Origin of the sequence: Acidihalobacter yilgarnensis (assembly GCF_001753245.1) — a bacterium.
GTDB lineage: Bacteria > Pseudomonadota > Gammaproteobacteria > DSM-5130 > Acidihalobacteraceae > Acidihalobacter > Acidihalobacter yilgarnensis.
On the sequence record NZ_CP017415.1, the window covers coordinates 2,492,561 to 2,550,231 of the forward strand.

Annotated in this window: 56 protein-coding genes and 4 pseudogenes (2 of these 60 running past the window's edge); 26 read left to right on the plus strand and 34 right to left on the minus strand. The window is 61.4% G+C overall.

Annotated elements, in window-relative coordinates; genetic code table 11:
- The 3 genes from rimM to ffh all read right to left on the minus strand — a co-directional run.
- Positions 1-426, minus strand: the 5' portion of a protein-coding gene (gene rimM / locus BI364_RS11940; RefSeq protein ID WP_233279508.1) for a ribosome maturation factor RimM. The gene continues 60 nt to the left of window position 1, outside the view; the window shows 426 of its 486 coding nt (coding positions 1-426); the start codon lies at positions 424-426; the stop codon falls past the left edge of the window.
- Positions 427-457: 31 nt separating this feature from the next.
- Entirely contained in the window at positions 458-709 is a 252-nt protein-coding gene (rpsP, locus tag BI364_RS11945) for a 30S ribosomal protein S16 (RefSeq protein ID WP_070078933.1), read from the minus strand.
- A gap of 121 nt (positions 710-830) precedes the next feature.
- The gene (gene ffh / locus BI364_RS11950) at positions 831-2,195 is read right to left on the minus strand and encodes a signal recognition particle protein (RefSeq protein WP_070078934.1); all 1,365 of its coding nucleotides are present in this window, start codon (positions 2,193-2,195) and stop codon (positions 831-833) included.
- Positions 2,196-2,333: 138 nt separating this feature from the next.
- Here ffh and BI364_RS11955 point away from each other — a divergent pair, with 138 nt between their 5' ends.
- The 3 genes and pseudogenes from BI364_RS11955 to radA all read left to right on the plus strand — a co-directional run bounded on the left by BI364_RS11955 (position 2,334) and on the right by radA (position 5,890).
- Positions 2,334-3,146 carry a cytochrome C assembly family protein gene (locus BI364_RS11955; protein ID WP_070078935.1) on the plus strand — a complete coding sequence of 271 codons (813 nt, stop codon included), beginning with the start codon at positions 2,334-2,336 and terminating at the stop codon, positions 3,144-3,146.
- Positions 3,147-3,238: 92 nt separating this feature from the next.
- Positions 3,239-4,525, plus strand: a complete 1,287-nt coding sequence (locus BI364_RS11960; protein WP_070078936.1) for an HlyC/CorC family transporter — start codon at positions 3,239-3,241, stop codon at positions 4,523-4,525.
- A gap of 7 nt (positions 4,526-4,532) precedes the next feature.
- Positions 4,533-5,890, plus strand: a pseudogene (gene radA / locus BI364_RS11965) (DNA repair protein RadA).
- 150 nt (positions 5,891-6,040) lie between these two features.
- On the opposite strand, the gene BI364_RS11970 reads toward radA, so the two are convergent.
- The 3 genes from BI364_RS11970 to BI364_RS11980 all read right to left on the minus strand — a co-directional run bounded on the left by BI364_RS11970 (position 6,041) and on the right by BI364_RS11980 (position 8,635).
- A complete protein-coding gene (locus tag BI364_RS11970) occupies positions 6,041-6,625 on the minus strand; it encodes a DUF3501 family protein (RefSeq protein ID WP_070078937.1) in 585 nt (194 codons plus the stop codon).
- Between the two features lie 150 nt (positions 6,626-6,775).
- A complete protein-coding gene (locus BI364_RS11975) occupies positions 6,776-8,122 on the minus strand; it encodes a heterodisulfide reductase-related iron-sulfur binding cluster (protein ID WP_070078938.1) in 1,347 nt (448 codons plus the stop codon).
- 96 nt (positions 8,123-8,218) lie between these two features.
- A complete protein-coding gene (locus BI364_RS11980; protein WP_070078939.1) occupies positions 8,219-8,635 on the minus strand; it encodes a rubrerythrin family protein in 417 nt (138 codons plus the stop codon).
- A 194-nt stretch (positions 8,636-8,829) separates the two neighbouring features.
- Between BI364_RS11980 and BI364_RS11985 the strand changes: the two genes are divergently transcribed.
- The 5 genes and pseudogenes from BI364_RS11985 to folE2 all read left to right on the plus strand — a co-directional run bounded on the left by BI364_RS11985 (position 8,830) and on the right by folE2 (position 13,144).
- A complete protein-coding gene (locus BI364_RS11985) occupies positions 8,830-9,078 on the plus strand; it encodes an exodeoxyribonuclease VII small subunit (protein ID WP_070078940.1) in 249 nt (82 codons plus the stop codon).
- Positions 9,065-9,964, plus strand: a complete 900-nt coding sequence (gene ispA / locus BI364_RS11990; protein ID WP_070078941.1) for a (2E,6E)-farnesyl diphosphate synthase — start codon at positions 9,065-9,067, stop codon at positions 9,962-9,964. The genes BI364_RS11985 and ispA overlap by 14 nt, the downstream gene beginning before the upstream one ends.
- Positions 9,965-10,013: 49 nt before the next feature.
- Positions 10,014-11,905: pseudogene (dxs, locus tag BI364_RS11995) on the plus strand (1-deoxy-D-xylulose-5-phosphate synthase).
- Positions 11,906-11,933: 28 nt separating this feature from the next.
- Positions 11,934-12,317, plus strand: a complete 384-nt coding sequence (gene queD / locus BI364_RS12000) for a 6-carboxytetrahydropterin synthase QueD (RefSeq protein ID WP_070078942.1) — start codon at positions 11,934-11,936, stop codon at positions 12,315-12,317.
- Between the two features lie 5 nt (positions 12,318-12,322).
- Positions 12,323-13,144 (plus strand): GTP cyclohydrolase FolE2, encoded by an 822-nt coding sequence (gene folE2, locus BI364_RS12005; protein WP_083251365.1) that lies wholly within the window; start codon positions 12,323-12,325, stop codon positions 13,142-13,144.
- A 161-nt stretch (positions 13,145-13,305) separates the two neighbouring features.
- Here folE2 and bamC read toward each other — a convergent pair whose 3' ends face one another.
- Entirely contained in the window at positions 13,306-14,955 is a 1,650-nt protein-coding gene (gene bamC, locus BI364_RS12010; protein ID WP_083251366.1) for an outer membrane protein assembly factor BamC, read from the minus strand.
- The gene (gene dapA, locus BI364_RS12015) at positions 14,948-15,847 is read right to left on the minus strand and encodes a 4-hydroxy-tetrahydrodipicolinate synthase (RefSeq protein ID WP_070078945.1); all 900 of its coding nucleotides are present in this window, start codon (positions 15,845-15,847) and stop codon (positions 14,948-14,950) included. Before dapA ends, bamC begins: the two co-directional genes overlap by 8 nt.
- 200 nt (positions 15,848-16,047) lie before the next feature.
- Here dapA and BI364_RS12020 point away from each other — a divergent pair, with 200 nt between their 5' ends.
- From BI364_RS12020 to BI364_RS12030, 3 genes are read left to right on the plus strand one after another with little or no spacing between them, the layout of a single operon-like run.
- On the plus strand, positions 16,048-16,578 hold the full coding sequence (locus tag BI364_RS12020; RefSeq protein WP_233279509.1) for a glycine cleavage system protein R: 531 nt from the start codon (positions 16,048-16,050) through the stop codon (positions 16,576-16,578).
- 34 nt (positions 16,579-16,612) lie between these two features.
- On the plus strand, positions 16,613-17,086 hold the full coding sequence (locus BI364_RS12025) for a peroxiredoxin (protein WP_070078947.1): 474 nt from the start codon (positions 16,613-16,615) through the stop codon (positions 17,084-17,086).
- Between the two features lie 20 nt (positions 17,087-17,106).
- Positions 17,107-18,519: a PhoH family protein gene (locus BI364_RS12030; RefSeq protein WP_070078948.1), complete on the plus strand. Its 1,413-nt coding sequence runs from the start codon at positions 17,107-17,109 to the stop codon at positions 18,517-18,519.
- Positions 18,520-18,526: 7 nt separating this feature from the next.
- Here the strand turns inward: BI364_RS12030 and BI364_RS12035 are convergent, their stop codons facing one another.
- Genes BI364_RS12035 through BI364_RS12050 form a run of 4 tightly spaced genes read right to left on the minus strand, consistent with a single transcriptional unit; the run spans position 18,527 to position 21,694 of the window.
- On the minus strand, positions 18,527-19,606 hold the full coding sequence (locus tag BI364_RS12035; protein ID WP_070078949.1) for an AI-2E family transporter: 1,080 nt from the start codon (positions 19,604-19,606) through the stop codon (positions 18,527-18,529).
- Positions 19,603-19,989 carry a Crp/Fnr family transcriptional regulator gene (locus BI364_RS12040; RefSeq protein WP_070078950.1) on the minus strand — a complete coding sequence of 129 codons (387 nt, stop codon included), beginning with the start codon at positions 19,987-19,989 and terminating at the stop codon, positions 19,603-19,605. The genes BI364_RS12035 and BI364_RS12040 overlap by 4 nt, the downstream gene beginning before the upstream one ends.
- 5 nt (positions 19,990-19,994) lie before the next feature.
- Positions 19,995-20,732 carry a type 1 glutamine amidotransferase gene (locus BI364_RS12045; protein ID WP_070078951.1) on the minus strand — a complete coding sequence of 246 codons (738 nt, stop codon included), beginning with the start codon at positions 20,730-20,732 and terminating at the stop codon, positions 19,995-19,997.
- A 35-nt stretch (positions 20,733-20,767) separates the two neighbouring features.
- Positions 20,768-21,694, minus strand: a complete 927-nt coding sequence (locus BI364_RS12050; protein ID WP_070078952.1) for a LysR family transcriptional regulator — start codon at positions 21,692-21,694, stop codon at positions 20,768-20,770.
- 139 nt (positions 21,695-21,833) lie between these two features.
- Here BI364_RS12050 and BI364_RS12055 point away from each other — a divergent pair, with 139 nt between their 5' ends.
- On the plus strand, positions 21,834-22,400 hold the full coding sequence (locus BI364_RS12055; RefSeq protein WP_070078953.1) for a hypothetical protein: 567 nt from the start codon (positions 21,834-21,836) through the stop codon (positions 22,398-22,400).
- 22 nt (positions 22,401-22,422) lie between these two features.
- On the opposite strand, the gene BI364_RS12060 is transcribed toward BI364_RS12055, so the two are convergent.
- The 3 genes from BI364_RS12060 to BI364_RS12070 all read right to left on the minus strand — a co-directional run bounded on the left by BI364_RS12060 (position 22,423) and on the right by BI364_RS12070 (position 28,314).
- A complete protein-coding gene (locus BI364_RS12060) occupies positions 22,423-25,719 on the minus strand; it encodes an efflux RND transporter permease subunit (RefSeq protein ID WP_070078954.1) in 3,297 nt (1,098 codons plus the stop codon).
- Entirely contained in the window at positions 25,716-26,696 is a 981-nt protein-coding gene (locus tag BI364_RS12065; protein WP_197495696.1) for an efflux RND transporter periplasmic adaptor subunit, read from the minus strand. The genes BI364_RS12060 and BI364_RS12065 overlap by 4 nt, the downstream gene beginning before the upstream one ends.
- A 166-nt stretch (positions 26,697-26,862) precedes the next feature.
- On the minus strand, positions 26,863-28,314 hold the full coding sequence (locus BI364_RS12070) for a TolC family protein (RefSeq protein WP_070078956.1): 1,452 nt from the start codon (positions 28,312-28,314) through the stop codon (positions 26,863-26,865).
- A gap of 210 nt (positions 28,315-28,524) precedes the next feature.
- On the opposite strand from BI364_RS12070, the gene BI364_RS12075 reads away from it, so the two are divergent.
- From BI364_RS12075 to BI364_RS12085, 3 genes are all read left to right on the plus strand, one after another.
- On the plus strand, positions 28,525-28,938 hold the full coding sequence (locus BI364_RS12075; RefSeq protein ID WP_197495697.1) for a DUF4124 domain-containing protein: 414 nt from the start codon (positions 28,525-28,527) through the stop codon (positions 28,936-28,938).
- Between the two features lie 2 nt (positions 28,939-28,940).
- Positions 28,941-29,285: a phenylpyruvate tautomerase MIF-related protein gene (locus BI364_RS12080; RefSeq protein WP_070078958.1), complete on the plus strand. Its 345-nt coding sequence runs from the start codon at positions 28,941-28,943 to the stop codon at positions 29,283-29,285.
- An 87-nt stretch (positions 29,286-29,372) separates the two neighbouring features.
- Complete coding sequence (locus BI364_RS12085) at positions 29,373-31,085, plus strand: proline--tRNA ligase (RefSeq protein ID WP_070078959.1); 1,713 nt, start codon at positions 29,373-29,375, stop codon at positions 31,083-31,085.
- A gap of 21 nt (positions 31,086-31,106) precedes the next feature.
- Here the strand turns inward: BI364_RS12085 and BI364_RS12090 are convergent, their stop codons facing one another.
- From BI364_RS12090 to BI364_RS12110, 4 genes and pseudogenes are all read right to left on the minus strand, one after another.
- The gene (locus tag BI364_RS12090; RefSeq protein WP_070078960.1) at positions 31,107-31,376 is read right to left on the minus strand and encodes an acylphosphatase; all 270 of its coding nucleotides are present in this window, start codon (positions 31,374-31,376) and stop codon (positions 31,107-31,109) included.
- A pseudogene (locus BI364_RS19215) lies at positions 31,373-32,700 on the minus strand (YihY family inner membrane protein). The gene BI364_RS12090 and the pseudogene BI364_RS19215 overlap by 4 nt, the downstream one beginning before the upstream one ends.
- A 30-nt stretch (positions 32,701-32,730) precedes the next feature.
- Positions 32,731-33,501, minus strand: a complete 771-nt coding sequence (locus tag BI364_RS18725; RefSeq protein WP_233279510.1) for a LysM peptidoglycan-binding domain-containing protein — start codon at positions 33,499-33,501, stop codon at positions 32,731-32,733.
- Positions 33,502-33,687: 186 nt separating this feature from the next.
- The gene (locus BI364_RS12110) at positions 33,688-33,969 is read right to left on the minus strand and encodes a DUF4398 domain-containing protein (RefSeq protein ID WP_070078963.1); all 282 of its coding nucleotides are present in this window, start codon (positions 33,967-33,969) and stop codon (positions 33,688-33,690) included.
- A gap of 168 nt (positions 33,970-34,137) precedes the next feature.
- Here BI364_RS12110 and arsC point away from each other — a divergent pair.
- A pseudogene (gene arsC, locus BI364_RS17515) lies at positions 34,138-34,470 on the plus strand (arsenate reductase (glutaredoxin)); the annotation flags it as partial.
- A 25-nt stretch (positions 34,471-34,495) separates the two neighbouring features.
- Entirely contained in the window at positions 34,496-35,092 is a 597-nt protein-coding gene (gene wrbA, locus BI364_RS12115; RefSeq protein ID WP_070078964.1) for an NAD(P)H:quinone oxidoreductase, read from the plus strand.
- On the opposite strand, the gene hda is transcribed toward wrbA, so the two are convergent.
- Genes hda through BI364_RS12130 form a run of 3 tightly spaced genes read right to left on the minus strand, consistent with a single transcriptional unit; the run spans position 35,083 to position 38,078 of the window.
- On the minus strand, positions 35,083-35,784 hold the full coding sequence (gene hda / locus BI364_RS12120) for a DnaA regulatory inactivator Hda (protein WP_070078965.1): 702 nt from the start codon (positions 35,782-35,784) through the stop codon (positions 35,083-35,085). The two genes, wrbA and hda, sit on opposite strands and share 10 nt — an antisense overlap.
- A gap of 9 nt (positions 35,785-35,793) precedes the next feature.
- Positions 35,794-36,849: an AI-2E family transporter gene (locus tag BI364_RS12125; protein WP_233279511.1), complete on the minus strand. Its 1,056-nt coding sequence runs from the start codon at positions 36,847-36,849 to the stop codon at positions 35,794-35,796.
- 14 nt (positions 36,850-36,863) lie between these two features.
- Positions 36,864-38,078: a DUF2066 domain-containing protein gene (locus tag BI364_RS12130; RefSeq protein WP_197495698.1), complete on the minus strand. Its 1,215-nt coding sequence runs from the start codon at positions 38,076-38,078 to the stop codon at positions 36,864-36,866.
- Positions 38,079-38,209: 131 nt separating this feature from the next.
- Here BI364_RS12130 and purM point away from each other — a divergent pair, with 131 nt between their 5' ends.
- From purM to ehuA, 9 genes are all read left to right on the plus strand, one after another.
- Positions 38,210-39,268, plus strand: coding sequence for a phosphoribosylformylglycinamidine cyclo-ligase (gene purM, locus BI364_RS12135; RefSeq protein WP_070078967.1), 1,059 nt, complete (start codon positions 38,210-38,212; stop codon positions 39,266-39,268).
- Positions 39,265-39,942, plus strand: a complete 678-nt coding sequence (gene purN / locus BI364_RS12140) for a phosphoribosylglycinamide formyltransferase (protein ID WP_070078968.1) — start codon at positions 39,265-39,267, stop codon at positions 39,940-39,942. Before purM ends, purN begins: the two co-directional genes overlap by 4 nt.
- Entirely contained in the window at positions 39,939-40,703 is a 765-nt protein-coding gene (locus BI364_RS12145) for a DUF3108 domain-containing protein (protein WP_070078969.1), read from the plus strand. Before purN ends, BI364_RS12145 begins: the two co-directional genes overlap by 4 nt.
- Before the next feature lie 32 nt (positions 40,704-40,735).
- Positions 40,736-42,145, plus strand: coding sequence for a dihydrolipoyl dehydrogenase family protein (locus BI364_RS12150; RefSeq protein ID WP_070078970.1), 1,410 nt, complete (start codon positions 40,736-40,738; stop codon positions 42,143-42,145).
- Between the two features lie 32 nt (positions 42,146-42,177).
- A complete protein-coding gene (locus BI364_RS12155; RefSeq protein WP_233279512.1) occupies positions 42,178-42,387 on the plus strand; it encodes an acetyltransferase in 210 nt (69 codons plus the stop codon).
- Between the two features lie 30 nt (positions 42,388-42,417).
- Entirely contained in the window at positions 42,418-43,287 is an 870-nt protein-coding gene (gene ehuB, locus BI364_RS12160) for an ectoine/hydroxyectoine ABC transporter substrate-binding protein EhuB (protein ID WP_070078972.1), read from the plus strand.
- A gap of 155 nt (positions 43,288-43,442) precedes the next feature.
- Positions 43,443-43,973, plus strand: a complete 531-nt coding sequence (gene ehuC, locus BI364_RS12165; protein ID WP_233279631.1) for an ectoine/hydroxyectoine ABC transporter permease subunit EhuC — start codon at positions 43,443-43,445, stop codon at positions 43,971-43,973.
- A gap of 2 nt (positions 43,974-43,975) precedes the next feature.
- Positions 43,976-44,671: an ectoine/hydroxyectoine ABC transporter permease subunit EhuD gene (ehuD, locus tag BI364_RS12170; RefSeq protein WP_070078973.1), complete on the plus strand. Its 696-nt coding sequence runs from the start codon at positions 43,976-43,978 to the stop codon at positions 44,669-44,671.
- Positions 44,668-45,441, plus strand: a complete 774-nt coding sequence (gene ehuA / locus BI364_RS12175; protein ID WP_070078974.1) for an ectoine/hydroxyectoine ABC transporter ATP-binding protein EhuA — start codon at positions 44,668-44,670, stop codon at positions 45,439-45,441. Before ehuD ends, ehuA begins: the two co-directional genes overlap by 4 nt.
- A gap of 52 nt (positions 45,442-45,493) precedes the next feature.
- On the opposite strand, the gene BI364_RS12180 is transcribed toward ehuA, so the two are convergent.
- The 12 genes from BI364_RS12180 to nadD form a co-directional block, all read right to left on the minus strand.
- Positions 45,494-45,784, minus strand: coding sequence for a hypothetical protein (locus BI364_RS12180; protein WP_070078975.1), 291 nt, complete (start codon positions 45,782-45,784; stop codon positions 45,494-45,496).
- A 23-nt stretch (positions 45,785-45,807) separates the two neighbouring features.
- The gene (pmbA, locus tag BI364_RS12185; protein ID WP_083251373.1) at positions 45,808-47,154 is read right to left on the minus strand and encodes a metalloprotease PmbA; all 1,347 of its coding nucleotides are present in this window, start codon (positions 47,152-47,154) and stop codon (positions 45,808-45,810) included.
- Between the two features lie 45 nt (positions 47,155-47,199).
- Entirely contained in the window at positions 47,200-47,469 is a 270-nt protein-coding gene (locus BI364_RS12190; RefSeq protein ID WP_070078976.1) for a hypothetical protein, read from the minus strand.
- A 54-nt stretch (positions 47,470-47,523) separates the two neighbouring features.
- A complete protein-coding gene (gene tldD / locus BI364_RS12195; protein WP_070078977.1) occupies positions 47,524-48,969 on the minus strand; it encodes a metalloprotease TldD in 1,446 nt (481 codons plus the stop codon).
- Entirely contained in the window at positions 48,966-49,802 is an 837-nt protein-coding gene (locus BI364_RS12200) for a carbon-nitrogen hydrolase family protein (RefSeq protein WP_070078978.1), read from the minus strand. Before BI364_RS12200 ends, tldD begins: the two co-directional genes overlap by 4 nt.
- Positions 49,799-50,203, minus strand: a complete 405-nt coding sequence (locus BI364_RS12205; RefSeq protein ID WP_070078979.1) for a hypothetical protein — start codon at positions 50,201-50,203, stop codon at positions 49,799-49,801. The genes BI364_RS12200 and BI364_RS12205 overlap by 4 nt, the downstream gene beginning before the upstream one ends.
- Before the next feature lie 39 nt (positions 50,204-50,242).
- Positions 50,243-54,148 (minus strand): YhdP family protein, encoded by a 3,906-nt coding sequence (locus BI364_RS12210; protein WP_197495699.1) that lies wholly within the window; start codon positions 54,146-54,148, stop codon positions 50,243-50,245.
- A 39-nt stretch (positions 54,149-54,187) separates the two neighbouring features.
- Positions 54,188-55,666, minus strand: coding sequence for a ribonuclease G (gene rng, locus BI364_RS12215; protein ID WP_070078981.1), 1,479 nt, complete (start codon positions 55,664-55,666; stop codon positions 54,188-54,190).
- The gene (locus BI364_RS12220; protein WP_070078982.1) at positions 55,663-56,280 is read right to left on the minus strand and encodes a Maf family protein; all 618 of its coding nucleotides are present in this window, start codon (positions 56,278-56,280) and stop codon (positions 55,663-55,665) included. The genes rng and BI364_RS12220 overlap by 4 nt, the downstream gene beginning before the upstream one ends.
- Before the next feature lie 189 nt (positions 56,281-56,469).
- Positions 56,470-56,940 (minus strand): 23S rRNA (pseudouridine(1915)-N(3))-methyltransferase RlmH, encoded by a 471-nt coding sequence (gene rlmH / locus BI364_RS12225; RefSeq protein ID WP_070078983.1) that lies wholly within the window; start codon positions 56,938-56,940, stop codon positions 56,470-56,472.
- Between the two features lie 19 nt (positions 56,941-56,959).
- Entirely contained in the window at positions 56,960-57,337 is a 378-nt protein-coding gene (gene rsfS, locus BI364_RS12230; RefSeq protein WP_070078984.1) for a ribosome silencing factor, read from the minus strand.
- Positions 57,334-57,671, minus strand: partial view of a nicotinate-nucleotide adenylyltransferase gene (nadD, locus tag BI364_RS12235; RefSeq protein WP_070080056.1) — the 3' portion only. The gene runs 331 nt beyond the window's last position; 338 of the gene's 669 nt are visible here — the last part of the coding sequence; its start codon lies off the right edge, out of view; it ends in the stop codon at positions 57,334-57,336. The genes rsfS and nadD overlap by 4 nt, the downstream gene beginning before the upstream one ends.

Below are 57,671 nucleotides of genomic sequence, written 5' to 3' on the forward strand. Positions count from 1 at the left end.
CACATCGGGCCTCACATACGGGATCAGTCGCTCCCGCTCACCCCGCACCACCAGCACATCATTCGCACCGGTCTCCATCAGCCGCTCAACCACGCCGAGTCGCATGCCATCCGCATTCAATACAGCCAAACCGATGAGATCGGCCCAGTAATATTGGCCATCCGGCAAAGCGGCAAGTGCCTCGCGATCAACTGCTACTTTGAAGCCACGAAGCTCAGCGGCCTGCTCGCGTTCATCGATCCCTTCAAACCGGACCGCCAGAACCGGGCTGCCATGCACTCGCGCTTCAACCACGCGGCGCTCATGCCAGACATCCTCACGCCCCAGTTGCCATACCGGAAAATCCAGCAAGCCCTCGGGTGGCTCGGCGTAGGAATAAACCTTCACCCAACCTTTGACCCCGAAAGGTGCGGCAATCTGCGCCATGATCACCCGGCTCGGCATACCCGACACGAGCTCAAGCAGCCGACTTGTGTGCTTCCTTGATCAGCTGTGCAACACGCTCGCTGGGCGCGGCACCCTGAGTCAGCCAATGCTCGACCCGAGGCGCATCCATCTGCAGGCGCTGTTCCTGACCGCGCGCAACCGGGTTGAAGAAACCCAGGCGCTCAATGTAGCCGGAGTCGCGACGACTACGGGAGTCAGTCACAACGATGTGATAAAAGGGACGCTTCTTGGCGCCGCCTCTGGCCAGTCGAATCGTTACCATGTAGTCCTAGTCCTGACGCTAATGCATGGGGTATACGCAACGGCACCGAGTGCCTCCGCATACCGGGCCGGCAATTTTACGCGATTTGACGCAAAAGTGAAGTATCGTCGCGCGTCGCACCTCAAAATGGCATTCCGCCGCCGGGAATTCGGCCCTTCATCGCCCGCATCATCTTCACCATACCGCCTCCCTTGGAAAATTTCTTCATGGCCTTGCGCATCTGCAAATGCTGCTTGAGGAGACGATTCACGTCTTGCACCTCGGTACCCGAGCCTCCGGCGATGCGACGTTTGCGCGAACCTTTGATGATATCCGGGAAGCGACGCTCCTCCAGGGTCATCGAGTCGATAATGGCCATCATGCGCTTTACTTGAATGTCATTAGCTTGATTTTTCACTGCCGTCGGCAGCTGCCCAGCACCTGGCAGCTTGTCCAACAAACCGGCAATCCCCCCCATTTTGAGCATCTGATCAAGCTGGTCGCGTAGATCGCCGAGGTCGAAACCTTGTCCTTTTTGCACCTTGCGCGCGAGTTTGGCGGCCTTATCCTGATCGAAGTTGCGCTGCGCTTCTTCAACGAGGGTGACCACATCACCCATGCCGAGGATGCGTGACGCGATTCGCTCAGGATAGAAGGGCTCCAACGCGCGCGTCTTCTCTCCGACACCGAGAAACTTGATCGGTTTGCCGGTGATAGCGCGCACCGACAATGCCGCGCCGCCGCGCGCATCACCATCCGCCTTAGTCAACACCACGCCGGTTAGCGGGAGCGCTTCGTCAAAGGCCTTGGCGGTATTGGCCGCATCCTGGCCGGTCATCGCATCGACCACGAACAGGGTTTCGATCGGGTTGAGCGCCTCATGCAGCCGACGGATCTCGTCCATCATCTCCGCATCGATATGCAAACGCCCGGCGGTGTCGACCAACAGAACATCCTTGTGCTGCCGGCGGGCGTGATCTACTGCTGACCGCGCGATCTCAACGGGATCTTGATCAGCCTGGCTGGGGAAGAAATCGACCTCGACCTCGCGCGCCAGTGTTTCCAGCTGCTGAATGGCGGCCGGGCGGTAGACATCGCAACTGACCACCATTACCGACTTGCCCTGTTCCTGCCTCAACCAACGCGCGAGTTTACCCACCGTGGTGGTCTTACCTGCACCCTGCAAACCCGCCATGAGCACGATCGCGGGCGGCTGAGCACTGAGGTCGAGGGTCTCATTGGCAGTACCCATTGCGACCACCAACTCGTCGTTCACCACCTTGATGAGGGCTTGCCCTGGCGTTACGCTGCGGATCACCTCTTGTCCGATTGCGCGACCCCGTACCGCCTCGATGAAGGACTTGACAACCGGCAGGGCCACGTCGGCTTCCAGCAGCGCCATACGCACCTCACGCAAGGCGTCCTGTATATTGTCCTCGGTCAGTCGCGCCTGTCCCTTCAGCCGCTGGATCGTACCTGCTAGGCGTTCGCTCAGACTCTCAAACATGTCACATTCTCGGATTCAGTAAGCCGCACATTATACGGGCTGATCGCATACAGGGCACGAACGACCGCCCCCCGCTTCACCTCATGACCGAAGATATGTAACTATGCTGGCTATTTAAGCATTGACTGACATCCACATATGCAACTCGCACTCGCACTGCCGGCCATCCTGCTTTACCTGATCTGTACACAGCAGATATGGAGACGCCTGCGTAGCCGCGCAGCCGGCGTGAACATCCCCTGCGGACGTGACATCGCCATGCTATGGATCGGCGCACTGATCCTGCATGGCCTCGCCATTTACACCGGTATTGTCAGCCCCGAAGGGCTCACCCTCGGCATTACTCACGCGCTCTCGCTGGTCGGTTGGCTCGTGGCGCTGCTGGTCCTGATCGCATTGCATTCGCGCCCAGTCGAGAACCTCGGGTTGGTCCTGCTGCCCTTCGCTGCCCTCACGCTGGCGGCAGAAACCATCTTTCCCGGAGCGCGCGTACTCGATCGCGCTGGCGACCTGTTATTGGCAACCCACATCTTCATTTCGCTGCTCGCCTACAGCCTATTCGTCATCGCGGCACTGCAATCCGGCGTACTCTGGCTTCAGGATCGCCAGCTGCGTACCCACCGGCCCGGCGCCCTGCTGAGAGCGCTCCCGCCCTTGGAACACACTGAAACCGTCCTGTTTCAGATCATTGGCCTCGGCTTTCTGCTGCTGACCGTGGCGATCGCCAGTGGGTTCGTTTACGTCAGCGAGTTTCCAGCCTCGATATACCCGCAGCAGATCATTCTGTTCGCGATCTTCATCAGCTCATGGGTAATATTCGCCACGTTGCTGGTCGGACGCTGGCGCTTCGGCTGGCGCGGGCGTATCGCCATCCGCTGGACGTTGAGTGGATTTCTCATCCTGCTGGTCGCCTACTTCGGCACGGAACTGGCCGTAACCTTACTGGCCTGAGCCGACGGGCATCACGCTGGATTGCGCAACTGCTTGACAGCCCCGCGTAGCAGCCCGTGTAATGCCCCCATATCAACACATTAGCAAATCGCTTGAACCATACCGACCTAGGCCTGTTGGGTCTGCTATTGTTTGTCCTGGTGCTACTCTCCGCCTTCTTCTCCGGCTCGGAGACCGCGCTGATGTCGCTCAACCGCTATCGGCTGCGCCATCTTGCCGAAAGCGGTCATCCTGGCGCCATGCGAGCGCAGAAACTCCTCTCCAAACCAGACCGGCTGATCGGCCTGATTCTGCTCGGCAACAACTTCACCAACATCGTGATCACGCAGCTGGCCACCTACATCGGCTACGCCCTGTTCAACGAGGCTGGTATTGCCATCGCCACCGGAATTCTCACACTGGCGCTGCTGATCTTCGCCGAGGTCGCGCCCAAGACGCTGGCTGTGCTGCATTCCGAGCGTATCGCGTTCCCTGCCGCCTTCCTGTACGTGCCGCTGCTGACCCTGACCTACCCCTTGGTCTGGCTGGTCAATTTGCTGGCCAACTCGATTCTCAAGCTAATCGGCGTATCAGCCGACGATGCCGATACGCAGCCCATGAGTAGAGAAGAACTACGCAGCGTGGTGAACCAAGCTAGCGGCCTGATCCCCCGCCGCCACCAGAAAATGCTGCTCAGTCTGCTCGACCTCGACAAGGCTACCGTGGAGGACATCATGGTGCCACGCAACGAGGTGATCGGACTCGATCTCGATGAGGACTGGGACAAAATAGTCGACCAACTCAGCCACACGCCGTATACCCGCCTGCCGGTATTCCATGGCGACATCGACCGCGTCGCGGGCATCATCCATATCCGCCGGGTGTTCCAGCTGCAGCAACAGGGGAGCCTCGACCGCGAACATCTGATATCCAATCTGCGCGAGCCGTACTTCATCCCCGAAGGCACCACATTGAATCAGCAGCTGCTGCGTTTCCAGACCGAGCAACGGCGCATCGGCCTGGTCGTGGACGAGTATGGCGACATTCAGGGACTGGTTACGCTCGAAGACCTCCTTGAGGAGGTCGTGGGCGAGTTTACGACCGACCCGACCGCCCATAGCCGCGACATTCTCCCGCAACCCGACGGCAGCTTCATCATCGATGGTACAACCCATATCCGCGAGGTCAACCGCACGCTAGGTTGGCGCCTACCGACACGCGGTCCCCGCACCCTCAACGGCTTACTGCTCGAGCACCTGGAAATGATCCCAGAACCGGGCACGACCGTACTCATCGAAGGCCATCCCATCGAGGTCATTCAGCTCAAGAACAACGCCATCCGCACCGTACGCGCGCGGCCGAAGCTCGCACACCTCCATCCTCGCAGACAAGACCACTAGGCGCGCTATGGCCAAACCGCGCATCGTCTATCAATGCAGTGCCTGCGGCGGGCAATCGCCCAAATGGGGTGGACAATGTCCGGATTGCGGCGCTTGGAACACCCTCGCGGAGACACGTCTTAGCGCAGCGCCGCCAGCTGACGCTCCCCGAGATACGCCGGCTACGCAGGCACACCAACCGTACAGTCGATGGATGATGTAGAACTGCGCGCGGACCCGCGCACCGCAACCGGGCTTAACGAACTCGACCGCGTACTCGGCGGTGGTCTGGTGCAGGGTTCCGTCGTACTCATTGGCGGTGACCCAGGCATCGGCAAATCGACCCTGCTACTACAGACGCTAGCGCTGTTGCCCGCCCTACCTTCGCTCTACGTTACCGGCGAAGAATCGCTACAGCAGGTGAGCCTGCGCGCGCATCGCCTCGGCTTGCCGACCGCCGGACTACGCCTACTGACGGAGACCTGCGTCGAGCGCCTGCTGAACACCGCGGCCATCGAACGCCCCAGTGTCCTGGTCGTGGATTCCATCCAAACGCTCTACTCCGAATCTCTGCAGTCAGCTCCCGGCTCCGTTGGACAGGTCAGGGAAAGCGCTGCGCAGCTGGTGCGCTACGCCAAACAGACCGACACCGCCGTCTTCATCATCGGACACGTCACCAAGGAGGGCGCGCTCGCGGGCCCACGCGTCCTCGAGCACATGGTCGACACCGTTCTTTATTTCGAGGGCGATCCGGGTAGTCGCTACCGCGTCATGCGTGCAGTCAAAAATCGCTTTGGCGCGGTCAACGAACTCGGCGTCTTCGCAATGACCGAATCCGGCCTCAAGCCCGTTGCCAACCCCTCGGCCATTTTTCTGTCGAGACATCCGGAGCCAGTCCCCGGCAGCGTGGTGATGGTCACCCGCGAGGGCACCCGGCCACTGCTGGTCGAGGTGCAGGCACTCGTTGATGAAAGTCGCCAGGCCAGTCCGCGGCGTGTAGCGGTGGGCTTGGAGCAGAATCGCCTGGCCATGCTCCTGGCGGTCATGCACCGCCATGGCGGACTCGCGCTGTTCGATCAGGATGTCTTCATCAACGTGGTCGGCGGCATCCGCGTCAATGAAACCGCAGCGGATCTAGCCGTGCTCAGCGCCGCGCTATCGAGTTACCGGGACCACCCACTGGCCAGCGACCTCGTGATCTTCGGCGAGGTCGGGCTGGCCGGAGAAATCCGGCCCGTGCCCAATGGCGATGAGCGCCTGCGTGAAGCCGCAAAACATGGCTATGCCCAGGCCATCGTCCCCAAGGCCAATGCTCCCCGTCGCGCGATAGACGGGATGCAAGTCCATGCGGTACATCGCCTGGCCGAGGCGATCGAACTACTCTGAGCACGATCAGACGGGTCAGACGACAGCGCAATGACCCTCAAATCGCGCCTTTTGGATCGTTCCGTTCCACCGCCTGAAGCAAGGCTTACCCGATCCAGCACATGCCCTAGCAATATCGGCTTTCGGGACGATGATCGAAAGAACGCGGCTTCAATCCAGATCGGCGAGTAGCGCTCGTGTGGTTTCGCCCGGCAACGGATCGAGCTGTTGCTCGAAGCCCGGCAGATCGATTCCGGCGGCGAGTGCGGCTCCGCCCTTGACGGCTGCGATCATTTCCGGCGCCAGCTCGAAGCGCATAAAATGCACGGCCGAGGTTTTCTCCGCCGTCTCCCGTTCCAGATCCTCATCGGCCACCGCATAAATCTTGTCGTGCCCCTGAACCCGCATCCAGACATGATCCTCAACATTGATCAATCGTTTGAGTGCCTCGTCGCGCTCGTTTTCGTCTGAATATTCAATCATGAAGGTGGCCTTCCAGTTTCCGCCGTCAGGGATCAACGGATTGTAGGCCTCCAACTCTTCCTCAATCCCAGCAGCCTCGAAAATACGCTCCACGCGCAGTACTTCCTGGATCTGGTACTGCATGGTCAGGCGATCCTCGAAGTACAAGGCAGCATGCTCGCCTATGGCCACGCGACGCACACGCTTATGCTGCATAACGCGAACGCGGAACTCTGATCGCACTTCCGCATAACGCTCCAGCGAGTACAAATCCGAGCGAGTAAGTTTTTGCATGGCTAAAGACTCCTAAAAAAGGGTGAACGGCGTTTCTGCAGCCTACTAATATTCAGGCAATACTCCCCGACGTCCGTGCAAAGCGCGGATCGGGTTGTAACGTGAAAGGCCGGCCCGATGACATATTTCGGACCGGCATGGCGTTGAACCCTACAAGCCGTAGGCTTGTCGCAACAAGGTCAGCGGGTGCTCAGGCGGGCGCTCGTCGTCCAGACCATTTTCGATCTGGTGTCCGGCCATCGGACAATCGCTCGAGTAATGATCCGCCTCAGCCTTTTGCACACGACTGACCACCGGGCGACAGATCTTCATCGATATCTCGTGGAATTCGCACTTGACCGCGTAGGTACCGTCATGGCCGGAACAACGCTCGATCAGATCTATCTGAGTATCCGGCACCATCTCCAACAGCTCGCGCGTCTTCATGCCGATATTCTGCACACGCAGGTGACAGGCCGCGTGGTAGGCGATCTTACCCAGGGATTTGGCGAATTCGGTCTTCAGCTTGCCATCCTTGTGCCGCATCATGAGATATTCGAAGGGGTCGAATATATGATCACGCACCTTCGCCACCTCGGCGTCATCCGGGAACATCAGCGGCAGCTCCTGCTTGAACATGAGTACGCAGGATGGTATCGGCGCCACGACATCCCAACCAGCATCGATCATGCGGGCCAGCACCGGGATATTGGCTTCCTTGGCGCGCTTGACGGCTTCCAGATCGCCTAGTTCCAGCTTGGGCATGCCGCAGCATTGCTCTTTTTCCGCCAGCGTCAGCTCAATTTCATTGTGGGCGAAGACCTTGTAGAGATCCTCTGCCAGATGGGGTTCGTTGTAATTACCGTAGCAGGTCGCGAACAGGGCTACACGCCCGGTCGTCCGGCCCGCCGGTTCCGGCTTGGCAACCGTATTGACGAAGGATTCGACCCGCTTGCGTCCGGTCTTACTGTGATATTCGGGGAGCGCGGCATGCGGATGGATGCCCATCGATTTATCCAGCATCTGCCGGAAGACCGGATTGCGATTGGCGCTATTGACCATATCCGCGACCACCGGGATGCCCGCCAGCTTGCCGACCGCATCGGTCGAGCTGATCAACTTGTCACGCGACTTAGTCTTGCCTTCGCTGTATTTGACCGCCTTCGCGCGCAGCATGAGATGAGGAAAATCCACATTCCATTCGTGCGGCGGCACATAGGGGCACTTCGTCATGTAGCACAGATCGCACAAATAGCAGTGATCCACTACTTGCCAATAATCGGCCTTGTCAACACCATCGACTTCCATGGTCGGCGACTCATCGACCAGGTCGAATAGCGTGGGAAAGGAATGACAGAGACTGACGCAACGCCGGCACCCGTGACAGATGTCAAATACCCGCTCAAGCTCCCCGAACAGCGCCTCCTGATCGTAAAAAGACGGCGACTGCCAGTCCACAGGATGACGGGTCGGCGCCTCCAGATTGCCTTCCTTACGCCCTTCCGCAGGTGTCGACATCGATGGTCTCCTTGATATGCTTCGATCCGCCACGCGAACAGACGCGTGGCCCTGTCAAAAATCGGGGCCGCCAGAATACGGCGGCCCCGTACGGCATTACGCCATTTCGTCCAGCGCCTTCTGGAAGCGGTTGGCGTGCGAGCGCTCCGCTTTGGCCAGGGTCTCGAACCAGTCCGCGACTTCGTCGAAACCTTCTTCACGCGCGGTCTTGCCCATACCCGGGTACATATCCGTGTACTCGTGGGTCTCGCCGGCAATCGCGGTCTTCAGGTTCAGATCCGTGGGGCCGAACGGGAGGCCCGTAGCGGGATCGCCGCACTGCTCGAGGTATTCCAGATGACCGTGTGCATGACCGGTCTCGCCCTCAGCGGTCGAACGAAAAACGGCGGCTACGTCGTTCTGGCCTTCGACATCAGCCTTGGCTGCGAAGTACAGGTAACGACGGTTCGCCATCGACTCGCCTGCGAAGGCGTCCTTGAGGCTCTGCTCGGTCTTGCTGCCTTTCAGTTCCATATGCATCAACCTCCAGTTAGGATTGATAAGGGCTCACGCACCGGAGAAGCCCTCCGGTGGACGCAGGGAGAAACTTAGACTAAGTCTAAAACTGAGTCAAGTCCATCGGTTGGATTATGAACCTGATTGCCCTCCGCAGCGCACTCGGGTAGTTTACCTCGTTTGATTTGGCGCACGAAAAACCATCCGTCACGATGAGCCCCAAGCCCAAGAAGATCGATTTTGAAAAAACCCTGGCCGAGCTGGAGTCCGTGGTCGCTCGAATGGAGCAGGGTGAGTTGTCCTTGGAAGACTCCCTCAAAGAGTTCGAGCGAGGCATCTCGCTGACGCGCGCCTGTCAGCAAGCACTCGCAGATGCCGAGCAGCGCGTCAGTCAGCTCACCGCAGATGGACGCGAGTCGGCATTGTCGCCACCGCGCGAGGAGTCTGATGATGCCAACTGAATGCGAGCAGCTGATGGCGCTGTGGCGTACGCGCATCGAAACCGCGCTCGGGCGCTGGCTACCCTCTCAGGCCGTGCTCCCGGTCAGGCTACACGAAGCCATGCGCTATGCAGCGCTCGATGGCGGCAAACGAATCCGACCCTTGCTGGTGTATGCCGCGGGGCATGCCCTGGACGTAAGCGCCGAACGGCTGGACGGCGCGGCCACCGCCGTCGAATTGATCCATGTTTACTCCCTGATTCACGACGACCTGCCGGCGATGGACGACGACGACCTGCGCCGCGGCAAAGCCACCTGCCACTGCGCCTTCGACGAGGCCACTGCCATCCTGGCCGGCGACGCAATGCAAGCCCTCGCCTTTCACATCCTCGCGGCCGACCCCGATCTCACCGGCGACGCCAGCGCCCGACTGAGCATGATCGACATGCTTGCGCAGGCCGCCGGCTCACGCGGCATGGCAGGAGGACAGGCCATCGACCTAGACGCCGTCGGGCGGGAACTCAGCCTCGCCGAACTCGAAAACATGCATATACACAAGACAGGCGCATTGATACGAGCCAGCGTGCGCCTGGGCGCGCTCGGCACCAACACCGCGGCAGCGGATACGCTTGATCGACTCGACCACTACGCCAAGTGCGTCGGGCTCGCCTTCCAGATCCGCGACGACATCCTCGATGTCGAGGGTGAAACCGAAACCCTCGGCAAGACCCAGGGTGCCGACATTGCCCGCGGCAAGCCGACCTTTCCAAGCCTCCTGGGCATGTCGGAGGCCAAGGCGCGTACGCACGCACTTTGTCAGGACGCGCTCGACGCACTTACGCCCCTCCCTGCCTCCGCCGAACCGTTGCGCTGGATCGCAAGATTCATCGTCAACCGTATCCACTAGACAGGCGATGGGTGCAAACTAGGCCCACCGTACCTGTTCGAACGCCCACATGCCGCACACCTTACTCGACCGAATCACCGGCCCCGCCGACCTCCGCGCACTCGACCCGGGTCAGCTCGAACGGTTAGCCGATGAACTCAGAGATTTTTTGCTGCAAAGCATCTCGACCACCGGCGGACACTTGGCCGCCAACCTTGGCACAGTCGAACTGACCGTCGCACTGCACCGGGTGTTCAACACTCCGAGGATCGCCTGGTCTGGGACGTGGGCCACCAAGCCTATACACACAAAATCCTCACCGGCCGACGAGAAGCGATGTCCGGTCTACGGCGCAAACACGGAATCGCCGGCTTCCCGCGCCGCAGTGAAAGCCCCTACGACACCTTCGGTGCCGGGCACTCAAGCACCTCGATCAGCGCCGCGTTGGGTATGGCACTCGCTGCCCAACGTCAGCAATCCGATCGTAAGGCCGTGGCCATCATCGGCGACGGCGCCCTAACCGCCGGCATGGCCTATGAAGCACTCAACCACGCGGGTGGTCTCGACGCCGATTTACTCGTCATTCTCAACGACAACGAGATGTCGATCTCGCCCAACGTCGGCGCCATGTCAAACTACCTGACGCGACTCCTATCCTCGCCGCTATACTCGACCCTGCGCCAGGGCGGTAAAGATATCCTCAGGCACCTCCCACCGGTTTGGGAAATGGCGCAACGCACACGTGAACACCTGCGCGGCATGATCATGCCCGGCACGCTCTTCGAGGAGATGGGCTTTCGCTACTTTGGCCCGGTGGACGGACACGATCTCGGCACCCTGATCAAGACGCTAGAAAACCTGCGCCAGATCAAAGGGCCGCGACTGCTGCACGTCGTCACCCGCAAAGGCCAGGGTTATCGTCCCGCGGAAGAAGACCCCGTCGCCTACCACGGCGTTGGCCGTTTCGATCCCGCCGAGGGCCTACGCAAATCGTCTACCACGAAGGCTGCACCCACCTACACGCAGATCTTTGGGCAGTGGCTATGCGACATGGCTGCACGCGACGAACGCTTGGTGGCCATTACACCGGCGATGCGCGAAGGCTCCGGGCTGGTGGCATTCTCGGAACGCTATCCTGAACGTTATTACGACGTCGCCATCGCCGAACAGCATGCGTTAACCCTGGCGGCAGGCATGGCCTGCGACGGGCTCAAACCGGTGGTCGCGATTTACTCCACGTTCATGCAGCGCGCTTACGACCAGCTCATTCACGACATCGCCCTGCAAAACCTACCCGTGCTGTTCGCCATCGATCGTGCCGGACTCGTCGGCCCTGACGGGCCCACACACGCCGGCAGCTTCGACCTCAGTTACCTGCGTTGCATTCCCAATCTCCTCATCATGGCACCCGCCAACGAGAATGAGTGCCGCCAGATGCTCTATACCGGGTTTTGCCATGACGGACCGGCCGCCGTGCGCTACCCGCGTGGACAGGGCCCGGGGGCCGTAGTCGTCAACGACATGACCGTGTTACCCATCGGTCGTGCCGAGATTGTGCGTGAAGGACAGAACGTCGTATTCCTGTGTTTCGGCAGCCCACTGGACGCCGCCTGCGAAGCCGCCGAACGTCTTGATGCGGGTGTCGTCAACATGCGCTTCGTTAAACCCTTGGACGAGGCGCTGATCAACGACCTTGCCTCACGCTACACATTACTGGTTACCGTCGAAGACAATGCCATTGCCGGTGGCGCTGGCAGCGCCGTCAACGAATACCTCATCGCGAACGACCTGCGAGTCGCCTGCCTCAATCTCGGACATCCAGATCACTTCCTGGAGCATGCAACGCGTGAGGAATTGCTCACTGAAAGCGGCCTCGACGCCGCCGGCATTGAGGCCCAGGTCAGAACCAGGCTCAACCGCAGGCACCCCACCGCGGTTGCCCGGCACGGGGTCATCCGGTAATATCCTACTAATTTGATCAGGTAAGATCATGCCCGCCAAGTACACGCTCACCGTGTTGACCGACTTCGCCGCCGCGCACACCCTGCGCGACTATCCAGGCGACTGTAGCCGGCTCCACGGACATAACTGGAAACTCGAGGCCGAAGTACAAGCCACCGCCCTCGACAAGGTCGGCATGGCGGTTGACTTCAAGGTCATCAAGCGGGCTGCCCGTGAAATCGCTGGCGAGCTCGATCATCGCTATCTCAACGAACTCGAACCCTTCGTGCAGATCAACCCGACGGCCGAGCACATCGCGGCCTATTTGTTCTCGCGCTTAGCGGAACGGATCAATACCGATTGTGTACGCGTCAGCGCCATCACCCTTTGGGAGACCGAGCGCGCCTGCGTACGCTACAGCGAGGAAGCATGAATCACATGAGTCAGCCTACGGCACGAGATGCCCGGAGTATGCCGGACGTCCAAAGCGCCCAGGACGACCGTCGCATCCGCATCGACCAGGTCGGCATCAAGGGCCTGCGTCACCCTGTACTGATCGTCGGGGGTAGCGACGAGTCGCCTCAAGCCACTGTCGCCAGCGTAGACATGCTGGTCGACTTGCCAGCCGAGCGCAAAGGGACCCACATGTCGCGCTTCGTGGCACTGCTCAACGAGCACGATAGCGCCTTCGACCTACCCGGCTTCGAACTACTGCTCGGCGAGATGAGTGAACGGTTGGAGGCGCAAAACGGACGTATCGAAATGCGCTTCCCCTACTTCGTGCGCAAAATCGCCCCGGTCTCGGGCGTAGCAAGCCTGATGGATTACGACGTCACCCTGATCGGCGAAATCGACCAAGACAAAAAGACCAAGGTGACCCTGCGCGTCGTCGTGCCCGTCACCAGCCTGTGCCCGTGTTCACGCGACATCTCCGAATACGGTGCTCACAACCAGCGCTCCCACATCACCCTCACCGCGCACCTATCGGGCCCGCTATCGATCCGAACCCTGATCGAGATCGCCGAGGAAGAGGCATCCTGTGAGCTATTCGGACTGCTCAAGCGGCCCGACGAGAAATTCGTCACCGAGCGAGCCTACGACAATCCAAAATTCGTCGAAGATGCGGTACGCGATGTGGCTGCGCGTCTCGATGCGGAATCAAGTATCTCGGGCTATATCGCCGAATGCGAGAACTTTGAATCGATCCACAATCATTCCGCCTACGCCAGTATCAGCCGCGACAAACAACCGCTCGAATAAAACACTACCCATCGGCAGCTTAGCGAACGAAAGGCTGGGGGAAAATACGGCACCTGAACAAGCGGCTCCGCCTGGACCACCACTCCGCGTGATCCAGGCGTTGCCCTCCGACCGAATCCCGCGGTAATGATGGTGGCCCGATCGGACGAGCCTTAGCAGGATTAGCCGAGTTTCGGCTCAATGGACTGGAGTACCGCGCGGGCACCGTGAGCCGGCATCGGCAGCCCCATCGGGTTCTGTGCATGCACCCAAATATCGTGCTTGTTCACCTGCTGCACGTATATCCGGAAGCGCACGCCCTTAATCAGTACTGGCCCGCCGTCGAACAAGTTGCTCGCGAAGCTGCCGCCGCCACTCTGGCTCTTGCCGTTATAGACGACCTGATAGGTCCCCTTTGCACGGTCCTGCGCTTCGATCACAAAATCGCTGTGCAGCAATGCCAAGCCCACCTGAGGCCAGACCACGGCAAAGGCACCGTCCGTTTTGAGTATCGGTTCGCCGCTCTCTTCTACCAAGCTGTATTTGGCGCGCTGACCGCCCACCTGAGCCTCGGCCTTTTGCAGATCGCCGGTCGTCTGCACCACCTCCGTTTGCTGCTTTGCGGTGAGCGCTGCGGCTGCAACTTCGCGCCGATGTGGGCCGACCATTCCCGCACGAATCATCTCCAAGATACCCTGTGCACCACCGCTTTCCACGGGCAACATCATCGGATTGTCGACCTCGACCTGCACACCTCCGGCATGGTGCTGCACCGCGATGACGAATTTCGTTCCCATGCTCATCACGGCGTCGGAACCCAGCATATTGCCAAGCGCACTCCCCTGATTCTGGCCATGGTAAGTCACGTGGTACAAACCCTTGGCTGCGTCCGCCTTGTGCACGATGAAATCTGCACGACCCAGCGCAATGCCAATCTGCGGCCATGCGGTGGCAAAGGGCAGCGCGCTGCGCATCACCGGTTGCTGATTCACATTCATAATCCGATAGTCGCTTGGCTCAGTACGCCCGGCAGCGGTATCGGTGGTGGGTACGCTCACCTGTGCCGGGCCGCTCTGGGTACCCGACCGCGCGATAGGTGCAGGCGATAACTGGCTGGCGGGCAGGTGGGCGGCGAGATAGTTCATCAGCGATTGCAGGGCCGTCGCCTCTTTGCCCGGATCCGGTTTGGCCCACTGCCAGTGCATTGCACCCGAACCAATATTCTCCTCGATGGCGCCCTGATAGCTCAGATACAGCAAGCTACTCGCGCCATCCTGATGGCTCACCAGACGAACCACAAACCGCTCCCGCTTACCGGAGTCATACAACCCCTTGAACAGACGCGAGGTCAGTCCCTTGGGGAGGCCTGCCTGGGTTCCTTTCCAGTCCGTGCGAATCACACCCGTTTTAGCATCGGCCTCGACCGCCTTGAAGCCCTGCGCCTTGAAATAAGCCAACACATGCGGCCAGACCGCACCTGGACTGGCCTGAATGCTCAACCAATGAAAGCCTCCTTGGTTCACCAGCTGCATGCCTGCTGCGCTCGGCAGCACACCTGGCTGTGGCGCGACCGACTGCAACTGTGCCTGCGCGGGTGCAGCGGACGGAGGCGATGGCTGGGAGGGTGTCGTCTGCGCGGGGCCAAGCCCCTTCGCGGATGGCACGGCATAGGTCGAAGCGGTCTTCGGCGCCATCATGTCTGGCGGCACGGCCAGCGCCTGTGTCGCGCTATTTTCCGGGTAGGCGGGGCCGGGGTGCGCGCCCATCCAAGTACAACCACCCAGAGTCAGGGCGAGGATGGGAATCGCGGCGGTGCGCAATGCCTTAGACATGGACAATTTCTCCCGCCAGCGCGATGCCGGCTTGTTTGAGTGCCGCGCGAACGGGTTCGTGATACTGCTCGGACAACTCGACCAATGGCAAGCGAATACCCTCCTGAATCAGACCCATTGCGAACAAAGCCCATTTGACCGGGATTGGATTGGACTCGAGGAACAGTGATCGATGCAGCGCCTCGAGTGGTGCATTCAAGGCGGCAGCGGTGACCTCGTCTCCACGGCACGCCGCCAAGCTCATTTCGTGCATTGCACGTGGTGCGACGTTGGCAGTCACCGAAATGACGCCACGCCCACCGGCCAGCATCAGGGCCATGGCGGTTGCATCGTCGCCACCATAAACACTCATCCGCTCACCGCAGCGGGCGATGATTTCCTGCCCCCGCTCCACACTACCGGTTGCATCCTTGATACCCACGATATTGGCGATGTCGGCCAACCGTGCAACGGTCTCCGGCAGCATATCGACGGCGGTACGCCCCGGCACGTTGTAGAGAATTTGTGGGATCGGCACCGCCTCGGCAATTGCACGGTAGTGGCGGTAAAGCCCTTCCTGCGTTGGTTTGTTGTAGTACGGCGTCACCAGCAAACAGGCATCGGCCCCGCCGTGCAACGCACAGCGTGTCAGCTCGATGGCCTCCGAGGTGGAATTCGCGCCGGTGCCTGCGATGACGGGAATACGGGCGTCGACGAGCTTTACGATGCGGGCAATGACCTCGCAGTGCTCGTCCATATCGAGGGTGGCGGATTCGCCGGTAGTGCCGACTGCCACGATGGCATCGGTACCTTCGGTGATATGAAATTCGATCAATCTTGCAAGGGCTTCGTCATCAACGGACCCATCCATCGTCATCGGCGTGACGAGCGCCACCATACTGCCGTGAAACATGCCTTACCCCTGCCAGGGAACAAACAGCCATAGTACGTTCGCCCGCAGAGGGTGACAAGCATGCAACCCGGTGGTCCCGCGCATTTCGTGCGCCGTGCGGAACTGTTAATCTTGACGGCTCGAATGACGCCACCCGCGTCAGATTCAACCGCCTACAACATCAAGAGGCCGCCATGAGGCCCCAGCTCGCTGAGGATACATTGAATACACACCTGGTAATCTCGGCCATCGGCGAGGACCGACCCGGTATCGTCGAAGCGGTGGCCGGCGCCATCCACGACGCCGGATGCAATCTGGAAGACAGCCGCATGACGGTGCTCGGGGGTACTTTTGCCATAGTGTTGCTGGCCAGCGGCAACTGGAACACTACCACCAAGCTCGAAAAGGCATTGGACCGCCTGGGCCAGGCCACGGGACTGACCGTGACGACCCAGCGCACCGAACGCAAACCGCCGCGCAGCGACCGGCTGCCCTATGCTATCGACGTCATCGCCCTTGACCAGCCCGGCATCGTCCACGAGCTCGCGAGCTTTTTCGCCGAACGTGGCGTCAATATCCAGAACATGACCACCGCCACCTACGCCGCGCCGCACACAGGCTCGCCGATGTTCTCACTGCACATGACCATCGAGATCCCGGGCCAAGCCCATCTCGCCGGTCTGCGCGACGAATTCCTCGACCTGTGCGACAGCTTCAATCTTGACGGTATCATGGAGCCGGTCAAGCATTGAATTACGCACCATGTCAAAGACAGGAGATCCATCCATGAGCACGGCGCCGGACATCGGCCAGCCCATCCCCGCATTCGAATGCCCGTCTACCGCCGGCGAAATATTCCGTTACGACGCGCTGCTCGGCACGAGCATTCTAGTCATCTACTTCTACCCGCGGGACAGCACGCCTGGCTGTACGCGCGAAGGTGAAGACTTCCGCAACCGATACGACGATTTCCGTCAGGCGGGCGCCGAAATTCTCGGTGTTTCGCGCGATAGCCTGGCATCTCACGAGCGCTTTCGGGCAAAACTCAAGCTGCCCTTCCACCTGCTGTCCGACAGCGACGAACAGTTGTGTAAGCTATTCGATGTGATCAAGACCAAAAACATGTACGGTCGACAGGTTCTCGGTATCGAACGCAGCACCTTCCTGATCGATCATGAGGGTCTGCTCAGAGCCGAGTGGCGCAAGGTCAAGGTGCCTGGCCATGCGGATGCGGTATTGGAGGCACTCCAACAGCTATAAGTCACTTCCCCGGAGGATACATGGCCCCGGCCCGTCCCAAAAAACGCCTATTCGTACTCGATACCAACGTGCTGATGCATGATCCCAGTGCGCTGTTCCGCTTTCAGGAACACGACATCTACTTGCCCATGGTGGTACTGGAGGAGCTTGACCGGGCCAAAAAAGGCGTCTCCGAGGTCGCGCGCAACGTACGTCAGGTCAGCCGATTCCTGGATGAAATTATGGGCCAGGGCGGCGTCAGCTCCATCAGCGACGGCCTCCGTCTCAATACCGCGCTGACGGAACACAGCAGCGAGCTGGCCGCCAGTGGACGATTGTTCTTCCAGACCCATACCCTCCCCGCCTCACTGCCGGAAACGTTACCTGGCAACAGCCCGGACAACACCATCCTCGCCACTGCCCTGGCGCTGCAAAATGGCGGAGACCATAGCCGCGTCACCCTAGTATCCAAGGACATCAACCTACGCATCAAAGCCAGCGTGGTCGGCGTCCATGCAGAGGACTATCACAACGACCAGGTCCTAGACGACGTCAACTTGCTGTATAGCGGCATGACCGAGTTGCCGGAGGATTTCTGGGAACACCACAGCAAAGACATGGAATCCTGGCAGGAAAACGGCCGCACCTTCTACCGCATGCGCGGGCCCCTGATCCAGGGTTGGCAACCCAACGAATGCCTGAGGCAACCCGGTGAAGCCGGCTTTTCCGCCCTCGTGCGTGAAGTCGCAGCGGATCACGCCCTAATCGAGACCGTGACGGATTACACCTCGCCTCGACACGGCGTTTGGGGTATCCATGCACGCAATCCTGAGCAAAACTTCGCGCTCAATCTCCTGCTCGACCCAGAGGTGGATTTCGTCACCCTAGTAGGTGCCGCCGGCACCGGCAAGACGCTGTTGACACTCGCTGCCGGTCTCGTCCAGACCATGGAGGAGAATCGCTACAAGGAAATCATCATGACCCGCGTCACCGTCCCCGTAGGTGAGGACATCGGCTTCCTACCCGGCACGGAAGAGGAGAAGATGACACCCTGGATGGGCGCCCTGATGGACAACCTTGAGGTCCTCAACAAAACCGAGGCCGGTGGCGACTGGGGGCGCGAGGCCACCAACGACCTACTACGCAACCGGATCAAGATCCGCTCGCTCAACTTCATGCGCGGGCGCACCTTCCTGAACCGATTCCTCATCATCGACGAAGCGCAGAACCTCACCTCAAAGCAGATGAAGACGCTGATCACCCGCGCCGGCCCCGGCACCAAGGTCATCTGCCTAGGCAACGTCGCCCAGATCGACACGCCTTACCTGACGGAAACCACCTCAGGCTTGACCTATGTGGTTGACCGCTTCAAGGGATGGGCGCATAGCGGCCACATCATCCTGCGACGCGGCGAACGCTCGCGTCTGGCTGATTTCGCGTCCGAGGCACTTTGAGTAAGCCTCAGGCCGGCGGCAACTCGCCGTCGGCCCGGCGGACCGCGCCCACCCAGGCGTGCAATACCGCCTGCACCAACGTCGCGAGAGGGATGGCGAAAAACACACCCCATACTCCCCAAAGTCCGCCGAACAGCAGCACCGCCGCGATAATTGCGACCGGATGCAGGTTCACCATCTCCGAAAACAACAGCGGTACTAGCAGGTTGCCATCGATGAATTGGATCACGGCATAGGCGCCGACCGCGGAAAAGAAGTCACCGCTTAGCCCCCATTGCGCATAGGCCACGAATATCACCGGCAGCGTCACCACCGCGGCCCCCACGTAGGGGATGATCACCGAGAGCCCCACCAGCACTGCCAGCAACAACGCGTAATGCAGGTTCAGCAAGGCAAAGGCGATATAGGTCGATAACCAGACCACCGTGATTTCGACCAGCTTGCCACGAACGTAACCCACAATCTTCAGGTTCACTTCGTGCCAGACTTCCGAGGCCAGCGCCTGCTGCCTGGGCAACAGACCTTGTGCCCAACTGAGTAGCAACGCCTTGTCCTTGAGCATGAAAAACACCAGCAAGGGGACCAGAATCAGGTAGATGCTCAGGGTAATGAGACCAATCACAGAGGCCAGCGACAGGCTCAACACCTGTTGGCCGATACCGCCGAGGGCATGCTGCAGCTCACCCATGATCGCCTTGATCTGGATATCGGAAATAAAGTGGGGATAACGTTGCGGCAGCGTCTGCAGAGCTTCCTGCCCTTGAGCGATCATGTGCGGTAGTTCACGCAGGAATTCTGCCACCTGGCGCGAAAGCAACGGCACGAGCCCGCCCAAGATTAACGCGACCAAGGTCATGAACAGCAGGAAGACCCCCCACACCGCCGGCGATCTGGGCATACCCAGACGGACGAGTGCGAGCACCCCACCCTCTAGTACGAAGGCGACCACCAGCGCCGCAATCAGCGGCGCCAACAGACGCCCCGTGAACAACACCACGGCAGTGCCGGAGACGATCAGCAAAATCAGGCTGATCACCTGTGGATCGGAAAAGTACCGCTGGAACCATGCGCGTAACAGGGCAATCATTCAGTCGAATCTTCGTCCCGATCCTTCCGATACTGGTTGTAATGAGACTCGAACAAAACCTCCAGCTCGTCGATCACCTCAACCGCTGCGCGCCCATGCATCACATGCTGGGCCATCAGCGCGGAGGTCTGATTAAGCATTTTCGCCTTATCGAGCATGGGATAAGTCGCAGAAAGCCTACGCACCGCCTTGACTACCGATTCTTTCTCTGGCCTCGGTTGCGGCACCGGCGTCTGAGCCACCGGCGCCGTCTTGGGTGCCCGCGAAGCAAGGAATTCTGCGAACGCCAACAGCGTGCGCCGCTCGTGCTCCGGGAGGTCCTCGAACAGCGCCTGCAAACGCTTGCCCGCCGCTCCACGCTTATTGGCAGGGATCGGCAACATCAGACTTATTCCACCTTGAGGCTGAAAACGGGGGTCTTATGACGGGCCTGCATGAGCCCAAGTGACTTGACCAAAGCAACGGCCACTGCATCGGTCGTTTCTTGCATGCCGCCCCACTCCATACGCGCCTCACCCAACAGTGCCGGCAGGTTCGGTGGTGGATTATGGGAATCTTCCATGATGATGTCCTCGATCATCCCCGGTTTCATTTCAGGGCGGAAAAGCATGCCGTATGTCATCGAGTCCGGGCGAATGGCAAGCCAACGCCCGTCATCGTCCACCAGGAGGGGTTCGACACCTGCCGGCAGGTCGACGCCACCGTGGTAAAGCACCAGCACGCGACGCCCGTCGATTGCTTCAGCGAGCGCATCTCCCTCCCCGGCGCTAGTCTTGTGTGCGGTGACAAATCCCGCGGTATAGGGTGGATACTCACGTCCAATGCCACCAGCCGATTCGGCAACCAACAGACCACCCAACCCAAACCCGACCACCGGGCGACGCGACTTCTGGAACAAGTGAATCAGGTTGATCACGTCGTTACGATAAGGCAACGCCTCCTCGTCCAGCGTGGACGAAGCGCCGCCCAGTATGAACAACCCATCGAATTGGCCGGCGCTGGGCGGCAGGCCCTGACCCAGGAAGGGCCGGTAATAGTCAAAGCCTATATCGCGCTTTTCAAGCTGCTTCTCGATCAAGCCGAGAAATTCCGAATAGGTGTTCTGCACGACCACGTAGTTCTGCATGTGGCTTCTCCTGCGTGGGGGCGGTGTTGTTTATCTTACGGTTGTGTTTGCGAGTGTCCGTCATGCGCATGAGTTTCGCAGTACTCTCGGGCAAAATTGAGCAGTTCCTCCATCGCGCGCAGGCGGAATTTCTGACGCTGGCGCACGAACGAGAATGGCCGACGCAGCGGTGGGTCGAGGGGTACCGCAGCTAAGCGCCCAAGTGCGATTTCCTTGTCCAGACTGGTCCGCGAAAGAATACTCACACCCATCCCAGCCTCTACAGCCCCTTTGATGGATTCCGAGCTACCCAGCTCAAGGCACTCATTGAGACTGTTCCGATCGAGTCCTTGTTCGTCGAGGTATTCCATGATCACTTCGCGCGTCCCAGAACCCTCTTCACGGCAGATAAAAGGATAGCTGAAGAATGCCTTGGCCGTGATCGTCTTCTCCCCTGCCATGGCGTGGTTGGGTGGCAGCACCGCAACCAGCTCGTCCATACGGCAGATCTCGACCACGAGGTTTTTGTTCGCCACGGGCGCCTCGACCACGCCAAGATCGATGATATTGTTCTCGACCATGGAGACGATGCCTTCGCTGTTCGAAACCCTCAGGCGTAGGTTCACGTCGGGGTGTTCGGCCTTGAAGGTACCCAAGAGCGCTGGCAGCATGTACTCGGCGATCGTAGTCGAGGCGCCGACCGTCAGCGCACCGCTGATGTCGCCGGTCAGCTCCTTGATAGAATTGTCCAGCTCCGCATAGAGCTCGAAGATACGTTCGCTGAACTGGTAAGCGACCTGCCCTGCCTCAGTCAGACTCACACGATTGTGGGTGCGATCAAAAAGCCGCGTATTGAAATGATCCTCAAGCTGGCGAATTTGGAACGTGACCGCCGGCTGGGTCATATGCAAAGTGTCCGCCGCCTTGGTGAAACTCAGAAGCTTGGCGACGGTGTAAAAAACCTGAAGTCTGCGATCAGCCACGGTAGGGTTCAAATCCTCAGAGGGATCAGCGTGTAGGTCGGTGCATACTAGCAGCCCCTCCCGCGCTAGAAAACCGAAAACCTGTCGTATTATCCACACACTGTCCGTAACGCGACAAAACGTCGCAGAGATCAGCCACATGCATGAAGCCTGGAAAAAACTCGACCTCGAAGGCGAAGGTCTACAAACCCTGAATCTGCGCTACAGCCGGATGATGCGACGTCCTGAACGGGCCTATGCCCTGATGGCGCTATTCCCGCTGGGTCTGCACCGCTGGTATCTGAAGGAACCCATGGGCGCACTTGCCTATCCGTTACTGTGTGCGCTCACGCCATGGCTATGGCTGCGTTTCGGCAGCCTTTCGGCAGCGGTTTCCGCCCTACCGTTATTGGCCCTGCTCGCCTTCGATATGACCTGGGTCAGACGACGCAGCGTGGCACTGAACAAGGCCTTACGGCTGCGCCAGTTCATGCGTCCAGGTGCCGCCGCGCCGCCACCGGGCTATCGCGGACGCTACGTCGACGATTCGCTGGAGGACTACCTCAAGCTCAAGTCCGGCGAACGGGCCGGGCATCAACCCGTCGAGTCCAATTCAAACGAAGGCGAACCTCCGGCCATGGGCCAAACCCCGCCCTCCTTCAACGAACAGGAAGCCATGCTCCAAGAACTCGCCCGCACCAATAAGGGGCGACGCAAGTCCAACTGATTGCCTATGCCTGCCAGCCGGATCACGCAGTGCCGGCACGCGCATCCTCACGCCGTTGCCAGAGATAGTACATCAGCGGAATCACGACCAGGGTCAACAGCGTGGAAGCCAGCGTGCCGAAGATCAGCGATACGGCAAGCCCACCGAACACCGGATCGCTGACCATCACCGCCGAGCCGAAAATGATGGCCAACGCCGTCAGCAAGATCGGCCGGAACCGGATCGCGCCGGCCTCGATCACCGAATCGGCCAAACTGTACCCGCGGCGTCGATATTCCAATATAAAGTCGATGAGCAGCAGCGAATTGCGCACCACGATACCCGCCAGCGCGATGAAGCCGATCATGGAAGTCGCGTTGAACGGCATATGGAATAACCAATGGCCGGGAAAGATACCGACCAGGGTCAACGGAATTGCCCCCATCACGATCATCGGCAGCGCAAACGACTGGTAATAGGCCACCAGTAACAGGTAAATGAACACCAGGGCAACGATGAAGGCCGCTCCGAGGTCGCGGAACACGTCCAGTGTCAACCGCATATCCCCTCCCCAGAGCAACTGATAGTGCGTCACATCGTGTGGCTGGGCATCGACGAAGCCCAGATTGGCCGTGGTCACATGAACGCCATTGGGCAAGGTCGTGTCATCGAGCATCTTGTTAAGCGTCAGCGTTGCGTAGACCGGACTGGCATCGAGCATATCGCCCATGACGTAGACCACTGGATGTTGATCGCGGTCGAGGATCGGCTTGGCCACGCTGGCCGGCTCGATGCGCACAAGACTGCCCACCGGCACCGAGCGCCCCTGCGCGTTGGTGACGCGCAGGTCGCGCACCTGCTGAATCCAAGAGCGGTCCGCCTGCTTCAGACGCACGATCAGCTCCACCGGTTCTGGCGCATGCGCCACGCGCAGCGTGCCGACCTCGATACCGGCCACGTAATCGTGTACCACCTTAGCGACCTGGGCAGGCACGATACCGGCCAGCATGGCCTTGCGCGCATCGACGTGAATCAGATACTCCGGTGCCGTAGCAGTAACCGAGTCATCTATATTGATCATGCCGTAGACCTTTTCGAAGTCCTGCTTCACCAGCGCGGCGCTCTGCCGTAACGTCTCATAGTTCGGCCCGTACAGTTCGGCCAACACCTGCGAACGCACCGGCGGACCCGGCGGCGTCATGAAGAGCTTGATGCGACTCAGGGGAAAGGCCCTGCGCACCGGCGCCAGCGCCTTCCAGGCCTTGGTGACCACGACACTGGTATGCGGGCGGTCGTGAGCGCCGATGAGATTGACTACGATCTGCGCCAAATTGCTGCCCTTGCGTAGTGCGTCGCCACGGACCATGCCGGCGAAGCTCAACGGCCCGGTCCGCCCCAGGTAGGTCTGGTAGTGGGTCACATAGCGGTTGCCTGCGAGGACTTCGCCAACGGCCTGCGCCACCCGACCGGTCTCGGCCAGCGCGGTACCGGCGGGCGTGTCGATCTCCACAGTGAAGGTGCTGACGTTACCGTCGGGCAGCATCTGCAGGCTCACACCCAAGGGACTGATCGGGCCATTCATGCCGGATGGGCGGATAAATTGCCAAGCGGGCATGAGCATGGACAACAGCAGCAACCCCACCACCACGAGAAAGAACACCGAGCGCTTGCGCCCGCTGGCGATCAAGGGGCGGATCACGGCAACATAACTGCGGTGCAACCAATCCTCCTGAGACTGACCCGCTTCTTCCAAGTCGCTCCGACGCGCGAGCGTGGCCATGGCTTTGCCCTTCAGCCAGCGATATGCCACCCAAGGCACCACGATATACGCCAGGATCAGCGAGGCCACCATCGCCACAGGGACGTTGATCGGGATCGGGCGCATGAACGGCCCCATCATCCCACTGACGAAGGCCATCGGAATAAAGGCGAGAATGACCGCAATGGTCGCGATATTGGTCGGATTGCCAATCTCATTCGTCGCGCGTACCAACATCCCGCCGTAGTCACGGCAATCGCCGTGATGTAGATGGCGGTGAATGTTCTCGATCACCACGATGGCCGCATCAACCAGCAGTCCCAGCGACAGGATCAGTGCAAACAAGGAAATCCGGTTGATGGTCTGACCCATCATCCAACCGACGCCCAGCACCACGAACAGCGTCAGTGGCACCGTTAACGTGACGATGATCGCCTCTCGCCAGCCGAGGAAAAACAGCAGGATGAAGGCCACGACGATGATGGCGATGGCGAGATGCTCCATCAGCGTGTTGACCGCATCATTGGCTCGCTGCCCATAGTCGCGCGTCACGCTAACGTGCACACCCTGCGGCAACATCTCACGTTCAAGGCGATGTAGCTTGGACAACACCGCGCCAGACACGGTCACCGCATTGGCGCCCGCACGCTTGCCGATGGCCAGCGTCACCGCCGGCACGGCATCGCCGGCGGTGACGTCGCCCCGCACACCGGCCGCACCAAGGGCCTCGCTCACATATTCGTCGTGATCACGCGCGCCGAGCGTAACCCGGGCCACGTCCCGGAGATAGATGGGCTTGCCTCGCACCACGCCGACCACGATGTTGCCCAGTTCGGCCACATTGGCAAAGGCCGCGCTGACCCTCAAGTCGACCTGCTGGTTGCTGTTGACCAGATGACCCGCCGGAATGACGACATTGGAGGCCTTGAGCAGCTTGAGCACCTGATCCAGGCCGAGACCGGCAGCGGATAGACGACCGGGTTCGATCTGCACATTCACGGCCGGACGTTGCCCGCCGATTACATGACTGTCGCCGACATTCGGAACGCTGCGTAGCTGCTGCAGTACCCGCTCACCCAGCTCGCGCAGGGCAACCTCATCAAGGCGATTGGAGCTCAGCGTAACCGCCAACACCGGCACGTCGTTGATGCCGATGCTCTTGACCAGCGGCTGCATCGTCCCCGGCGGCAGCCGATCCATGTTACGCATCAGCTGGTTGTAGAGCAGCAGCAAGCTGCGCTCCTCATTAGCGCCCACCTGAAACTGCACGGTCACGACGCCCATATCGTTGACCGCATACCCATAGGTGTGTTCCACACCCTTAAGCCCGGCCATCAATGCCTCCAGCGGTCGAACCACCTGATTCTGGATTTCTTCCGGACCGCTGCCCGGACGCATGACCAGGATCGAGGCGGCGGGCACCACGATCTCGGGGTTGTACAAACGCGGGGTAACTATCACAGCGAGAGTGCCGAACAAGGTCAGCGCCAGCATGATCAGCACCGTGATCTTGGACGTCAGAAAGCCCTGCGCCAGGCGCCCGGCGAGATTCAACCGGCTGTCCGTCTTTTGCTCGCTCATGACGCGCTGTCCACCTGTACATGCACGCCATTGTCCAAACGCCCCCGGGCCGACACGACGACACGATCACCGCTCACCAGCCCGGCCAGCACCTCGATGGCATCACCGACGGGCGGACCCAGACGCACCATGCGGAAATGCGCGATATCCTGGGCATCAACCACGAAAACCCCATCGATGCCACCGCGCCGCTTCACGGCGGTCATCGGCACCACGATGCCAGTATGCTGGCCGACCACGATGCGCACACGCGCATAATCGCCGCTTTGCACCGGGCTGCCCGCGGATAGCGCAATCTTGACCATGTGGGTATGCGTCATCGGATCAGTGGCATCCACTAGACGCTCCACCGTCCCGCTCAAAGTCTTCGACTTGGCGTCAAGCCCATCCACTTCGACCGTCAATGCCTGGCCAAGCTTGAGCCCGCGAAAGGCCTGGTCACTCAACTGCGTGACCACCTGCAAATGCGCTGCGCCATCGAGCGTCAACAATCGCTGCCCCGGTGCGGTCAGTTGTCCGTCATTGACCGATTTGGACACCACGACGCCCGCAAAGGGTGCGCGCACTTCGGCGTAATGCAGCTGCGCGCGGGCAGTCTTCAGACCGGCCCGCGCCGCGGCCACATCCCCCAAAGCAACCCGGTAGGCCATCTGCACCCGCTGATACTGCTGCGCCGGCACTGCCTGCTGTGCATAGAGGGCCTTGTACCGGCGCTCATTCGCCGCGGCATCGTCTAGAGCCGCCCGCGCCTTGTCGAGGCTTGCGCCGGCCTGTGCGATCTGCCCCTTGACGTCACTCGGATCGATGCTCAGCAACAACTGCCCAGCCTTTACGTGCTGCCCCTCATGCACGTGCAAACCCTGCACATAACCCATGAGTCGCGAGGCCACCTGTACGCGATCAGACGAGACCACGCTACCGGGAAACTCGGCATAAGCGGGCAAACCGCGTACCACCACCGTTTCGAGCTTTGCCATGACCCTATCGGCATGGGCGGACTCCCCGGACGTCGCGGCATCCTGTTTGCCACACCCAGCCAAAAGACCAGCCATCAGGACCAGCAGAACGGCCAATGTCCCTTTGCGTAATTCAATCACCATTGTCGTCGCTTCCAGAGTAGTTTTGAGAATCGGCGGCTTGGATTCAAAGTGCCGTGGCCGGCTGCGCCTTCAGTGCCGTCATGTGCAACTGACCGAGCGCCAGCAATAAACCGGCACGCGCCATCACGGCTTGATAGCGCGCCGCCACCAGCTGACTGCGTGCCTTATCGAGTTCGGTTTGCGCGGCCAGGAGTTCGGCGATGGTCGATACGCCCTTTTCGTAACGCAGCTGCGCAAGCCGTTCAGCTTCGGTCGCTTCGCCAATGGCCTGGTTTCGGGCCGACACGCGCTCGGCGGCCAGGCGCACCTCGCGCCAAGCCTTGCCAACCGCCAGCTCGGTTTTCTCGCGCACCTCGCGCGCCTGGGCCTGGCGCTGCATTACGCGCGCCTCGGCGCCATCGAGCGCGCCGCCGCGGGCACCGAAATCGAACAGATTCCAGGACAGGACGCCAGCAACGGTATACGAGGGCCTACCACCGTTAAGCGACGGACTGTTCCATTCACGACTGATTTCAACATTGAAGTGCGGCATGTAACTCGCACGTGCCACTTCTACACCGGCCTGCGCTGCTTCGACCTGGAACATCTGTGCCTGTACGCGCGGATTGGCGCCCACGCCCTGCTGCCTGAGTTTCCCCAAGTCCATCGCGGGCAAAGACACGCGAATACGCTGACTGAGACGCAAGGGTGCATCCGCGGGTAATCCGACCAGCATCCGCAGATGTGCGCGTTGGTCCTCCAGTGCATTGCGCGCCTCCTCGCCTTGCAGACGCGCATTCGTCAAATGCAGCTTTGCCCGCAACAGGTCGCTCTTTGAAACGACACCTTGGCCGAACAGCTTCTCACTGAGCGTCACATAGGCATCGGCGGCGGCAATCCCTTTTTGCGCAACGCCGACAAAGGCCTGCGCGGCACCCACCCCCACATACGCGCCAAGCACCTCGAATAGCAAGTGCTGCCGCGCGGCTGCATCACCCAGCTGGGCTGCGGCCAGATAGGCCCGCGCTTGCGCCAAGCCACCCCAAGCCTGCCCACCGTTGTAAATCGGTATCTGCAGGGACAACTTGGGCTGATAATTTCGATACCAACCGGGATTGTTCAGATTGTTCGGCGCAGTGGTCAGACTCTGCGGCCCGAGAAACTGATTGGCCCCGAAGTCATTGAACGTGGCGTTTCCTTGAGAGAGCTTCATGCCGAAGACATTGAGCGGATTGTCGCTGCCCATTGCCGTCAGGGATGCGCTGAGCCGGGGTAACAAATGTCCACGTGCCTCGCGCACCCCGCCCCTCGCCTCGTCCAGCTGCGCCCGCGCGGTGAGCATCTGCGGCGTCTGCGCGAGCGCCATTCTCATCGCTTGCTCGAAGCCCAGCGCGGCACTCCCCGTGGCATCTTCCTGATCTGCAGCGCTAGCCGGCGCGAATGCCGAGACCAGCAGCGCCAGGGCAAGTAACGAGCATCGCCCCGATGCTCGACCATCCGATAGAATCCCAATCATCCGCACGTACCCGGCTCCATTCGTCAAATATCTCAGGGCGGCAGCTCCAGCCAGCCCATCAATGCATATTAGTAATTAATAATACTCTAATAGTCAATACATCAAATGCGCTTTTCGAGTGGCTCTATGGGGTCCAGCAGGCGGATTTGCTACACTGCCCGCATAGCAATCGAGAGAATCGACATGGGGTTTCGCACCAGTATAGCCAGCTTGGCGGCGGCGCTGTTGTTCGTCACGCCATTCATCGCGCATGCGGCGATTTATAAATGGGTGGATGGGCAGGGCGTGACGCACTATAGCCAAACGCCCCCTTCCGGACAGCGTTATACGCAAATCGACACGCCCGAGGGCAACGGCATGCAAATGCCTGGGCCAAACCCACCGACGGCGACGGGTAGCCCTGCCCCCAAGGTGCCTCACGCAGCACCGACAAAACCCACGAAGATCCCGCACCTCAAGCAAAACTGCGCGCTCGCGAACCAGAACATCAAGACCCTCGAAATGCCGCGCCGCGTCCGGGTCGTCAAGCCCGACGGCAGCGTTGAATGGCTGGATGATGCACAACGGGCCCAACGCCTGGAGCAGGCGAAATCCTTCGTCAAACGTTTCTGCACGCAGAACTGACCATGCCACTGCTCAACATCGAACTCAGCCAGGCCCTTGCCCCTCCCGCCATCAACGCCTTGCTTGACGAATCGTCCAGCCTCGTCGCCGGCATCCTAGGCAAGCCAGAGGCCTACATGATGGTCAGGTACCAGCACAATCCTGACATGCGCCTCGGTGGACGTGACGATCCGCTGGCACTTCTCAAACTCAGCAGTATCGGCCTGCCTGACGAGATGCCCGCGAAGCTCAGTGAAGCTCTGTGCGCCCTGATTGAGCGCCACACCGGGATACCCGGTACGCGGATCTACCTCCTGTTTGCCGATATCCCCAGACAACACTGGGGACACGACGGCACTACCTTCTGAAGCCCATCTCCCGGCACAATAGGCCCGACCGCGCGCGTCCAGTACGCGCGTCCACATTGACCCCCACCCGATAGCGAACCGACATCGATGCGCGTTTCACAATTTCCGCTTACAACCCTCAAGGAAATCCCTGCCGAGGCCGAAATCGTCAGTCACCAGCTCATGCTGCGCGCCGGCCTCATCCGCCGACTCGCCTCTGGGCTCTACACCTGGTTGCCCTTGGGGCTGCGTGTGCTGCGCAAGGTCGAGCACGTTGTACGCGAGGAAATGGACGCCGCTGGCGCCCTGGAAATCATGATGCCCTGCGTGCAGCCGGCCGAACTGTGGCAGGAATCGGCGCGCTGGGAAAAATACGGCCCGGAACTACTGCGCTTCAAAGACCGCCACCAGCGCGAATTCTGCTTCGGCCCGACGCATGAAGAGGTCATTACCGACATCGCGCGCCGCGAGCTGCGCAGCTACAAGCAGCTGCCGTTGAACTTCTATCAAATCCAAACCAAGTTCCGCGACGAAATCCGCCCACGCTTCGGTGTAATGCGTTCGCGCGAATTCATCATGAAGGACGCCTACTCTTTTCACGTCGACGAGGCCTCGCTGGACGAAACCTACCGGCGCATGCATGAAACCTACACACGCATCTTCACCCGGCTCGGACTGGATTTCCGTGCAGTCGCCGCCGATACCGGCTCCATCGGTGGCGACGCCTCGCATGAGTTCCATGTCCTGGCCGATGCCGGCGAAGATGCCATCGCCTTCGCCGATGCCGGCGACTATGCCGCCAACGTCGAGTTGGCCGAGGCCACGCCGGGCATCACCGAACGTCCGCAGCCCAGCGAAGCTCTGCGACTCGTGGATACGCCGAACGCCAAAACCATCCAGGCCCTGGTCGAGCAGTTCGAGCTACCGATCGAACGCACGATCAAAACCCTCATCGTGCGTGCCAGCGTCGAAGCCGGCAGCGGGTTGATCGCACTGATCCTGCGGGGCGATCATCAACTCAACGCCATCAAGGCCGAGAAGCTACCCGAAGTCGCAAGCCCATTGCAGTTCGCGGATGAAGCGGAAATCCGTGCGGCTATCGGCGCCGGGCCCGGCTCTCTCGGTCCCATCGGCCTACCCATCCCCTTCATCGTCGACCGCAGCGCGGCCGTGATCTCGGACTTCGGCGCCGGTGCCAACATCGATGGCCAGCATCATTTCGGCGTCAACTGGAACCGCGATGTGTCGCTTGGCCCTGTCGCGGACCTGCGCAACGTGGTTGAGGGCGATTACAGCCCGGACGGCAAGGGACGCCTGCGCATCGTCCGTGGCATCGAGGTCGGACACATTTTCAAGCTGGGGCGCACCTACAGCGAGCGCCTGAACGCCACCGTGCTGGACGAACAAGGGCAGCCAGCGGTGCTGTCCATGGGCTGTTACGGCATTGGTGTCTCGCGCATCGTGGGCGCGGCCATCGAACAGAATCATGATGCTCGCGGCATCGTCTGGCCCATCCCGATCGCACCCTTCCAGGTCGCCATCGCACCGATCAATCTGCACAAGTCGCAGCGCCTGCGTGACGCCGTCGATACCTTGTATCAGACCTTGCGCGAGGCTGGATTCGAGGTACTGCTCGACGACCGCGACGTTCGACCCGGTGTCATGTTCGCCGATTTGGAGCTGATCGGCATACCGCATAGGATCGTGCTCAGTGAACGCGGTCTTGATGCCGGCGAAGCCGAATACAAGGGACGGCAGGATGCAGAATCCCGGCAGGTGCCGCTCGGGGCCCTGGTGGAATTTCTGCGCCAGAGCACCTGAGAGAGAACCCACCCAAGGGCGTTAGCGGCGGATGACGAAGCCTCTTGGGTTCTCGTCATCCGCCGTCGCCTGCTCGACCTGTGAAACGCGCGCGGCGGGTGGCCCCTGATGTAGCCATTGATCCAGCGCCTGCAAAGCCGTCATGGCACCACAGGCATACACCGCGACGCGTCCATCTGGCAGGTTGTGGACATACCCGCACAGGCCCAGCGCCAGCGCCCGGTCACGCGTCGCCGCACGAAACGATACCCCCTGCACTTGACCGGACACCCACCAGCGCAGGCAGCTCATTCGCCCGCCCCCCGTGCCTCATTTTTCTCGGAAACGGCCGTCTGCGCTAGAAACTGGGCAAACGGCGTACCCAGGCGCGACTTCAGGTCCTCTTCCGTTGCGCACAGCAGCGTATTCAGACGGGCATCCAACAGCGCACTATCGCGTCCTTGCGAACCCGATGGATGCAGTGCGAACCCCCCTTGCCCATACAGCTCGTACAGACTCAATCCCCTCAGATCGCGGATCAAGAGCCATTCCCCCCCTGTATGCCGCGCAATTTTGAGCTTCGCAAGCCGACGCAGCATGCTTTCCACCTGCGTCTGCGTGAATGCTGGTTCATGCTTGGCCAATTCATGCAGAGGCACGCCTTGGCCACGCCACTGCCCGCCACCGAGTTGTGCGATCAGGCGCACGGCCAGCCTCAGGGATCGCTTGGCAGCCTCGTCATTCATGCGAGTGCGGTGGCAATCGAGACTCAGACAGGCCGTCACTTCTGCACCCAGCAATACAATCAGCCACGACAGATAGATCCAGATCAGGAAGATCGGAACGGCAGAAAACGCGCCATAGATCAGCTCGTAGTTCTTGAAATGCGAGACATAGAACGAAAAGCCCCGCTTCGCCAACTCGAATAACAAGGCCGTGAACACCCCCCGACCAGCGCATGACGCAAGCTCACCCGTGTCCTGGGCACCAATACGAACAGTAGGCTAAAGGTCAGCGTCTCCAGCGCCAACGAGAGTGCGTGCAGGGCCAACCAATCGCCCCCTTCGCCGCCCAAAGCCCCAAGCCAAGCACGATATTGTGCGAAAACATAGGAAGTCACCGCGAACCCAGTACCGAAAAGCAGCGGCCCGAGTGTCAACAAGGCCCAATAGACAATAAACACCACCACCGTGTCACGGTGCCGACTCGTACGCCAGATCCGGTTAAGCGCCGTATCGATGGTCGAGAGCGTCAACACCGCGGTCACCAGCAGCCAAAGCGAACCCATCAACGTCAGCCGCGAAGCCTTCTCGCTAAACTGCATCAGGTAATGCTGGACAAGCTCTCCGGAGGTCGGAACCAGCTGGTCGACCAGCAATTGGCGCAGGTCAGAGGTGAGGTCACGGAAGGCCGGAAACAGGCTCAGCACCCCGAACAGCACCGTGACCAGCGGCACCAGTGACAGCAGGGTCGTGAAGGTCAGGCTTCCGGCGGTCTGGAAGCATCCGTCATCCGTGAAGCGGCGCGCCGTCGCCAGCAGAAAGTCGCCGAGGCGAACCAAGCAGTCTCTGACGACGCCCAAAGAAAAAGGGCCCGATACGGACCCCTTTTCCGGCCTGCGAGAACCGGTCGTCATACACGATAACCGATTGACGCGTCCGTCTGCTTACATCCCGCCCTTGAGGTACTTGAGATCACTCGAGGTCGGCTGGCCCAGCTTCCAAGCACCGCGATGCTTGGCGTGGTAGATAGCCGCATCGACCGCAGTCTGACTCGCGCCCTGGTCGATGGTCAGATCCTGCCCCGGATGGATCATATCCGGATCCTTGATCTTGCCAGCATTGGCCTTGTAGATCAGCGGCCATTCATAAGGATTGCCATAGACCAGCGGCATGCCAGCGATACCCCATAGGGTATCGCCCTTGGTAACGGTGAAGCTGGTTCGCTTGGCGTTCTTCATTTCGGTCAGCATCTGCCCGGTCAGATCGTAGAGCGCCTTGCCCTTGGAGTCGTGATACAGCCCGTCAGCCTGTTTGAGTTGATCCAGCTGGGCCGGCGACATGCCGCTCTTCATACCCTGCAATTTCTCGAGGTTCTGCGTACCCATGGCAAGGTAGTACTGATTGGCGCTGGCATCGGCCTCAGCCTTTGCCTTATCAGCCAAGTCAGTGGCCTTGGCATAATCGCCCGCCTTGTAGGCCGTTTCGGCCTTGGCGATCAAGGGCGGGGTGGTCGTCCAGGCATACCCCTTCGCTTGAGCATCCGCATAGGCTGACTTGGCGGACGCGATGGCCTGCGCGGCACCCTGCTGCGCCGCCATGTTCTGAGTAGGAGCAGGCGCAGCAGGCTGCTCGGCCGTGGTGGCGCAGCCACCGAGCAATCCGAGCGACAAGACAGCACTCGACAGGAGAACCGAACGGGTAACACCGATTTTCATAGTTGCACTCCAGAGTCGTTATGATTTTTGAGAGGTACTGCCAAGATCGCCCGATAACTGCAGGTTTCCAAACCGATATCGCCATACGCGAATGACGATCAAAAACCTAGCACCCGCCCTAGGGGGTGTCAAGGAAACGCACCGCTACACGGCGAGGCGAAAATCGCGCCGGATGAAATGCACCCTCTACTTGAGCAAAGCCTTATCCCGAGCCTCTTGCGCGGCCTTTTTGGCTGCCTCGGCCAGGTTTTTGGCTGAGACGTAACCTCCCACACTCAGCTGATCTTCGGCGCGCTGCATCAGCGCCTCTGCCCTGGAGTAGATCTGCGGCGCCCGCGTTGCCGCGCCAGCCTGACGTGCGGCCAGCAATGCCTGGCGGGCATCGCTCATCTCCTGCACGGGCGCCATCGCACAACCGGCCAACAGGCCGCTCAAAAACAAGGTGGCGACAATTAGGCGTTTTCCCATGGACTCCGCAACCGTTATGATTCGGCCGGCAGCGCCGGCGCGTATACCGGAGCGACGCTAGCATCCGGCCACGAAGCGGTCAAGCGACCCACGTACCCGGTGAGTGCAGCGCCCGAATGCGCGGTCGCGCGCGCCTCCTTTTCACCCGCGACCCGAGGACATCCATCCATGCATCCACCCGATGTCGTGATCTATCACAATCCCCGTTGCAGCAAGTCCCGCGCGACCCTCGAATTACTTCAGGCGCGCGGCATCGAACCGCAAGTGGTCGATTATCTCCGACAACCACCTTCACTAGCAGAACTGACGCATATCCTCGACCTGCTCGGCCTGGAGCCTCGCGAACTCATGCGCAGGCAGGAAGACGAGTATGCCGAGGCCAACCTGGATGATCCGGGCCTGACGCGCGAAACCCTCATCCTTGCGATGATCCAACGCCCGCGCCTGATTGAGCGCCCCATTGTGGTCGCCAACGGACGGGCGGCCATCGGGCGCCCCCCGAGCGCGTACTGGAGATTTTCGGCGAATGAGCGAAATACTGGTGCTTTACTACAGTCGCCGCGGCGGCACGGCCGAGATGGCACGCCGCATCGCGCGCGGCATCGAGGAAATCGGTGGCATGCAGGCACGGCTGCGCACGGTCCCCGCTGTTTCGCCAACCTGCGAGGCCGTTGACGACACCATCCCCGCGTCGGGGGCGCCTTACGCCACGCTAGATGATCTGAAGGATTGCGCGGGTCTCATTCTCGGCAGTCCTACCCGCTTCGGCAATATGGCCGCACCATTAAAATACTTTCTCGATCAGACTAGCGGGCTGTGGCTGTCCGGAGCCCTCGCCGGCAAACCGGGAGCCGTGTTCACTTCGACGGGCGCGCTGCATGGCGGCCAGGAAAGCACCTTGCTCAGCATGATGCTCCCGCTGATGCATCACGGCATGCTGATGGTCGGTATCCCGTTCACGGAGCCCGCACTACTGGCCACCGAAACCGGCGGTACACCCTATGGAGCCAGTCACGTCGGCGGCAGCGAAGGTGATCGTCCAATCAGCGCACACGAAGCCGAACTATGCCGCGTGCTGGGCCGACGCGTGGCGCAGGCCGCCGCACGCTTGGGTCAATCCTGATCGAGCACTGCACGGATCAAGGGCACTGTCACACGCCGACGCGCCTTGAGACTCGCCGCATCGAGCCGGTCGAGCAGTGTCATCAAGGACTCGGGGTCGCGAGCCGCGTGGCGCAACAGATATTCCGTCTCGCTCTCACCAAGCGGGAATCCCCGCGTCCGCGCACCCAGCTGCAACATGCGTCTGAGTCGTGGCTCGTCAAGCGGACGCAGGTGGAAGACCGGCCCCCACAACAGGCGCGAACGTAAATCGGCCAGTGTGACTTGCTCGGCATCAGGACGAGCCGTCGCAGTGAACAACAGACGGCCTTCGCGTTCGCGTACCTCGTTGATCAAACCGAACAGGGCACGCTGCCATTCCGGTCTGGTCCAGACCTGCTCAAGGTCGTCAATGGCCAGCACACGGACCGTCGACAAACCCTCCAGCACGACCGGACCAACCGCGGACAACTCGGCCAGCGGCAGATAGGCCGCCGAAAGACCTTGAGCACCCGCCTCATGACACGCCGCCTGTGCAAGATGCGTCTTACCGGTCCCCGGACCACCCCATAAATAAAGCTGCGGCACTTCGACCCGCCCCGCCACCAGCGCACCCACCGTCTCTGGGATTTCGCCCTGCTCCGACGACGGAATGTAGGCGGCGAGCGTGGTTTCCGCGCGCAGGCGCAAGTTGAGCGCAAGTTGATCAGCCATCCGGATCGTCTACCCGGGGTTGGCGAAAAAATCGGCTGCCGCGATACTGACGATGGGCATGTCGCAACAAAACCGCCAGCACGGCTGCCGTCGGCAATGCCAGCAGTACACCGACAAAACCGAAGAGCTGCCCCCCGCAAGCACCGCAAAGATCACCGCGACCGGATGCAGACCGATCCGGTCGCCGACCAGCAAGGGCGTGAGCACCGCGCTTTCGAGGACTTGCCCCACACCGAAAACCACTGCGATCGGCCACAATGCGAGCAGTTCGTGGGTCTGGAAAAACATAGCGATACCGGCCGAGACGATACCGATGGCAAAACCGAGATAGGGTACGAAGCTCACCAACCCCGCGACAATGCCAATCAGGATACCCACCTTGAGCCCCGCCAACCAGAGTCCAACCGCGTAGACGGTGCCCAGCGCGATCATGACCGCAAACTGGCCGCGCAGGAATGCGCCGAGGCGATCATCCGCCTCGCGCGTCAGCCGCTCCGTGGTATCGCGAAAACGCAGCGGCAACAGCTCGTACAAATAGGCGACCAGACGGTCCCAATCGCGCAATAGATAGAAACCGACGATGGGGATCAACAACAGATTGGCCAGCCAACCGAGCAAAGCCAGGCCTGAGCGGCTGAGGGTATCGACGAGCCGAGCCGCCACGCCACCTGCCTGCCGCCAGTGCGCGGTGATCAGATCGGGCAACGCCTGCAAGTTGAGTACGCTCATGTCAACACCCAGATGCCGTTGCAACCAGGGCAGCAGGTGCGTATTGATCCAGGCGATATACCCTGGCAGGGCATGTACAAGTACGTTGATCTGGCTCTCAAGTATCGGCACCAGCAGGAGCAGCGCCAGTAACAACACAAGGCCCATCAGGGCGAACACCACGACCACGGCCAAGGTACGCGGCAATCGCCAGCCTTCCAATCGATCGGCCAGCGGGTCGCCAAGATAGGCGAACAAGGCGGCGACCAGAAACGGGGTCAGAATCGGGGCAAGCAGGTAGATCAGCCAGCCGACCACCAGCGCGATGGCCAAACCAAGCCAAGCCCCGCCCCTCATGCCTTCGCCGCCGTTCAAGGCTGATACCGGAAGTACAAAATCTGGGCTGGAACCGGAATCGGCACCGGAGGTGCCGTGGCCAGACTGGTCGATACGGGCAGACTGCCGCTCGCCGGCAATGTTGTGGATGCTGGCAGGGAAGCGGTGGACGGTGGAGTGGGTACCGGCGGAGTTTCCGGCGCCAACCAACCCACCAGAGCCAGATTGCGTGCCACGTCACTGGCGCTTCCTCGTGGCACCACACTGAAGGTCACGGTATCACCGGCAACCGCCACCACTCGCGCTGAGGCGATCGGTGCCAAGTGCCCCAGGAGGTGTTCGATACGGGCATAAACTGCCACCTGCCCGACCCCTGAAATTTCAACATCGACCCTGTCACCAGCTTGATTGGGCTGTGCCGTACCACTGACCGCCAATGAGGCGGCAAGGCGATCGGCCACGCCGTCGACGCCAGCCGCGAGCACGGTGTCACGGCTTGCGCCCTGAGTGCTCCAGTGGTCGGTACGCCCGCGAAAGGCCAGCCACCACTGACCACGCCACTGGCTGCCCGCTGAGGGGCGCACGACGCCGGCCACCACGGCATTGGCCTCATACCGGGCCGAAGCCGTCACGATGGAATCCATGAATCCGCCGTCCAGATCGGAGAAGTGCACCGCTGCCTGATCCTGCAAATCGAGCAGCGGGAACAGTACCGGCAAGCCGCGCGTATCCGCTGCCTGCTGAAGGGCTCCGCGCGCACCAGGATGCGGTTGATCGCCGTCACTGCCCACAATGAAACGGTCGTTACGATCGCCATCCACACCCACCCACATCACGACCAACGGCCGCTCTCGCCCCCACAAGGGCAATTGCGCGGCACGCAGCAGGCTGTCGATGGCGGGCGGGTCGAAGTCGACCCGCAGCTGCAACGATGTCGCGGCGCTCGCCGGCGTCCCTGGCTGCTGCTGATAGGCATATTGCTGGATATATTGCGCGGGCTGCTGCAAGGCTGGGGCGAGCGAGGGACTGGCGGCCACGGCGGCGTTACCGGTCATCTTCACCAACACCTGCGCCAGAGCCTGCTGGAAGGCCGCCAACCGCGCGCCCTCGCTGCGATCCGCCACCGGGACGGTCGCCTGATACAAGCCGCCCACCTGAAGCGCCCATGCCGGCAACACGGGCGCCAACGCCGACAGCAGACAAACCACAAGTGCCAGAGTCCGCACCCGGACCCGAATGAAATTCGTCACGTTGCAGCGTCCCCGTTGCGGCCAGCCCTGGAAAATTCTGATGCGAATTAAGATACCACAGCCCATCGGTGCCCGGTTTACATGACGGAGCCCGGACAATACCATTAGCGCCCTTCTCTGCGGATATTCCCATGACCGACAAGACCCCCGCCTCACCCGGCCTGAACTACCGCGATGCAGGTGTGGACATCGATGCTGGCGCCGCGCTGGTGGAGCGTATCAAACCATTGGCCGCCGCAACCCGCCGCCCCGAAGTCCTCGCGGGCCTCGGCGGCTTTGGTGCCCTGTTCGCCCTGCCCTGGGATCGCTACCGCGAACCCGTGCTGGTTTCGGGCACCGACGGCGTTGGCACCAAACTCAAGCTCGCCCAGTCCCTCGACCGGCATCGTCACATCGGTATCGACCTCGTCGCCATGTGCGTCAACGACATCATCGTGCAAGGTGCCGAGCCGCTCTTCTTTCTCGATTATTTCGCCACCGGCCACCTGAACGTGCCACGTGCAGCCGAAGTGGTCGCCGGCATTGCCGACGGCTGTAGCCAGGCCGGCTGTGCGCTGATCGGCGGCGAAACCGCCGAGATGCCGGGCATGTACCAAGGCGAGGAATATGACCTCGCCGGCTTCGCCGTGGGCATCGTCGAGCGCGAGCACCTGCTCGACGGTAGCAAGGTCGCCCCTGGCGATGCGATTATTGGCCTGGCAGCCTCCGGCCCGCACTCCAATGGCTATTCGTTGATTCGCCGTATCGTCGAATCCGCTGGCGCCGACCTCAACGCTCCACTGGGTACACGCAGCCTGGCCGACCACCTGCTCGAACCCACGCGGATCTACGTCAAGCCACTACTGGCGCTGCTTGAGACACTACCCGTACATGCCCTCGCCCACATCACGGGGGGCGGCCTGACCGAAAACATCCCGCGCGTGCTACCTCCCGGCACCGAGGCATGCATCGATCCCAAGGCCTGGGTGCGCCCCGAAATCTTCGATTGGCTACAAGCACAAGGGCGCGTCGACGACGACGAGATGCTGCGCACCTTCAACTGCGGCATCGGTATGGTCGTGATCGTGGCCGAGACGGACGTCGAGGCATCGCTCGGACATTGCCGGAACCATGGTCTGGAGGCTTCCGTGATTGGCCACATCGCGGCCACCGGCGCAGACGAGCCGCGGACGGTCTACACCTCTCGATGAGCACCGTGTCACCGCCACGCATCGTCGTGCTGGTGTCCGGCGAAGGCAGCAACTTCGAGGCCATTGCGGAAGCGATCGAACGTGGAGACGTCGTGGGCCGCATCGTTGCGGTCATCAGCAATCGCCCTCAGGCCCGCGCGCTGGCGCGTGCTGGCCGCCACGGCCTCCCCACCGAAGTAGTCGACCACACCGCCTACTCCGGCCGAGAGGCCTTCGACACCGCGCTGGCCATGCGCATCGATGCGCATGGCCCAGACCTCGTCGTCCTGGCCGGATTCATGCGTATCCTGACGCCAAGCTTCGTCGACCATTATCTGGGTCGCATGCTCAATATCCATCCATCCCTGCTGCCGGCCTACCCAGGCCTCGACACCCACGCACGCGTACTCGCAGATGGCATGGCGCGACATGGCGCCAGTGTCCACTTCGTCACTCGCGAACTCGACGGCGGCCCGGTGGTACTCCAAGGCGCCGTACGCATAGGCATCGACGACACACCCGCTCGACTGGCCAAGCGCGTACAGGTAATCGAGCACCGGCTGTATCCACAAGCCGTCGCTTGGTTTACCAGCGGCCGCTTGCACCTCTCAGGCCATCGCGCGATCCTGGACGGCATCCCGCTGGATACCCCCCGGCAACTTGACCCCAGCACGGAGGAAGCATCGCCGCCGTGAAATCGCGCTTTTATACCCGCCGCCTGCCCGCACTCGCATTGTTCGGTGGCCTTGTGCTAGCCCCGACCGTCCCAGCTGCGGCAGCAACCAGCCCTCAAGCCGTCAACACGGCCTTCGGCATACCCTTCTTTAGCGCCCAATATGCACTCAAGAAACTCGGCTTGACCGTCGCCAAGATCACCGTCTCCTTCGGTCGTGAAAACGGTCGGCTGATCTATCGCCAAGTGACCTTGCCAGCCGGCGTCATCACCTGGTTTCGCCACGACCGCATCACCGAAGAAAGCCTGCTTGCACCCGGTCCGGTACCACTGCCGACCGAATATCGCTTCTTGCATACCGGTGATGGCCCGACAAAGCAGGCCGTGATCCACTTCGACCGCCAGACCGATGAGGCCAGCGGGCATATGCAAAATGGAGATCCCGTCAAGGTAGCCATCGACCCTGGTACGCTCGACCGCCTGTCGCTGCAACTCGCGCTCATGCAGGCCGTCGCCAAGGGGCAAAAAACCTTGCGTTTCACCACTGTGGAAACCAAGAACAAGCTCAGTCATTACGACTTTCATGACCTCGGACACGACACCGTAATGACCCCACTGGGGCAACTTGACACCCTCCACCTACAGCGAGTGTGGCAGGCCAAACACATCCGCTTCGATTTCTGGCTGGCCCCGTCGCTGCACGACCTGCCGGTCAAATTGATCCAGACCGACGGCGACGGAGCCAGCCTAGGCCTTTATTTGCAGTCGGTACGCTGGTACTGAACCGGCGACGCCGCCCACGAAGGAGTCCGAACATGAATGAAGCGCCCTACGACATCGCCGTCATCGGCTCCGGCCCCGGCGGCTACCGCGCCGCCATCCTCGCCGCACTCAAGGGACAGCGCGTCGCCATTATCGAAAAGGCCGACTGGGGCGGCTGCTGTCTGAATCGCGGCTGCGTGCCCAAAAAGGACTGGCACCACACGGCACAGCTCGTCGCCGCCAGCCGTCACTTCGCCGGACGCGGCATCACAGGCACGCTGAGCGCCGACATGGCCACTGCCTGGATGCATCAGGAAGCCATCGTAGCCAATGTTCAGGAAAGCTACGTCGATTATATGAAGCGCCTGAAAATCACCACGCTCTCCGGCAATGCACGATTCGACGACCCGCATACCTTAATTGTTCAGGGCGCCGACGGCAGCGAGCAGACACTTGGTGCCCGCGCCTTCGTCATCGCCACCGGGGCGGGTGCGCAGGTGCCGCCCCCCTTCGAAGCACTGCCCGGCAAGGTCCTGACCAGCGATATGCTGTTCGATGCCCCACCGCCAGACGGCAATCGGGTAGCGATCATCGGCAGCGGCGTGATCGCCACCGAATTCGCCTTTATATTCCGCATGCTGGGCAAGGAGGTCGTCTGGCTCGCGCGCTCGGAAGCCTTGCGCAAGATCCCTTTCAGCCCACAGGCCCGCACCACCCTCAAGAACGCCCTCGCCCGACACGATATCGCCCTGCGCCGGGTAACGGGTTTCGCGTCGGTCGACACCGATCACGACGGTGTGCGCATCATGCTTACGGACGGCGACGCGGTCGAGGTAGACTGGGTCTGCCTGGGCACGGGGCGGATGCCTTACACCGAGGGGCTGAACATCGAAGCGATCGGCATTGAATGCGACGCACACGGTTTCATCCGGCGCAACGCACAACTACAGACGGCCCAACCGCACATCTACGCCATCGGCGACGTTGCCAGCCCGGAGATGACGGCCAACCACGCCCTGGCCGATGCGACGGTGGCAATCGGGAATATCGTCGACGGCCACGAGCAGGCGCAGGACAGTACCTGGGTGCCGCTGGCAGTCTACAGCGCCGTCGAATTGGCCCGCATCGGCATGGACGAGGACACCGCGGAGGACGAAGGCCTGGAACCCGCCGTCGGCTTCGCGGCCTTCGAAACCTCCCCGCGCGCGCTCGGCCAGGACGACACCGACGGTTTCGTACGCCTGATTGCCGACATGGACAGCGGCGCCCTGCTCGGTGGCGAAATCATCGGTGCCGAGGCCGGCGAGTTGATTCATCTGCTCTCGCTGGCACCAGACCGCGAGAGCGCGTTGCGCTGGCTGGCTGCCGGACGCTACAACCACCCGGCACGCGCCGAGGAACTGGCCAATGCCACCGAAACCCTGGCCAGCAAGTGGGGGCTTGCCGGCAGTATTCTCGGATGAAACCGCTCTTGTCACAGGCAGGGGAAAGGGCCTTGGCCGAACGAGTGCGCACCGCTTGCCGGGAGGCTGCCGTGGCAGCCTACGAGGAAGCAGCCCTCCGCGGCCTGTGCGCCGAGGGCGCCCTCGAATATGCTCTTGACGCGATCCGCCGACTCGATCTTGAGACCGTAATCGAGACAAGCGTCTCACCGGAGTCGCCGGAGCTGCCGGGTTGCGAGCCCTCAAGCGATCCCGTAGGGTAAATAAGGAACCCACTACCCGCGCATGGAATAATGACCTCCTACAAAAAACGCATCGCCAGCATTCTCACCCTTCTTCCGATCCTCCTGATCGGCCTCCCCAGCGCCCACGCCGAGGGCCTCCTCAAGCAAGTCGAGAAGACCGGCACCATCAAGGTCGGTATCGCCAATGAAATCCCCTACGGTTACAAGGACGCAAACGGTAAGGTCCAGGGTATCGCCCCCAATGCCGCCAAGCACGTGCTCCACGAAATGGGCGTCAAGCACATCGAATGGGTGATCCTGCCCTTCGGCGCTCTGATTCCGGCAGTCAAGGCCGGCCGCATCGACATCGCCTCTGCGAGCCAGAACGTGCTGCCCGAGCGTTGTCAGCAGGTCACCTTCTCCAAGGTCAATTCCAGCTACGGCGAGGGCCTGCTGGTGGCCAAGGGCAACCCGCACAACATCCACAGCTACAAGGCGTTCAAGGACAACCCCAAGCTCAAGCTCGGCGTCGTGACCGGCGCGGACGAGCTCAACTTCGCCCAGGCCATGGGCATCCCGCAGAGCCAGATCGTGATGATCAACGCCAATTCGGACGCGATTCCGGCCTTGCAGGCACGCCGCATCGACGCCTATGCCGCGACCGGACTCACCGTGCACAATCTGGCCAAGCGCAGCTCCTCCGTGGTCGGCGCCGAACCCTTCACGCAGCCGATCTACCATGGCAAGCCCACACGCAGCTACGGTGCTTTCTCCTTCCGCAAGTCGGATACGGCCTTCATCAAGCGTTTTGACGAGAAACTGGCCGCCTATCAGAAGACGGAAGCCTGGGCCAAAGACGAGATGCACTACGGCCTCTCACACGAGGACGTGGAAGCCGCACGCAAGATGTCCACCGCCATGCTCTGCGCGGGACACTAAGCACCCAGGGCGAAGCACGATGATCAAGGAACGATCATGACCTTCATGCAAATCGCCCTGAACGTCGTTCAGGGCCTCCAGATGACCGTCGAGCTGACACTGCTCTCATCGGCGCTAGGGTCCTGATCGCCTTCACCCTAGGCACGCTCAAGACCATACGCTGGCGTCCAGTACGTTACCTCGCCACGGCCTACGTCGAGATCTTTCGCGGCACTTCACTGATCGTACAGCTGTTCTGGCTATACTACGCCCTACCACTCCTTGGATTGTCGTTGTCGCCCTTCGTCGCCGGCACGGCGGCGCTGGCCCTGAATATCGGCGCCTACGGAGCGGAAGTGGTGCGAGGCGCCCTTGAAGCCGTCCCCAAGGGACAGCGCGAAGCCGCTGTGGCGCTTGGCTTCACGCCCGCGCAACGCATTTACCGAATTTTCTACCCGCAAGCCCTCCCCGAGATGATGCCCACCTTCGGCAATCTCGCGGTGCAAAACCTCAAGGATTCCTCGGTGGTGTCGCTGATCAGCCTTGCCGACCTCACCTACTACGCCAACAATCTGCAAAACCTGACCTTCGAAACCGCGCGCATCTATACCGTGACCCTGTTCGCCTACTTCGGCCTCGCGCTGTTGTTGACCTGGGGGATACGCGCCCTCGAACGCCGGCTTCGCCGCTGGAAAACGAGGAGATAGCCATGTTATTTGGTATGCACTGGGACACGACTGGCGGCATGCTGACCTTCGCTTGGTCGATCCTGCCCATTCTGCTGGTCGGCCTCAAGGTCACCCTGGAGGCGACCGTGCTGGGCTTTCTGCTCGCCCTGACCCTCGGTCTCCTGTTTGCCCTGCTGCAAGGTATCCGGTTGCGCATCATTTCCTGGCCAGTGCGTTTCGTCGTCGAATTCCTACGCGACACGCCCCTGTTGGTACAGCTCTTTTTCCTGTTCTACGTACTACCTGGCTTCGGATTGTCTCTACCCGCATTCGCCATTGGCACGCTGGCCCTCGGTGCCCAGTACAGCGCCTATTGCGCGGAAATCTATCGCGCGGGCATCGAGGCCGTCGGCCGCGGCCAGTGGGAAGCCGCACGCGCACTGGATCTCGACCGCTGGACGACTTACAAGGACATCATCCTGCCGCAGGCGATCCCACGCATCATTCCCGCCCTCGGCACCTATCTCGTTTCCATGATCAAAGATGCACCGTTACTGTCTGCGATCAGCGTCCTCGACATGCTCGCAGCGGCCAACATCATCGGCGGGCAGACCTATAACTACCTCATACCCCTGACCCTGGTGGGCGCGCTGTTTCTGCTCACCACACTGGTCGTCTCCTACCTCGTCCACCGGCTCGATCGCTGGTTGCCCAAGAGCGGAATCCCCCTGAAATGACCCAACCGATCGTGCAGTTCCAGTCCGTCGACAAGCGCTTCGGCGATTTCGAGATCCTCAAGGGATTCGACTTCAATATCCAGCGCGGGGAAAAAGTCGTCATCATCGGTGCCTCCGGCTCGGGCAAATCGACCGTGCTGCGAATCCTGATGACCCTGGAGCGCATCCAGGGCGGCGAGGTCTACATCGACGGCACACCGCTGTGGCACGAGCCCCTGCCGGGCGGCGGTAGCAGGCCTGCAGGCGAACGTTACCTACACCGCATGCGCACACAGGTCGGCATGGTGTTCCAACACTTCAACCTGTTCCCGCACATGACCGCGCTGCGCAACGTCATCGAGGCGCCGCTGCGCGTGTTGCGCCTGCCGCGCGCGGAGGCTGAGGCCCGCGGCCGCTCGCTGCTCGATCGCGTCGGACTCGCCGACAAGTTCGATGCCTTCCCCGCCCAACTCTCCGGCGGCCAGCAGCAGCGCGTGGCCATCGCCCGCGCACTGGCCATGCAACCCAAGGTGATGCTGTTCGACGAGCCCACTTCAGCACTGGACCCCGAGATGATTGGCGAGGTACTCGGCGTAATTCGGGAGTTGGCAGCAGAAAGCGACTTGACCATGCTTATCGCCACCCACGAGATGCGCTTCGCGCGCGAGGCGGCCGATCGCGTCTGCTTCTTCGATCAAGGGCGCATTCTGGAGGACGGGCCGCCGTCACAAATCTTCGGCGACCCGCGCGAAGACCGCACCCGTGAGTTCCTCGCCCGCGTTGATGGCTGAACCGTTTCCCAAGCGCCGTATACGTGACGCTTGGGGCGCGAGCTAAGTCCGGCTAACCACCGACCGCACGATCCATACGTGCTACGCAGGCGACCCACTCCGGACGCCGGTTCGCCCCTTGGGCATGCAGCTCCATAAGCCCATAAACCAGCGCGCGCTGCTCCGCATCGAGCAGGCGCAGCCGGCTCAAGGCGACCGGATTTCCCCGTGTCTCGAGTTCCGCTGCCATACCCTTGATCAGACCGTAGAACACCAGCGGTGCTGCCGTCGCAGGCGCAGCCTCCACCAATGCGCAGACTTGCTCCAGCGGCGAGAAGTTCAGCGACTCGTCAGCAACTGTCATACTGGATCACCCACGGGTTGAACTCAGGATTCGCCGGCAATCGTGACCCGGTCGAGCAGGATCGATCCGGTGCGAATATTGCCGCGTGCGTCAAGATCGTTGCCAACCGCCACCACGCCCTGAAACATTTCCTTCAGATTACCCGCAATGGTGATTTCCTCTACCGGGTAGCACAACTCGCCGTTCTCGACCCAGAAGCCCGCCGCACCGCGTGAATAGTCACCCGTCACCATATTGATACCGTGGCCGATCAACTCCGTGACCAGCAAACCTGTTCCCATCTCACGCAACAGGCCGGCAAGATCATGCTCGCCGGGTTTGACAGTGAGGTTGTGCACACCACCCGCGTTACCCGTGGTCTCCATACCCAAGCGCCGAGCGGAATAACTGTCGAGCACATAGCCCTGCAATACTCCGTCGCGTACCAGTTCACGCTGTGTCGTGGCCACGCCCTCGCCATCGAAGGGCGAGCTGCCCAGCGCGCCAGGCAAATGCGGCTGCTCCTCAATCTGCATAAACGACGGGAATACGGACTGACCGAGCTGATCGAGCAGAAAGCTCGACTTGCGATACAGCGCGCCGCCACGGATGGCGCCGACGAAGTGGCCGATGAAACCGCGCGCGAGATCGGCCTCGATCACGACCGGTGCCTGGCGGGTGCTGAGCTTGCGCGCGCCAAGGCGTCGTAAGGTGCGCCGCGCGGTCTCATGGCCCACATGCTCGGCGCTGTCGAGCTGTGCCGGGTGGCGCGAATCCGTATACCAATAATCTCGCTGCATCCCGCCATCCTGCTCCGCTACTACCGAGCAACTCAGGCTGTGGCGCGTCCCCGTGTAGCCGCCGATGAAACCGTGGGTATTACCGTAAACCACCGTACCGCGGTAGGTATTGACGCTCGCACCCTCGGAATTATTGATCCTCTGATCGACGCCGCGTGCGGCATCCTCGCAGCTACGCGCCAACTCGATCGCGGCCTCAGGCTCCAATGCCCAGGGGTGGTCAAGATCGAGATCCGGGTAGCCCCGGGCCATACGCTCTGCGTCAGCCAAACCCGAATACGGATCCTCCGCGGTATGGCGGGCAATCGCAGCGGCAGCGGCGACTGCCTCACGCACCGCTTCCGGACGGAAATCAGCGGTACTGGCATTGCCCTTGCGCTGGCCAAAGTACAACGTCAGTCCCAATCCCTTGTCGCGATGGTATTCAAGGGTCTCGACCTCACCCAGGCGAACGGCTACCGCAAGGCCGTTGTCGATACTGACCACCGCCTCGGCCGCAGTTGCGCCGGCTCGACCGGCTTCTTCAAGCGCCTGCGTGACTACCGCCTCAAGCTGCGTCTCGTCCATCGCCAGGGGGCGGATCGCGTTCATGGATACTCCTTGTCGATTCTGTTTCAAATTGAAGAGGGCGACACTTCAGGTGCCGGCCCCGTGTTTGTTAACGGCCTGGAGATTACCCCAGCGACCGAGGTTGCCAACGTGTACGCCGACCCACCACAACGGACCCAGGCTATCTTCCGTGTGGCCGCCGACGAGTGCCTGATCCTCGGTTAATCGGATCGAGGGAATGAATCCCGCGGCATCTTCACGATGGCGAAAGCAATGCCACTGGACGACGCCGTCCTGTCCATGGCCCTGCGGTAGGGCATGTGCTTCATCCAGCAATTCGGTAAAGGTGCGATTCATGGCGCTTCCTCCGAGATAGACATACCCGGTTATAGCACCCCCGCACCGCTTACCTCATGATTGGGTGCCACCGACGGTCAGTCCGTCCACCCGCAGCGTCGGTTGACCGACGCCGACCGGCACGCTCTGTCCATCCTTGCCGCAAGTGCCGACACCATCGTCGAGCTTGAGGTCGTTGCCGATGCGCGAAACCCGGGTGAGCACGTCGGGACCGTTGCCGATCAAGGTCGCGCCCTTGACCGGGCGGGTTACCTTGCCATTCTCGATCAGGTAGGCCTCGGAGGCGGAAAACACGAATTTGCCGGAGGTGATGTCGACCTGCCCACCGCCAAAATTGACCGCATACAACCCCTTTTCGACCGAGGCGATGATTTCCTCCGGGTCATCATTGCCGGCGCGCATGTAGGTATTGGTCATACGTGGCATCGGCAGATGGGCGTAGGACTCGCGCCGGCCATTGCCGGTCGGTGCCATACCCATCAGACGCGCATTGAGGCGATCCTGCATATAGCCGACCAGGATGCCGTCCTCGATCAGCGTCGTGCAGCCGGTGGGGGTGCCTTCGTCGTCGACGTTCAACGAACCGCGGCGATCCGGCAGGGTGCCATCGTCCACCACGGTCACGCCCTTGGCCGCCACGCGCTGTCCTAAACGTCCGCTGAAGGCCGAGGTCTTCTTGCGGTTGAAGTCGCCCTCCAGGCCATGGCCGATGGCCTCATGCAACAGCACGCCCGGCCAACCCGGGCCGAGGACCACGGTCATATTGCCGGCTGGTGCCGCCACCGCCTCCAGGTTCACCAGCGCCTGACGCACGGCCTCGCGGGCATAGTCGAGCGCACGCTCGCCGTCGAGGAAATAGCGATAATCCACACGCCCACCACCACCGGCATGTCCCTGTTCGCGGCGTCCGTCGGATTCCACGATCACCGTCACGTTGAGGCGGACCAGCGGACGGGCGTCGGCCGCGAGAGTGCCGTCGCTGGCTGCCACCAGGATGAGATCATGCTCTCCGGCCAGGCTGACCATCACCTGCGTGACGCGTGGATCCTGCCGACGCGCTTCGGCATCAACGCGCTGCAATAGCGCAATCTTGTCCTCTGGGCTCATGCTCTGGGTCGGGTCCTGCGGCATGTACAGCGCGTGGCCGGTCCGGGACTGCCACGCCTGCATCTGCCCAGATTGCCCGCCGTGCGCAATCGCGCGCGCGGCCTGCGCCGCATCCAGCAATGCGGGCAGCACGATTTCGTCGCTGTAGGCAAATCCGGTCTTGTCGCCACTGATGGCGCGCACACCCACGCCCTGGTCGATACCCCAGGATCCTTCTCGGACGATACCGTCCTCCAGGCCCCAGGACTCATGGCGGCTGAGCTGAAAATACAGGTCACCGCTGTCGATATTTCCGCCCAGCAGGCTAGACAATGCCCTGCTCAGATCCTGCTCGCCGAGACCCGAGGGCGCGAGGATGTGCGCCTGGGCGAGGTCGAGTGCGTTGTCCGTCATAGTGTCTCCGTCTCGGCCGGGATACCCAGCCGGTGATGTTCGAGGATGGGGAATTGTCCGCGGATGCGCCGCTGCTGGGTCAGGTCCACGTCGGCGACGACCACACCGGCGCCGCTCACGCGGCTCGCCAGCACGGCACCCCAAGGGTCGACCACCTGGCTGTGGCCGAAGGTCTCCCGACCGCTGACGTGGAAGCCGCCCTGTGCCGCGGCGACGAGATAACTCAGATTTTCGATCGCCCGCGCGCGCAGCAGCACATCCCAATGCGCCTGCCCAGTGAGTGCCGTAAATGCGGAGGGCAGCACGAATAACTCGGCACCTTTGCGTTGTAGTGCATGAAACAGTTCGGGAAAGCGCAGGTCGTAGCACACCGCCAGCCCCACACATCCCAAGTCCGTTTCCACCACCACCGTCCCATTGCCGGGAACCGTCGTGGCCGATTCATGATACTGCTCGCCGCTCTCGGTCAGGGCCACGTCAAATAGATGGATCTTGTCGTAACGCGCGACGCGTTGACCATCCGGGGCGTACACGAGGCAGCTGGCGAAGGCCCGCCCCGGCTCGGCGGAGCGCAGCGGGATGGTCCCCCCCACCAGCCAGAGTCCATGCCGACGCGCCTGCCCAGCCAGAAAATCCTGCACGCGCCCCTCACCATCTGCCTCGGCGGCAGCGGCGCGTTCGGCATCGGTCCGCGGCATCAGGTCGAAGCATTCCGGCAGTACGGCCAGCTTCGCACCGGCACGCGCGGCTTCGCTGAGCAGGCGACCCGCCTCAAGCAGGTTGGCCTCACGATTCGGGCCAGAGGCCATCTGGATCGCCGCCACACGACTCATGTGCCACCCCCGGAGGTTTTCAGACTCAATGCAAGCGTATTCATATTGCTACTGCCCGGGAACAAGCTGATCGCGCGACCCGGCACGCCGTAGGCAACCAACCACCCTACCAATCGATTGGCCCAGATGACGCCCTGCTCGCCACCTGGATATTCGATGCTCAGGTGTGCGGCCGGTTGTGCCGACCAAGTCTGCAGCAGGCGGCGTAGCGCCGGGTCGGCAAGCAATGTCCGACTGCGATCGGGACTTTCCCACTGAGATTGGGAAATATTACACGTCGGCATGACCAACGGCGCGCTATCGGCCTGGGCGGATGTGGCCGACAAGAACATCATCAGGCTGCTTAGCAGCAGAATTCGCATCATCGTGTGAAACATGGCGTCATGGTAGCGCACTTTCAAACCTCAGTTTTGCCTCGGCACGCCGATGATCGCGGCGTATTAGAAGAGGTTTTCATGTTGGGCATCCCGACCGTGGACGGGTTTGCGCTTGGCGGTATCGTCCTCCGGCTGGATTTTGGGCGCATCCCAGGGCCCGGTGACCCGATAGCGGAATTCAGCGGCCTTGTTGAGCTGCTTGCCGAGCCCCAGCAGTCGGTCGAGCAGAAACAGCGTTGCACCCGCAACAGGCCCACCGAGTACTGCGCCCGCGATCGCCACCGTGGACTGAACCTGGGGCACGATAGCGACCTGTGCATCGTAATCGCGCGTGACCATTCCGACGCGGCCGGTAATCGACATGGCCGCGGAAGCCCCCGCAATGTGGGTGTCCTGCGTATAAATATTGCCGTCTCGGAGCTGGAATCGGCTATTCATCTCGTTGAAGGCGAAACCCTTGTCGAAGACATCGCCGAAATTGAGGCTCAGACGCTGCGGCAGGGCCGCAAGGTTAAGCAACCCGAGCAGGCGCCCGGTCTGGCCCGGATTGACCTCCATCAGTCGTCCGTGTTTGAGATTGAGACGGGCCTGGCCGTCAAGCACACCCCAGGAGAGTTGCGCTGGACCACCCGGCCAGCTCAGTGTTGCGGACAGATGCCCCTTGCCACCCGCGAGCCCCGCCTGTGCATTGAGGGCATCCAGTGCCTTACCCGCATCGTCGCTGTCGACCTCAAGCTGGATCTGCATCATCGTGTGTCCATCGAGTTCACGCAGCCAGCTACCGCTGGCGCGGGCATGCAAATGCGGCTCGTTGACCTCTGCGAGATGAATTTGCATGCCTTCGCGCGTCGGCGTGGTAGTGAGCTGGACATTGTGCAAGTGGCGGCCGGCAACGAGTAGGTCGCCGATATGCCCCGACAGGGCCGGGATACTGCTCGGATCGATCGGATCGCCACTGGCCGACGAGGCAGAAACCTCGCCATCGAGATCCAGTCGCGACAGCTCGAAACGTACCGGCTTGCCGCCATATAGGACAGCCGGCACCTGGAGCTTGCCGCTGATGACGTCGGACGAGACCGCTGCGTTCCAGAGGGTCCCCTTGCGCGTCGCATCGATTGAAGCCTTGCGCAGGCGACGCCCGAAGATATCCAGTTCGCCGATATCCACACGCAAATGGCGAACGGCATCCATCGTCGATGGGCCGCCGCCATCGGGACATTCGGCCAGCGACGGGCCGGACGGCAGCTTGTTCAGCACGCGACGCCAAGCGTCGACATCGAAGTGCGTGAGGTGCCCCTGGATGGCGATATCCTTAGACGGCAACACCGGCGTGCCGGCATTGAAGCGTACATCGCCCCGCACCACGCGCCGACAACCGGCCTTGCCGGCAAGCTGGAACAAGCCCTGCAAATCCGGGCCGTAGCGCAAAAATACCGGCGCATCGTCACGCGTCAACGAGCGCTGCGCCACCAGTCCAAGGGAAGCTGCCGCAGGTTTGCCAAGCGGCGCTGGCAGCGTCACCTGAACCCCTTGCAAGCCCGACACCAACGTCAATCCCATGCCATACCGACGATAGCCGCCACGGGTCATCGGCAGGGTGAAGGCCATTCGCCAATCGGTATCGCCGTGGGCGTAATGTGCCACCGGCGACTTCGCACCGAAAAGCCGCGCCACGGACAGATGAGTATCCAGGGTCAGGGTCGCGAGACCGTCGCTACGAGTACTCACGCCGAGGACCGCCGGCGCACCTCGGAAGATGGCCTGGATATCGTGCGCACGCAGACTGCGCTGAGTGAAATCCAGCTTGCCGTTGATCCGATTCAACGAAAAATCCTGTTCCGGGAGGGCAAAGCTGCCATCGTCGATGCTCGCCTTGCCGTGTAGCGACCACTGGGACAATTCGGCGGCACGCAGTGGAATACTCAGACCGAGATCGAAGTGAGTCTGACCGTCCGCCTGTATCTCGTCGAACAGCGCCTTGCGTCCATCGCCCAGCGGCGTATGCGACAGATAGGTGACTACGTCGCCTAGCGGCCCCACGCCCGAGCCGCTAATGCCGAGTACGGCATGATCGAGATCGGGAATATCGAGATCCACATCCGACAACTGCGTCGACAGCATCGTGGCCTGCGCCACATGCGCCCGCAGGCTGAAATCATGTAGCGCTAGCTGACCGCTCATGGTCTTGAGGCGAGGCCAGTCACGAAAATAGTCGAGCGTACCGGCACTGACATTCAGCCGGGCCTCGAATACGCCCCCGTGCTGGCGAAAGGGGAAATCGGCCGGATCGCCGCGCAGGATGATGCTGCCGCCCGTCACCGTGCCCCCCTGTAACGCCTGTTTCAGCCAGTGGACCAAATCGGGGTGAAGCAACTTTACTGGCAGATAGCGCGGTGCGGCGGCGACATTGCCCCGCTCGATACCCAGCATCAAATTCAGGTCGGGCGGCCCACCCGTCGGCAGCCACAGACCGAGCTGACCGTGTAGCGCCAAGTCCGTATTACTCAGATCGAAATGCGGCGCAATGACCTCGTCGCCCAGTGGGCCACGCCGCCACCAGAGCATACCCTTGGCATGAGTCGCCGGCAGCACACCACCGAACACCGTTGGCGCGTTCACACGCAGCGCGGTACTGTCGACGTCCAGTGCGCCTGCCGCTGAGGTCATCGCCAGCTGCCCGCTTAAGCCACTGAATCCCGGCCGATGCCCATCCGTACGCAGCGAGATACCCTTCAGCTCGGCACTCAGTGCCAGTTGCGGCGCCACAGCAGAAGCCGAATCGCGAAGATTGAAGCGCAGGTCACGGACTTCGCCGGTAGGCGCCAGCGCGGCAAGGCGATCCGACCAGCCATCCGGCAACCACGGCAGCTGCACAAGTTTCGGGGTTAAGTCCTGAAGGCGCAGAAAATCGGCCCAGCCACGAAGTGAGCGTTGCCCATCTCCTTGTTGATTGAAGGTGGCATCGAAGGCGTCGGTCGGCCAGGCTGACTGCCCAGCCGACGCGTGTAATTGCACACCCTGTAGACGCCACCCCGCCGGCAAGGCTTGCCAGCGCACATCGCCGCTGAACGCGGTCAGACCGGGTGCAGCGGCGTTCGCGCTCAGCGTGGGCCCCAGCGACAAGTCCTGTACGCTCAAATGGCCGCTGACGCGCGTCGGACGCCCCTGTGACCAGACCGACCAGACTTGAGCATCGAGCTGCCCACGGAGCGAAGGTAGGTCAGGCAGCAGCGATTTCAGGGGCAGACCGTCGAGCCGAATGCCCTGCAGATCGAAGTAAATCCGACCTCCCCAGGTCGCCGACGCGCCCTCGCCCGTCCGCCGCAAGTTGGCGGCAAAGCTGACCTGATTGCCTAAACGCGTAGGCAGCGCAAAGCCTCCGGCAAGATCGATACCGTCATCCGCCGGGCGCGCCACCAACGTCACCTGACTGAAGCGGTAGCGCCGGGCACGGGGCAGGTCTTCGATCACGACGTGGGCATCGCTCAAGCGGTAAGTGATGCGGGTCAACCAAGGCGGCAACCGGGCGCCACCGGGTGTTTGAACCCCGGTATCGACGGGTAGCGGTAAGGCCAGACCACTGATACTCAGGCGCCCCTCGCTGTCTCGCGCAATGACCACGCGTGCGCCCTGCAGACTGATCTCCCCCGGCACAAGTCGCCCCGCCAGAAAGGAGTTCCAAACCCCCAACTGCAGCCCTACCCGCGCCAGTCTGAGGGCGGTCTTACCGGTGCCGTCGAGTACACGGACATTTTCCAATGTCACCGTAGGTGTGATCCAGTGCCAACCGACCCGTATCTGGCCGATCCGCACGGGATGATGCAACCAATCACTCGCAACGGATTCAATCTCGGCACGATAACTCGGCACCATTGGCAACAGTTGGCGGGCCACCACGGTGAGCACCGCGGCGAGGATCACCACCACGGCCGCGCCCAGCCAGAGCGTCCCCAACAAACGTTTCAGCACGCGCGACATACGTCCTGCCCGGCCAGCGCACTCAAACGGCTAGAGTGGCACCACATCGAATTGCTCCTGGGTGTAGAGCTGCTCGACCTGTAAGCGGATCGGCACGCCAATGAATTCCTGCAGCTCGGCCAGACTCGACGATTCCTCGTCGAGCAACATGTCGACCACCTCCTGCGCCGCGAGTACCAGCAGTTCTCGTGCATCAAACTGACGTGCCTCGCGCAGAATTTCCCGAAACATCTCGTAGCACACGGTTTCCGCACTTTTGAGTAGGCCGCGTCCAACGCACGTCGGGCACGGCTCGCACAGGATGTGTTCCAGGCTCTCTCGGGTGCGCTTGCGGGTCATTTCCACCAACCCGAGACTCGACACCTCGCAAACTTGGCTGCGTGTGTGGTCGCGATCGAGGGCCTTCTCCAATGCCCGCAACACCTGCGTGCGATGCCCCTCCTCCTTCATGTCGATGAAATCGATGATGATGATGCCGCCGAGATTGCGTAACCGCAGCTGGCGTGCAATCGCCTGAGCCGCCTCCAGATTGGTTTTGAGAATGGTCTCTTCGAGATTGCGATGGCCCACGAAGGCACCGGTATTCACATCCACCGTGGTCATCGATTCGGTCTGATCGATGACTAGGTGCCCGCCCGACTTGAGCTGCACCTTACGATCGAGCGCCTTCTGGATTTCGTCCTCCACCCCGTGCAGATCGAATATCGGACGCTCGCCAGCATAGTGCTCAATGCGTTCCGACATTTCAGGCACGTAGCGCGCGGCAAATTCGGTAACCAATTGCAGCGTCTCTCGCGAATCCACCAAAATCTGCGCGATTTCCTCGTTGGCCAGGTCGCGCAGGACCCGCAATGTCAACGGCAGATCGGAGTAGACCAGCGACCCGGCCGGCGCACTGCTCGCTCGCTCGCGAATGGTGCGCCACAAGCGCTGCAAATAGTGAATATCACGGCGCAGATCCTCCTCGCCGGCGTCCTCCGCCGCGGTGCGTACGATGAAACCATGGGCTTCCTCGCAAACGCTGCTCAGCGACTGCACCAGATCGCGTAGGCGTTGGCGCTCGACATCGCCCTCGATGCGCGTCGAAACACCGATGCTGTTGCCGCCAGGCACCAACACCAGGTAGCGCGAAGGCACGCTCAGATGCGTGGTCAGACGCGCGCCCTTGGAGCCCAAGGGATCTTTGGTGACCTGTACCAACAGATGCTGCCCTTCCTGCAACACCGAGCTGATGGCCGGTGGGTGCAGGGTCTCACTACTCGGCGGCAAGTCGTCCTGATGGATGTCGCGTAGATCGGAGGCATGCAAAAAGGCGGCACGATCCAGTCCGATATCGACGAAGGCAGCCTCCATGCCGGGCAGCACACGGCTCACCCGACCCTGATAGATATTACCCACCAGCCCGCGGCGACGACTGCGCTCGATGTAGACCTCCTGCAGCGCGCCGTTTTCTACCAGCGCGACCCGCGTCTCCTGTGGAGTCACATTCAACAGCAATTCAGAACTCATTCAGCGCCATCCCTCGCGTCATCGCCCCAGTCAGGCATCTCGATACTCCATTCATCCAGTAACGCCGCCGTCTCGAACAAGGGCAATCCCATCACCCCTGAATAACTGCCCGCCAGATGTTCGACGAAGGTAGCGGCCAATCCATGAATAGCGTACGCACCGGCCTTGTCCAGGGGTTCGCCGGTAGCGACGTAGCGCACGCGTTCGTCCGCGGCAATCGCGCGGAACCGCACCTCACTCTCGGACAGGCGTACCGCCTCGCGCGTTCCACGCACCAGCGCCACGGCTGAATAAACCCGATGCGTACGACCCGACAGCCGCGAGAGCATCGACTCGGCCTCCGCCGGGTTGTCGGGCTTCCCTAGAATTTCGCCATCGAGCACGACCGCCGTGTCGGCGCCCAGCGCCGCACGCTCCCCACGCCGACATGCCCAGCCGGCACGCGCCTTCGCGAGCGCCAAGCGACACACATAATCCGCCGCCTTCTCATGCGGCTGGGGCGTTTCGTCGACCGAAGCCGCCACCACCCGATGCGACACACCGATCTGATCGAGCAGCGCGCTGCGCCGAGGTGAGGCCGAGGCAAGCAACAACAGGGACGCTTCCTTATTCATATCGGGGTGCCGTCGCGGGCAACCGCCAAGGATCTACAGCACCGCGCGCAGCGGCCAATGACGCGACTGAGCCCCAGGCTTCTGCCGAGCGGCGATGCCCGCCCCCAATATCGAATAGCCAAACCACGCTCCTCGCATTGTGATTGGGGCACTCGGCCGCAGCTTCTACGACCGGGCTACAGGCAGCCGCTAGTCCCGATGATACGGATGGTGATTGATGATACTCGACGCACGATAGAGCTGCTCGGCCACCAGCACCCGTACCAGCGGGTGTGGGAAGGTCAGCGGCGATAGCGACCACAGCCACTCGGCCTGGGCGCGCGCGTCATCGGTGAGGCCCTCCGGACCACCGACCCACAGAGCCACGTCGCGTCCATCCTGTAACCAACCCGATAGGCGCGTCGCGAGACCGGGCGTATCGAGCGCGCGGCCGCGTGTGTCCAATGCGACGATACGCGCGCCACGCGGCGTCGCCGCGCGTAAGCGCTCGGCCTCCCGCTCGGCAATACGCGCAAGATCAGCCTTGCGACTGCGTTTCTCTGGCGCGATCTCGATCAGGTGCAGTGTCGATTCCGGGGGCATACGCCCAGCATATTCGCGGTATCCGTCCTCAATCCAGGTCGGCATGCGTTGCCCAATGGCGATCAGATGGATATGCACGAGGTAATGCCTCTTGCGATCAGCCCTGTCCCTGATGGGTTTCCGTATCCGGCTCGGCTTCCGCGGTCCACAGCTTCTCTAGGTTATAGAAATCACGCACCCGCGGTAACATGACGTGCACCACGATGTCGTCGAGATCGACCAACGCCCATTCGCCCTCGCGCTCGCCTTCGCTGCCGCGCACGCCAAAACCGGCTTCCTTTGCACGCCGCGCCACGTTTCCAGCCAATGACTTCACATGTCGGTCCGAGGTGCCCGTCGCGATCACCATCAGGTCCATCAATGGCGATTTGCCGCGCAGATCGACCGTACGAATGTCCTGAGCCTTGAGGTCTTCGAGCGCCGTAATCGCAACTAGGCGTAGCCTCTCAATATCGTCTTCCAGTATCGGTTTCATGTTACTCCTGAGTCGGTGAGCGTATGTGTTTGCTCCCGACCGTATAAGCCCTGTGTCCGAATCGCCTCGAGTACAGCGTCCGGTATGAGAAATCGCGGATTCCCGTCGCAACGTAACTGCTCGCGGATCGCCGTCGCGGAAATATCGAGCTGGGTCACGTCGATCCACATCACGCGCCCGCCCGCCGAGGACCGCAGATCGGCCGGACAATCGGTGATACGCTCACCCAGCAACGCCATGAGGGGAGGCGCCATCTTTGGCACTTCGCCGGGTCGGCGGGCGACGATGATGTGAGCAAGGTCCAATAACTCGCCGGCGCGGTGCCAGCCCGGCA

Bases quoted from the DNA above. Each gene is read 5' to 3' on its own strand.
- purN (WP_070078968.1), top strand. From the start codon at position 39,265: ATGAGCACCGTGTCACCGCCACGCATCGTCGTGCTGGTGTCCGGCGAA.
- ffh (WP_070078934.1), bottom strand. From the start codon at position 2,195: ATGTTTGAGAGTCTGAGCGAACGCCTAGCAGGTACGATCCAGCGGCTG.
- BI364_RS11975 (WP_070078938.1), bottom strand. From the start codon at position 8,122: ATGTCGACACCTGCGGAAGGGCGTAAGGAAGGCAATCTGGAGGCGCCG.
- folE2 (WP_083251365.1), top strand. From the start codon at position 12,323: ATGAGTCAGCCTACGGCACGAGATGCCCGGAGTATGCCGGACGTCCAA.
- BI364_RS12040 (WP_070078950.1), bottom strand. From the start codon at position 19,989: ATGTTGCCGATCCCTGCCAATAAGCGTGGAGCGGCGGGCAAGCGTTTG.
- BI364_RS11970 (WP_070078937.1), bottom strand. From the start codon at position 6,625: ATGCAAAAACTTACTCGCTCGGATTTGTACTCGCTGGAGCGTTATGCG.
- BI364_RS12110 (WP_070078963.1), bottom strand. From the start codon at position 33,969: ATGGGAAAACGCCTAATTGTCGCCACCTTGTTTTTGAGCGGCCTGTTG.
- BI364_RS18725 (WP_233279510.1), bottom strand. From the start codon at position 33,501: ATGAAAATCGGTGTTACCCGTTCGGTTCTCCTGTCGAGTGCTGTCTTG.
- tldD (WP_070078977.1), bottom strand. From the start codon at position 48,969: ATGACGGACAACGCACTCGACCTCGCCCAGGCGCACATCCTCGCGCCC.
- ehuD (WP_070078973.1), top strand. From the start codon at position 43,976: ATGTTATTTGGTATGCACTGGGACACGACTGGCGGCATGCTGACCTTC.
- BI364_RS12030 (WP_070078948.1), top strand. From the start codon at position 17,107: ATGGCCCCGGCCCGTCCCAAAAAACGCCTATTCGTACTCGATACCAAC.
- BI364_RS11955 (WP_070078935.1), top strand. From the start codon at position 2,334: ATGCAACTCGCACTCGCACTGCCGGCCATCCTGCTTTACCTGATCTGT.
- wrbA (WP_070078964.1), top strand. From the start codon at position 34,496: ATGAGCGAAATACTGGTGCTTTACTACAGTCGCCGCGGCGGCACGGCC.
- ispA (WP_070078941.1), top strand. From the start codon at position 9,065: ATGATGCCAACTGAATGCGAGCAGCTGATGGCGCTGTGGCGTACGCGC.
- rpsP (WP_070078933.1), bottom strand. From the start codon at position 709: ATGGTAACGATTCGACTGGCCAGAGGCGGCGCCAAGAAGCGTCCCTTT.
- BI364_RS12090 (WP_070078960.1), bottom strand. From the start codon at position 31,376: ATGAGCTGCCTGCGCTGGTGGGTGTCCGGTCAAGTGCAGGGGGTATCG.
- rsfS (WP_070078984.1), bottom strand. From the start codon at position 57,337: ATGAAACCGATACTGGAAGACGATATTGAGAGGCTACGCCTAGTTGCG.
- BI364_RS12055 (WP_070078953.1), top strand. From the start codon at position 21,834: ATGCATGAAGCCTGGAAAAAACTCGACCTCGAAGGCGAAGGTCTACAA.
- BI364_RS12065 (WP_197495696.1), bottom strand. From the start codon at position 26,696: ATGGCAAAGCTCGAAACGGTGGTGGTACGCGGTTTGCCCGCTTATGCC.
- BI364_RS12180 (WP_070078975.1), bottom strand. From the start codon at position 45,784: ATGACAGTTGCTGACGAGTCGCTGAACTTCTCGCCGCTGGAGCAAGTC.
- BI364_RS11985 (WP_070078940.1), top strand. From the start codon at position 8,830: ATGAGCCCCAAGCCCAAGAAGATCGATTTTGAAAAAACCCTGGCCGAG.
- BI364_RS12220 (WP_070078982.1), bottom strand. From the start codon at position 56,280: ATGAATAAGGAAGCGTCCCTGTTGTTGCTTGCCTCGGCCTCACCTCGG.
- BI364_RS12200 (WP_070078978.1), bottom strand. From the start codon at position 49,802: ATGAGTCGTGTGGCGGCGATCCAGATGGCCTCTGGCCCGAATCGTGAG.
- hda (WP_070078965.1), bottom strand. From the start codon at position 35,784: ATGGCTGATCAACTTGCGCTCAACTTGCGCCTGCGCGCGGAAACCACG.
- BI364_RS12085 (WP_070078959.1), top strand. From the start codon at position 29,373: ATGCGCGTTTCACAATTTCCGCTTACAACCCTCAAGGAAATCCCTGCC.
- rng (WP_070078981.1), bottom strand. From the start codon at position 55,666: ATGAGTTCTGAATTGCTGTTGAATGTGACTCCACAGGAGACGCGGGTC.
- BI364_RS12045 (WP_070078951.1), bottom strand. From the start codon at position 20,732: ATGCAGAACTACGTGGTCGTGCAGAACACCTATTCGGAATTTCTCGGC.
- BI364_RS12035 (WP_070078949.1), bottom strand. From the start codon at position 19,606: ATGATTGCCCTGTTACGCGCATGGTTCCAGCGGTACTTTTCCGATCCA.
- BI364_RS12060 (WP_070078954.1), bottom strand. From the start codon at position 25,719: ATGAGCGAGCAAAAGACGGACAGCCGGTTGAATCTCGCCGGGCGCCTG.
- BI364_RS12080 (WP_070078958.1), top strand. From the start codon at position 28,941: ATGCCACTGCTCAACATCGAACTCAGCCAGGCCCTTGCCCCTCCCGCC.
- ehuB (WP_070078972.1), top strand. From the start codon at position 42,418: ATGACCTCCTACAAAAAACGCATCGCCAGCATTCTCACCCTTCTTCCG.
- BI364_RS11980 (WP_070078939.1), bottom strand. From the start codon at position 8,635: ATGGAACTGAAAGGCAGCAAGACCGAGCAGAGCCTCAAGGACGCCTTC.
- pmbA (WP_083251373.1), bottom strand. From the start codon at position 47,154: ATGAACGCGATCCGCCCCCTGGCGATGGACGAGACGCAGCTTGAGGCG.
- purM (WP_070078967.1), top strand. From the start codon at position 38,210: ATGACCGACAAGACCCCCGCCTCACCCGGCCTGAACTACCGCGATGCA.
- BI364_RS12190 (WP_070078976.1), bottom strand. From the start codon at position 47,469: ATGAATCGCACCTTTACCGAATTGCTGGATGAAGCACATGCCCTACCG.
- BI364_RS12070 (WP_070078956.1), bottom strand. From the start codon at position 28,314: ATGATTGGGATTCTATCGGATGGTCGAGCATCGGGGCGATGCTCGTTA.
- ehuA (WP_070078974.1), top strand. From the start codon at position 44,668: ATGACCCAACCGATCGTGCAGTTCCAGTCCGTCGACAAGCGCTTCGGC.
- BI364_RS12150 (WP_070078970.1), top strand. From the start codon at position 40,736: ATGAATGAAGCGCCCTACGACATCGCCGTCATCGGCTCCGGCCCCGGC.
- queD (WP_070078942.1), top strand. From the start codon at position 11,934: ATGCCCGCCAAGTACACGCTCACCGTGTTGACCGACTTCGCCGCCGCG.
- bamC (WP_083251366.1), bottom strand. From the start codon at position 14,955: ATGTCTAAGGCATTGCGCACCGCCGCGATTCCCATCCTCGCCCTGACT.
- BI364_RS12025 (WP_070078947.1), top strand. From the start codon at position 16,613: ATGAGCACGGCGCCGGACATCGGCCAGCCCATCCCCGCATTCGAATGC.
- BI364_RS12125 (WP_233279511.1), bottom strand. From the start codon at position 36,849: ATGAGGGGCGGGGCTTGGCTTGGTTTGGCCATCGCGCTGGTGGTCGGC.
- dapA (WP_070078945.1), bottom strand. From the start codon at position 15,847: ATGTTTCACGGCAGTATGGTGGCGCTCGTCACGCCGATGACGATGGAT.